Origin of the sequence: Pseudomonas sp. G5001 (assembly GCF_013385475.1) — a bacterium.
Classification (GTDB): domain Bacteria; phylum Pseudomonadota; class Gammaproteobacteria; order Pseudomonadales; family Pseudomonadaceae; genus Aquipseudomonas.
This window is the reverse complement of the sequence record NZ_JACAPZ010000062.1, coordinates 16,133-60,853: the sequence shown is the minus strand read 5'-3', so window position 1 is coordinate 60,853 and position 44,721 is coordinate 16,133. Positions and strand designations below refer to the sequence as shown.

Here is a 44,721-nt window from a genome sequence, read left to right as displayed (position 1 = left end):
GGAGTGAGGGAACGCCGAGCCCCAGCGAGGCGCCGACAGGCGGGGCAGAGCCCTTTGCTTACTTTGGGGCTTTTCCAAAGTGAGCCGCTGTAAGAGCGGAACCATAGGTGGCCGTTACCTAAATAACGGATATACACACCACACCACCACTCAAATCCTACGTCTACGCCCCAACTGCGGAATCCCCAAAGCAGGCACCACCTCCACCCGCTCCACCCGCTTCCCAACCACCCCCGCCAACCCCACCACCGTCGGCTGACTGAACAACGACCGGGCATCCACCTCCAACCCCGCCTTACGCAGCCGCGCCACCACCCCCACGGCCAACAACGAATGCCCCCCCAACTCAAAGAAATGATCCTGACGCCCCACCCGATCCAGCTTCAGCACCTGCGCCCAAACCCCAGCAATCACCGTCTCCACCTCCCCCTGAGGCGGTTCATAGGCGCGACTCAACACCGCCTCCACCCCAGGCTCCGGCAACCCCTTGCGATCCAGCTTCCCCGCCGGATTAAGCGGCCACACCTCCACCCGCACAAACGCCGAAGGCACCATGTACTCAGGCAACCCCTCCACCATGTAACTGCGCAACGCCTCAAGCCCCGGCACCGCATCACGAACGGTGAAATACGCCACCAACCGCTCATCCCGAATCAACGCCGCCACCTCGCGCAATGCAGGATGCGCCGCCAACCGCGCCTCAACCTCCCCCAGCTCCAGCCGAACCCCGCGCAGCTTCACCTGAAAGTCATTGCGCCCCAGAAACTCCAGGTTCCCGTCCGGCAAGTACCGCACCAGATCCCCCGTGCGATACAACCGATCCCCCGCCACAAACGGGCTATCGATAAACCGCTCCGCCGTCATCTGCTCCAACCCCAGATACCCGCGAGCCACGCCCACCCCGCCGATATGCAACTGCCCACTGCACCCCAGCGGCACCGGCCGATCATGCTCATCCAATACGTAAAGCCGGGTATTACTGATGGCCCGCCCAATCGGCAACTGCAACCCCGGCACCGGCGCACCCGGCTCCAGCGTCCAGGCACTGCTGTCCACCGTCGCCTCGGTCGGTCCGTAGACGTTATGCAAGCGCACCTTGGGCAATCGCGCCTGAACCCAACGGGCCAAGGCCTCTGTCAGCTCCCCACCACCACATAAAACGTCGGTAAGGCTGGTACAAAGCGCAGACTCCTCCAGCTCCAGAAACTGCTGCAACATCGCCGGCACAAACTTGATCACGCTGACCTGTTGCTCACGAATCACCTGCGCCAGGTACGCCGGTTCACGGTGCCCATCGGGACGCGCCAGGACCAGGCGCATGCCATTGGTCAGCGGCCAGAACAGCTCCCACACCGAACCGTCAAAACTGAACGGCGCCCGCTGCAACAACGCGCCACCCTCGGCATTCGGGCACAGTTGCGAGCCCCAGTGCATCAGGTTGCCCAGGCCCCGATGCTCGATCATCACGCCCTTGGGCGTGCCGGTGGAGCCGGAGGTGTACATCACGTACGCCAGGTTGCGCACGCTCAGCCCCGGCACTCGCGGGTTGCCTTCAGGCGCCTGCTGCCAGGCGCCGTGGTCGAGGTCGATCACCGGTATCGACACCTCCCCCGGCAAATCCCGGGTCGCGCCGTGTACCAGCAAGGCGACCGGCGCGCTGTCTTGCAGCATGTAGGCGAGACGCTCGCGAGGGTAGCCCGGGTCCAACGGTACATAGGCGCCCCCCGCCTTGAGGATGGCCAGCAAGCCCACCACCAGGTCCAACCCGCGCTCGACACACAAGGCGACCCGCGAATCCGGCTGCACGCCGCGCTCGCGCAGGTGATAGGCCAGGCGGTTGGCGCGCTCGTTGAGCTGGCGGTAAGTCAGTTGCTGCTCACCGGCCTGCACCGCCATCGCGTGAGGTGTGTGCCGGGCATGGGCTTCGAACAAGGCGTGGACGGTCTGGTCCACGGGGTAGTCGGTTTCGCTGGCGTTGAAGTCCACCAGTTGCTGTTGCAGTTCGGTCGCGGGCAGCACCTGCACATCGAACAGCGGCGCCTCGGGCGTCTCCACCAATCCCGCCAGCACCGTGCCAAGGTAGTCCAGCAGGCGCTGGGCACCGACCTTGCGGGGCGCCTTGGCCTTGAGCCGGAAACCGCTGGCCAGGTCGTCCACCGTCAGCATCAGTGGGTAGCTGAGGATGTCTTCGCTGCTCAGCAATTCGATGCCGGGCTGCAGCACCTCGAGTGCCTCGACCGAGACATGCCGGTAATTCAGCAGGCTGTTGAACAGCGGTGTGACGCCGCTGCAACGCTGGGCCAACGCCAGGGACGCTTGCTCGTGGGCGAGCAAGGCGCTGAGTTGCTGCTGCGTCTGCCTGATCGCCTCGCGCACCGTCACCCCGGCCAGGCGTACCCGCAGTGGCAAGGTGTTGATGAACATGCCCAGGGCACGGTCCGCGCCCTCACCGGCCTGCAGGCGTCCCAGCAGAACCGTACCGAACACCACATCGTCACGGCCCGAGACGCGACCCAGTACCTGGGCCCACGCCAGATGAAACAGGCTCGCCGCGCTGACACCCAAGGTGCGGGCCTGCTCGCGCAACAACTGGCCGAGTGCGTCGGGAAGCAGCACGTCGGCTTCCTCGGTGTCACGGCGATCCGCCTGACGTTCCTGTAAACCGAAGGCCAGGGTCGGCTCGTCGACATCCGCCAGCCGCTCGCGAAAGAACGCTTCGTGCCCGGCCTGGCGTTCCGCCGACCGGGCCTGGGCGACCACGTTGCGATAGGGCACCGGCGCCGGCAATTGCTGTTGCTGGCCAAGCAGATGAGCCTGGATTTCCGCCATCAGTACTTGCGTGGAAGTGGCGTCGTTCACCAGATGATGGAAACGCAGCATGCCCACCCAACGGCGGTTCTGCCGGTCTTCGGCGTAATCCAGGGCCATCAGCGGCGCCTTGCGCAAGTCCAGTGGCCGCTGGCGTTCGCGCAGTTGTTCGAGAATTGAGTCCCCCTGGAGGGCCACCGGTTGCACGTCCAGAATCACCTTGCGCCACACCACTTGCATCGGTTGTTCGAGGGCATCCCACGCCAGGCTGGTGCGCAGGATGTCATGGCGGTCAATCACCTGTTGCAGCGCCTGGGCGAACGCTTCCAGCTGTTCACGGCGGGCAAAGCTGAACATCGCGTGTTGCTGGTACGGATCGCGCTCGTCGGTGATGTGGTGATACAGCAGGCCTTCCTGCAACGGCGCCAGCGGGTAGATCTCCTGCACATTGGCGGCGCCGCCGGGGATCGCGGCGACGATGCGTTCTATCGTCGGCGGGTCCAGTTCGGCCAGCGCCAGCAGGTCCGGAGTAATCAATTGGCAACCTGCCGGAACACGGTTGGCCGGCACCTCAAGCTCGGTGCCCTGGCCGACCGCTGCCGCCAGTGCGGCCAGGGTCGGCTGGCCGAACAGCACCTGCACGTCGGCCTGCAACCCGGCCTGGCGCATGTGCTGCACCAACTGGACCGCCAACAGCGAATGGCCGCCCAACTCGAAGAAATGGTCATGCCGCCCCACCCGCTCGACGTGCAGCACATCGGCCCAGATCTGCGCCAGGGCGATTTCCGTAGGCCCTTCGGGGGCTTCGTAAATTCGACTGATAAATGCATCGGCACCGGGTGCCGGCAAGGCCTTGCGGTCGAGTTTGCCGTTGGCCGTCAGGGGCAGCGCGTCCAGCTTTACGTAGGCCTGCGGCACCATGTAATCCGGCAAGCGTGATTTAAGATGGGCGCGAAGCGCTTCAATCGCTACCGGCGCGTGCTCGGTGAACCAGGCCAATAGCTGCCCCTCGCGTACCAGCACCACCGCTTCGGTGACCCCTTCATAACCTGCCAGGGCGGACTCGATTTCCCCCGACTCGATACGCACGCCGCGAATTTTTACCTGGTCGTCGTTGCGGCCCAAATATTCAATATTCCCATCCGGCAGCCAACGCGCCAGGTCGCCGGTGCGGTACATGCGGCCTGGGTTGAATGGGTCATCAAGGAAGCGCTCTGCGGTCATGTCCGGGCGGTTCAAATAGCCCCGCGCCACGCCTTTCCCGCCGACGTACAACTCGCCTGCAGTACCGATGGGCACCGGCCGCTGTTGCTCATCCAGCAGGTAGACCGCGGCATTCGCGATGGGTTTGCCGATGTGCAGCGCCTGCCCGGCCTCAACGAGGCCCGAGGTGGCAACCACGGTGGCTTCAGTGGGACCGTAGTTGTTGATCACCGCGAAACTGCGCGCCTGGTTGAACTGGCGCAGGCGGTCGCCACCGATCAGCAGCGTGCGCAAAGTCGGGTGTTCGATATTCTGGCTGAACGCATACTCGGCCACCGGCGTGGGCAGGAAGCATACGTCCAGCGGTTGCGCGCGCCACCAGGCCAGCAGCGCGTCGATGTCTTCGGCGCCGTCGTGGGCCGGCGGCAAGTGCAAGGTCGCGCCCACGCACAGCGCTGGCCAGACCTCCCAGGCCATGGCGTCAAACCCGAAACCGGCAACGCTGGCGGTATGGCTGCCCGCGTGCAAATCGAAGGCCTGGCAATGCCAGTCCACCAGGTTGGCCACGGTGTGGTGCTCCACCATCACGCCCTTGGGCAGGCCGGTGGAGCCCGAGGTGTAGATCACATAAGCGAGGTTGGCGGGTGTCATCGCCACTTGCGGGTTGCGCGCCAACTGCGCCGTGGCGTGGTCCAGATTGATGACCGGCACGCTCAATACCGGTAGACGCTCGAGCAAATCCGTCTGCGTCAGCACCGCCACCGGCGCGCTGTCATCGAGCAGGTAGTGCAGGCGCTCGGCAGGATGGGCCGGGTCCACCGGGACATAACAGGCGCCGGACTTGAGAATCCCCAGCAAGCCCACCAGCGTCTCCAGGCCGCGCCGGGCGACGATCGCCACACGGTCGTCGGGCTTTACCCCGAGCACCAATAGCTGCCGCGCCAGGGCATTGGCCCGTTGATTCAATTGGTCATACGTCAATCGCTGCCCCTGATACACCGCCGCCACCGCATGCGGGGTCACCGCGGCCTGGGCCTCGACGCGCCCATGCAGGGTTTGCGCTGCGGGATAGGCCTGGGCGGTGGCGTTCCAGCGTTGCAACTGCGCGGTTTCCTCGGGCGTTATCAGCGAGAAGTCAGCCAGGGGCAGCGCGGTGTTTTCCAGCCCCTGCTCCAGCACATACACCAGGCGATCGGCCAGGGCCTGCACCTCGTGTGCCTGGAAATACGCCTCGTTGTAGACGCAGTGCAGGCACGCCGTGTCGTGGTAGCGATTGCTGCGCAAGTGAATCGCCAGCGGCAACGGCTCATGGTGGTTGGACACCTTGATCGCCCGGGCCGATGCCTGGCCGTAGCGAAATTCATGGTCGTCCTGCTCATAGGACACCGACAGGTCGAACAGTTGGCCGCGGTCGGCGCGCAGCAAACCCAGCTCGCGATTCATCTCGCTCAGCGGGAAACGTTGATGTCGGAAATCCTGCTGGAGCTGGTCGCGCACGCCACGCACCAGGGCGCTGAAAGGCAGGTCGTCGCTGAACTGCAAGCGCACGGCACTGACCTGGGTGAACAGCCCCAGGGTCGAACGAAAGCGTGCATTGGAACGGTTGAGTATCGGCAGCCCCACCACCCACTCCAGGCGCTGGCCGGTGCGGCTGAAGTACAGGTACATCGCCGCCAATAACACATGGAACGCCGACGCCTGGTAATGGTTCGCCGCCCGCGCCATGCGATTGAGCAGCGCCGCCGGAAACGGTGCTACCAGGGTGTTGCTCGGCGCATCGCCCTTGGCCTGGTAACGGCGCGTCAGCAGCGGCTCTGGCAGCGCCTGGTATTTGTCCAGCCAGTAGCTGCGGTCCCGGGCGTAACGGGCCGACTCGCGATAGCGTTCATCGTTGTCGATGAAGTCGATATAGGACGGCGCCGACAGGTCCGGTTGTCGGCCCTGCTCCAGGGCGCTGTAGATCCCGGCAAGGGATTGCAGCATCTGGCCAAAGCCCCAGCCATCGAGAATCAGGTGGTGAGCCTGGGTGCCGAGGCGGTAATGCTGGTCATCGAGCTTGACCAGGAAGAAGCGGAACAACGGCTCGTCGACCAGCGCATAGGTTCGCGCCATCTGCGCCTGCAACAAGGCCTCGGCGGCCGCGCGGGGATCCGGCTGGCGCGAGACGTCATGCTGCGGCACCGATACCGCCATGGCCTCGGCAAACGCCTGCCGTGGCAAGCCATCGGCCGCCACTTGCAACACCGTACGCAATGCGTCGTGCTTGGCCACCAGGTGCTCGATGGCTCGCTGGATCAATGCGGGATTCACGGTGCCCGTGAGTTCGATATAACCCCCGATGTTGTACAGCGGCGAGTCACCGAGGCGCAGTTGGTCGAGCCAGATATCCCGCTGGGCGGCGGTCAGGGGGAAATACGTCATAAGATCCTTCTCATGTGAGGTGTCGATAAGGCGCACAACGCCCCATTGAGGCGAAATCAACGGGATTTAAGCATCGCCCCGGAGGGCCGTATGTCACCCGAAACCCGGACAGCCCGGGTACCGCGCCGGGGTTGGCTGATGGTTCAGTGCTGAAACGATTAAATGGATGTAGGAGATTGGCTACATCTGGCCGATGCCATATAGCCGGGCATGTCGAGAAAATTGAGTAAATATGTTTTATATCAACTAGTTAACAAACTCTAAAATCCTTTTACCCTGCAGCTTCAGCCTATATCCCTGTCGGAAATGACGAAATAATGGCGCGCTTTTTATGGCAGGTTGTGTCCCTCGTTTCCGCTACATACGTAGGACAAATCCACGTGGCTAAATGAAGCCTCGAGCACCGACCCAGGTTCAAGGAGAACGGGAGGCCTGCACACGTAAGGGCAACCGTTGACGGTTTTCGACATCAAGGATGAGATGGCTATGAGTCTGACCAGCAGTATTCGGAATATGGAAAATCCGCATTTTTATTTCGAGTTGGGAGAGTTGATTTCAAGCACCGGCACTGAACACTTCGCAGCGAACATGCTGCAACTGGTCAACAAGCTGGTACCGGTTCACTTGGTGGACCTCAGTGAATGGACCCTCGACGAGCACCAGGCCTGCGTGCTCGATATCAAGTTACTTGGCAGCGACGGGTTGAAGCAGGACCTGCCGCCACCGCGCACCCTGCATCACCGCGACGATCATCCGCTGCTGAAAAAAATGCTCGGCATGAACGACCCGCTGTTGATCCAGATGAATGCCAAGGCCGACAGCACCCACACCCGCGGCACCTCCCATCAGTGCAACCTGGTATCGCGCCAGGCCAATCGGCGCTGCGTGATTTCGTTCTACCGGCCCCACACCCAACGCGCCTTTTCCCTGGCGCAGTTGTCGTTTCTCAAGAGCCTTTCGGAAACCTTGCTGCCGTTGATCGAGCGCCACGCGCAGATCAATCGACAGGCCCCGCCGGTAGCGCCCGAGCCCTCTAAAACTCCGTTGGAGCAGTCGCAATTGCAGCGCGAATTCTATAAACGCCTGTCACTCAGTGACATCACCTTATCGGCGCGGGAACAGGAGGTTTGCCTGGGGTTGTTGACCGGCGGAACCGTACCGCAGATGGCCGAGAAACTCAGCGTGAAAAACAGCTCCATCGAAACCTACCTCAAGCGCGCGGCGGCCAAACTGGGCGTGAGTGGCCGGCATGGCCTGGCCAAATGGATGGTTGGCGCGTGATGAAAAAACTGATGCTCGGCGTGGCGTGTGTGCTTGGCGGGTGTTCGTTGATCCCGGACTATCAGCGGCCCGAGGCACCGACCCCGGCGCACTTCCCGGTGTATAACGCGGACCGGGTGGGGCCATCGGCCTCCGGGCCTGACTGGCAACAGTTGTTCCGTGACCCGGTGATGCGGCAGTTGATTGGCCAGGCCCTGGTGAATAACCGTGACCTGCGGGTGGCGGCGCTGAATGTCGAAGCGTTCCAGGCGCAGTACCGCATCCAGCGTGCCGACCTGTTCCCGGCGGTGTCTGCCACGGGTGCCGAAAACCGCCAGAAAGTCCCGCGCCGCGCCACTACCACCGGCAAGTCTGCGATCACCTCTACCTATTCGGCGACATTGGGCGTCAGCGCCTACGAGCTGGATTTTTTCGGCCGCGTACGCAGCCTCAGTGAGCAGGCGATGCTGCAATACCTGGCCACTGAAGAAGCTCGGCGCAGCGCGCAACTGAGCCTGGTGGCCAACGTCGCCAACGCTTACCTGACCTGGCGCGCCGACCAGGAACTGCTGGCCCTGGCCCGGCAGACGCTGGCCTCGGACGAGCACAGCCTGCGCCTGACGTCGCGCAGTAAAACGGCGGGCAAGGCGACGTCGATCGATGTGATCCAGGCCCGGACCAGCGTCGAAAGCACCCGGGCAAGCATTGCGCGCTACCAGCGGCAGGTAGCCCAGGACCTCAACAGCCTGGCGTTGCTGGTGGGTGGGCCGGTGCCGGATTCTTTGCCGGTACAGCCGCTGTCCGACGACCTGGTAGCCCGGGTGCCGGCCGGGTTGCCGTCGGACCTGCTGCAACGGCGGCCGGATATTGTGCAGGCCGAGTATCAGCTTCAGGCGGCCAACGCGAATATTGGCGCGGCGCGGGCGGCGTTTTTTCCTTCGGTTACGCTGACGGCCAACGCGGGCACCTCGAGTAAGGATCTGTCGGGATTGTTCCAGGGGGGCTCGGGGAGTTGGGGGTTCCAGCCGCAGATCAATCTGCCGATCTTCAATGCGGGCAGCCTGCGGGCCAGCCTGGATTACGCGAAGATTCAGAAGAACATTTATGTCGCGCAGTATGAGAAGTCGATTCAGACCGCGTTCCAGGAAGTCTCGGACGGGCTGGCGGCGCGGCAAACGTATAACGAGCAACTGGCGGCGCAGCGGGATTTTGTTCGGGCCAACCAGACGTATTACGACCTGGCTCAGCACCGGTATCGCAGTGGGGTGGACAGTAATCTGGTGTTTCTGGATGCGCAGCGGTCGTTGTTCAGTTCGCAGCAGGCGTTGATTGTTGATCGGTTGGCGCAGTTGGTGGCGGAAGTGAATTTGTATACGGCGTTGGGTGGGGGGTGGGAGGGTGATTCTGCTGGGGGTGGGGATGGGGGTGGGGGCATATCCGTTTCTTCGGTCACGGCGGCTGATGGTTCCGCTCTTACAGCGGCTCACTTTGGAACCCCCCCAAAGTAAGCAAAAGCAAGAGCACGGCGGCCTNNGCAAAGCCGCTTTGCTGTAGGAGCTGGCTTGCCGGCGATGCAGACACCTCGGTGCATCAGGTACACCCAGTTGATGCCATCGCCGGCAAGCCAGCTCCTACAGTGGACCGTGAGCCGCTGTAAGAGCAAAACCCTAAGGCCTTACCCGTGCCACCCGCCACACCTTGTTCCCCACATCATCCGCCACCAGCAACGCGCCCTGCCCGTCCAACGCTACACCCACCGGACGCCCCTGAGCCTCTCCATCACCATTTAAAAACCCAGTCAGGAAATCAACAGGCACACCCGACGGCTTTCCGTCCCGGAACGGAATAAACACCACCTTGTACCCCGCCTGCGGATTACGGTTCCAGGATCCATGCTCCCCCACAAATACCCCATCGGCAAACACCGCTGGCATCCCCCGCGCATCGGAAAACGTCAGGCCCAACGGCGCAACGTGAGTCCCCAGCGCGTAGTCCGGTGCAATCGCCTGGGCGACCTTGTCCGGACGCGGCGGCTGCACCCGGCTGTCAACGTGAGCCCCGTAATAACTCCACGGCCAACCGTAGAACGCGCCGTCCCGCACCGACGTCAGGTAATCCGGCACCAGATCGCTGCCGATCTCGTCGCGCTCGTTGACCACCGTCCACAACTGCGTAGAGCCGGGTTTCCACGCCAGCCCATTGGGATTGCGCAACCCACTGGCGAACAGACGCTTCTGCCCACTGGCAAGATCCAACTCCCAGATCGCAGCACGCCCTTCCTCGGCCTCAAGCCCATTCTCACCCACATTGCTGTTGGACCCGACGGTCACATAAAGCTTGGTACCCTCAGGATTGGCCAGGACGTTTTTGGTCCAGTGATGATTGATCCCGGCCGGCAGATCAGTGACCTTCACCGGCACGGCATCGATGTGAGTCTGGCCCCGAACATAAGGCACCTTGACCACCGCATCGGCATTGCCGATATACAACTCATCCCCCACCAACGCCATGCCAAACGGCGACGTCAGCCCACCGAGAAACTCACTCTTCACCTCGGCACGCCCATCACCGTCGGCGTCCCGCAGCAGCGTGATCCGGTCGGCGCTCGGCGTATCGGCACCGACCCGCCCCATCACAAACCCCATCGCGGTACGACGCGCCCAGGCGAGCAAACCCGTGCCGCCGTCCGTGGCACCTTCAGGCATGGGCGGATGGTTACTCTCGGCTACCAGCACGTCGCCATTGGGCAAGGTGTACACCCAGCGCGGATGGTCAAGGTCCGCGGCCAACGCCGTTACCGTGAACCCATCGGGCGCCGTTGGCAGGGCATTACCGGGCCAGCCGACAGCCTTGGAAACCTTGAGTGTCGGGATCAGTGATGCAGTGGGTTCGGGCAGTTGCGGGCTTGGCCCCACACCGGCCTGAAACGGCAGTTTGGAGGAATCACCACAGGCGCTGAGGGCAGCCGTGGCGGTGATCAGCAGCGCAAGGCGGCTTGGTGCATTCATTGGGAAACCTCGGGACAGCCCTTTATTGGGCAGGCAAAAACCCGACGGAGTATCGCGTCATTCCCCGACACCAAACACCGCCTACCGCGCAATTGAGTTTTAACTCAGTCGCACGAGTGGCTCGGCAGCACTCTCAGGCTTTCCACGGCCCCAACGCCAGGCTGTAGGGAGAAAACCCCTCGAACTGCCAACGCAGCGCCAGCGCCGCATCCCTTCGGACCACGTGTTCCACGGTCACCTTCCACAACCGCTCAGCCCCCTCGAACGTGGCCAGTTCATCTCCTTCAAGAATCACCTCGGCCCGCCCGGCCACCTGCAACACATCACCCGTAGCAAAATCCACAAACAGCAAGCCCGCAACCGGGTTGACCTGCACATTGCCCAAGGTGTTGAAAAACGAGTTGCCGGTAAAATCGGGAATCGTCAGCACCTCTCCCTCCAACCGCACAAACCCACTGTTGCCGCCTCGGTGTGAAACGTCCACCGAACGCTTGGCCGCATCTCCTTCCAGGTCCACATAGCTGGCGACGAAAAACGTATCAGCGCTGCGAATCAGCGCCCGGTCAGCGTCATCGAGCGAGTTCGCGCGCCGCACAATACCTCCCGCAGCGCGCTGCCCCCGGGCGCCCGGGTCCACCGCACGCAACTGGATGTACTTCGGGCAATTTCCAAACGTGTGCACCACCGCCACGGTAAAACCGTCGACGCCGGCAGCCCCGATAACCCCGTTCATGCGATTACGCCGCCGCGTATTCAGGTCAATGCCCAACAGCCCGACCGACGCGCCTTGTTGCAGCCCGCTCCCGGCGGGGTCACTCTCCGCAGGCAGGCTGTCGATACGCAAGCTGTAGGGGTCCGGCGAATACGCAAACCCCGGCGTGCCCTCCAGCAGCGTGGCCCAGGGCAGCCCCTGCTCATCCACGGCCCCCACGACCAGATAGGGCAACAACTCATAAAAAGCCCGATGCTGCTCCGGCAAGTGATCCCGTATCACCTTCGCGCCGATCACCTCCATGCGCTCGGCCACGCCGGCACTTTGCTGCAACTGCCGCTCGCCGGCATGCCATGGCGAAACGGGGGACGCGTCCTGGTGATTCATGATCAAGCCCTCGGTGAATGAAACGCCGGATGTTCACGCAATGCCGCCACGCTGAAATCGACAAAACTGCGCACCCGCATCGAAGCGTTGCGCCCTTCGCGGTAGACCACATGCACCGGCAGCGGCGGCGGTTCATGGGCCTGCAATACTCGACACAGTTGCCCGGTCGCCAGGTGCTCGTGCACCGGGTAGCTCAAGCACCGGATCAACCCTGCGCCCTGCACCGCCGCATTGATCGCGCCCTGCACCGTGGTGCAACCGAGACGCGCCCGGGCCTTGATGCTGGCGCCCTGGAAATCCCACTGCACCCAATTCGAATACGCCTGGCTGGCGACCAGCCGATGCTCCTTGAGCGCCTCCGGTTGCATCGGTTCGCCATGGCTTTGCAGATAGCCGGGGCTGGCGCAGACGATGTTGCGCACATGGCCCACGGGCCGGGCAATCAGGGATGAACCGGGCAGTTCCCCCACCAGGACTGCCACGTCCAGGCCGTCTTCATTCAGGTTCGGATAATGATCGTGGTAATGGGCAAACAGGCGGACTCCGGGATAGCGCTCCAGGTAGCCGGCCAACAGCGGCGCCATCACATAACGGCTGAACAGCAACGGAAAAAACACCCGCAGGTTTCCCTCGGCCTGCGCGTGCGCACCCTGGGCAGACGCTTCGGCGGCGCTCACGCCGTCAAGGATCCGCGAACAGTCGGCCATGAACGTCGCCCCGGCTTCGGTGAGGCGAATGCCCCGGGTGCTGCGCTGTACCAATGGCACGCGCAAGCGCACCTCCAGCCGGTCAATCGCGCGGATCACAGTGGGTCCCGAGATTCCCAGGCAGCGGGCTGCCGCGGCCAGGCTCGGCTGCCGGGACAGCGCCTGGAAGATCTGCATGTCGCGATAGCGGTCCATCAGGCCGGCCGCTGCATCGATGGGTTGAGCGCAGCATCCTGCCCCAGCCGGCTGACCAGAAAATCCACGAACGTGTTGACCTTCGCCGGTACCCGGGCGTTGTTCTGGAATACCACATGGATCGGCAAGGCCGGCGGTTCGAAGTCTTGCAGGATGATCTCCAGTGCGCCTGCACGCACATCGCTGGCCACCTGATAAGACAACACCCGTGTGACGCCCCAGCCCAGGCGCGCGAGGTTGATCGCCGCGTTGTTGGCGGTGACTACCAGGCGCGGCTCAACGGCCACGCTCAACGGCTGGCCGCCTTCCCTGAACTGCCATTCGCTGACCAACTGGCTGGAAGACGACGTGACAATCTTCGCCTCACGCAGTTGCCCGGGGTGCAGTGGCCGGTGCCGCTCAAGGTAAGCCGGCGCCGCGCACACTACGCGACGCACCTCGCCGACCTTGATCGCCTGCTGGCCGGGTTCCTGCAAATGCCCGATGCGCACGGCCACATCGACGCCTTCATCGGTCATGTTGACCACACGGTCCACCAGCAAGGCGTTGATGCTGACCTGGGCAAACAGGTCCAGGTACTCCCCCAGGATTGGCGCGACGAACAACTCGCCGAACAACACCGGCGCGGTGACCGTCAGGTGCCCCCACGGGATCGAGAAGCTGCCTGCTGCCGCTTCTTCGGCCTCAGTCAACTCCGCGAGGATGCGCCGGCAATCGTCCAGGTAACGCTGGCCGGCCTCGCTCAGGTGCAGGCTGCGGGTGGTGCGCGAAAGCAACTGGGTGCCAATACGCGCCTCCATCGCGGCAATCGCGCGGGTCACGCTGGGGGGCGAGATGTTCAGGCGCCGGGCCGCCGCGGCAAAGCCCTGTTCTTCGGCGACGGCGAGGAAAATCTGCATTTCCTGGAAACGGTCCATGAGTCCCCTTAATCGAATGGAGTACACCAGCCCAGTGGCTTCGCAGCTGTGGTGGCGAGGGAGCTTGCTCCCGCCGGGCTGCGTAGCGGCCCCAAAATCCTGGGAGCGCTGCGCACTGGAGCGCCAGCCCGGTCCAGCGGGAGCAAGCTCCCTCGCCACAAAATCTTCAAACCTTCGCCAGGCCCACAGCGGTGCGTTGCATACCCACAAACCCCGGCAGCGCCTCGATGCTGTCCAGCCAGGCGCGAACCTGCGGATAGTCGTCCAGTGCGACATTCCCCTCCGGCGCATGGGCGATGTAGGTGTAGTGCGCGATATCGGCAATTGTCGGCAGGTCACCGGTGAGAAAACGGCTCTGCTCCAACTGGTGCTCTACCACTTTGAGGAATGCGTGGGAGCGGCTGATGGTCGCCTCTGCATCCAGCGCGGCACCGAACACAGTGATCAATCGCGCCGCAGCCGGCCCGGTGTGCAGTGGTCCTGCCGCAGCCGAGAGCCAACGCTGCACACGGGCCTGGGCCAAAGGCTCGGTCGGCAGCCACTGGGCGGTGCCATATTGGCCGGCGAGGTACACCAGGATCGCGTTGGAGTCCGCCAGCACCACGCCGTTATCATCGATCACCGGCACCTGGCCGAAGCTGTTGAGGGTGGCCAGGAACTCAGGGGTTTTGTGCGCGCCTTGCTTCAGATCGACGTGCACCCGCTCAGCGGGCACGCCCAGCAGCGACAGCATCAACTCAACCCGGTGGGAATGGCCAGACAAGGGGTAACGGTACAGTTTGATCATGACGGGCTCCGCGATGTGCCAGGGACTCGACCCGGTGATCGGGTCGATGACGCTTATGTTCCACCGCTACGGCACACAGCAGAATAGCCAGTTTTTACAATCCAGCATTTCACCGGATGAAACAATCAATCGCCAAACAACTCGTCGATCAGGTTGAACAGGGTGGTTTTCACCGGGCTGTCGAGCTCGGTCCACGCCAGGCCGGTCCTGGCCCGGAACGCCCCCAACGCCAGGTGCCTGGACACGCAATTGGCCGGCAGCGCCCGGGCTGCCTGCAGCGGCAACACACCCACACCCAGCCCGGCCGAGACCAGCGCCAGCATGGTGGTGAACTCGCCGAGTTCGGAGGCGATCTCCAGCGGCACGCCCATCGCCTGCACGAATTCATCGTAGAAACCCGGTGCATAACGCCGGGCCAGGATGAACACCGGCACCTTGAGCAAGTCCGTCGGCTGAATGGTTTCCTGGGTCGCCAACGGATGCTCGCCGGGCAAGGCGACCACGAAGCTTTCCTGCAGCACCTCAAGGGTCTGCACGCCGGGATAGGCCGCCGGCAAACGCATCAGGCCGAAATCCAGCTGGCCGTTTTTCAACGCAGCCGCCTGATCCGGGCCGGGCATGTCCTTGAGCTCCAGTTCAATTCGCGGGTAGCGCTGGTGCACCGCACGAATCAACCCGGGCAGCAATTGCGGCAATACCGACGAGACAAACCCCAGGCGCACCCGGCCGATCTCCCCGCGGTTCGAAGCCCGGGCGGCATCGGCGGCGCGGGCAGCCTGGTGCAGGGTGGCGAGGGCTTCCGGCAGAAACACCCGCCCGGTTTCCGTCAGTGTGACCGAGTGCCGGTTGCGGTCGAGCAGGCGCACGCCCAGGCCGCTTTCGAGCAGTTTGATCTGCATGCTCAGCGCCGGTTGCACGATCGACAACTGCGCGGCCGCCCGGCCGAAATGCAGTTCCTGGGCGAGCACGACAAAGGCGCGCAGGTGCTTGAGTTCCATCAGGTTGGCTCCGGTTATCACGATTATTGATCACCCCATCACAAATGAAAATTGGACGCCGGGCCCGGGCTGCGCTGAAGTAAGGCCCGTGATGCACGATATGACAGGGTTTGACGTATAACAATGAGAGCGGCGCCCCGCACTCGGATTGATAGTGTTGATCACCTGTCTCAGTCTTCGGAGATCGCCCCATGCAGCGTGTTTTAGACAGTTTCCGCCTCGACGGCCGCCTGGCCTTGATCACCGGCTCCAGCGCCGGCATCGGCCTGGCCATCGCCCGTGGCCTGGCCCAGGCTGGCGCACGGGTAGTGCTCAACGGGCGCAACCGCAGCACCTTGCGTGACAGTGCCGCGTTGCTGGCGGCGGAAGGCCTGGAGGTGCACACCCAGGCGTTCGATGTCACCGACGGCGCGGCGGTGTTGGCCGCCGTGGCGGAGATCGAAGAGCGCCTGGGCCCGCTGGACATCCTCGTCAACAACGCGGGCATGCAACGCCGCGGGCCGCTGGAGGACTACAGCGAAACCCACTGGCGCGAGTTGATGAGCACCAACCTGGACAGCGCCTTCCTGGTCGGCCAGGCCGTGGCCCGAGCGATGATCCCGCGCAAGCGGGGGCGCATCATCAATATCTGCTCGGTGCAAAGCGAACTGGGGCGCCCGGGCATCGCCCCGTATGCCGCCAGCAAAGGCGCGTTGAAAATGCTCACAAAAGGCATGGCCATCGACTGGGGCCCCCACGGGCTGACGGTGAATGGCATCGGCCCCGGCTATTTCAAGACCGAACTGAACGCCAACCTGGTGGCCAACCCCGAATTCAGCGACTGGCTGGTGCAGCGCACACCGAGCCGGCGCTGGGGTGACGTCGCCGAACTGGCGGGCGCTGCGGTATTCCTTGCCAGCGACGCGGCAAGTTTCGTCAACGGTCATATCCTGTACGTGGACGGTGGCATCACCGCCTCGCTGTAACCTGGAGAATTTCATGCACGCGATTGTCTGCCATGCCTCGAAAGACCTGCGGGTAGAACCGCAAACCGAACCCCAGGCACTGACGCCCGACCAACTGCGGGTGCGCATTGCCCGGGGCGGAATTTGCGGCTCGGACCTGCATTACTACCAGCGCGGCGGCTTCGGCACCGTGCGGTTGCGCGAGCCGATGGTGCTCGGCCACGAAGTATCGGCGGTGATCGAGGCGGTAGGCCGTGAAGACGGGCCGTTCAAGATTGGCCAACGCTTGTCGGTCTCGCCGTCGCGGCCTTGCGGGGGTTGCCATTATTGCCATCAAGGGCTGCCGAACCATTGCCTGAACATGCGTTTCTACGGCAGCGCGATGCCCTTCCCTCACGTGCAGGGTGCGTTTCAACAAAGCCTGGTGATCGAAACGCACCAGGCGCATCTGCTGGCCGATCATGTGAGCCTTGCCGAGGGTGCAATGGCTGAACCGTTGTCTGTGGGTTTGCATGCCATCCAGCGTGCCGGGGTGGTGTTCGGCAAACGGGTATTGGTCACCGGGTGCGGGCCCATCGGCAACCTGTTGATCGGTAGCCTGCGGGCAGCGGGCGCGGGGGAAATTGTTGCGGTGGACCTGTCCGCCGGGCCCTTGGCCTGCGCCGAAAAAATGGGCGCCAGCCGTACTCATAACCTGGCGGAAGACGCCGACGCGTTGAAGCGGTATACCGCCGAAAAAGGCTACTTCGACGTGATGTTCGAAGTCTCCGGCAGCGCCCAGGCCCTGCGCAACGGCCTGGAGTGCATGGCCCCGCGCAGCGTGCTGGTGACGGTCGGTCTGGGTGGCGAGGTCTCGCTGCCGTTGAATATGCTGGTGAGCAGGGAGATCGACTTGCGGGGCACCTTCCGCTTCCATTCGGAGTTTGCCCAGGCGGTGGATTTGCTCAATCGCCAGGTGATTGATGTGCGTCCGGTGATCTCCCACACCGTGCCGTTCAGCGAGGCGGTGCAGGCGTTTGAACTGGCGGCGGACAAGAGCCAGGCGATGAAGGTGTTGCTGGATTTTGGTGTGGGTGATTGAACCGGACCTCGACAGCTCCCACAGGGTTGCGGTGCATTTTGGGGATCCGATAGCGCCTGCGCTACACCCGCTCTTCGAGCCTGAACCGCAGGAAACGATGGCTGGCTGAAAACAGTCGACGGTAGGTCAGCAACACTGCACCTACGGTGCCCAACGCCGACGACGCAGCGATCAAAAACATAATCACAATCTGATAACGCACCGCGTCCACCGGACTTTCCCCGGCCAGCACCTGGCCAGTCATCATCCCCGGCAAGCTCACAATCCCCACCACCGTCATCTGGTTCAACGTCGGAATCATCCCGGCCCGCACAGCCTGGCGAATCGCATCCTGCGCCGCCTCCCAGCGTGAACCACCGAGGGCCAGAATCATCTCGATGGTATTGCGACCGGAGGTCAGCTCCTGAGTCATACGCTCAATCCCCAGAGACACCCCGGTAAGCGTATTACCCAGAATCATCCCAAGGATCGGAATCGCATACTGCGGCTCGTACCACGGGTGAATCCGGATAATCGCGAACAGGCCAACAGCCGTCACCAACCAAGAACTGCCCCACACCGACACAATGCTGTCGGCCCGCTGCCCCGCATAGGTCCGCTTCCCACGCCCGGCAGCCGAGAGCCCGGCGATCAGAGTCATCAGGCACATCAGCGGCAGCACCACATACCAGTAGGCAAATTCAAAGACCCAGCCCAGCAGGTAACCGATCGCCAACAACTGCACCACCGTGCGCACAGCCGCCCAGAACAGCTGACGCTCCAGCCCCAGCCGCAACAACAGCGACAGCGCACCGTTGATCAGGATCAGCGAGGAGGCGATGGCCATGTCCAGTGCCGTGAGGTCGTGATAATTCATGGCTGCACGGCCCCCGTCAGCACGCCGGCGTCCATATGCAAATGGGTGGTGCTCATGCGTTGCGCCTGCTCAAGGTCGTGGGACACCCAGATATAGGCGTGAGCGCTATCCGCTTCGGCCCAGGCACTGATCAACGCCTCGACCTCCCCGGACGATGCCGGGTCGAGAGCGGCGGTAGGTTCGTCCAGCAACAACACATCGGGATTGAGTTGCAGGGTACGGATCAGTGACACCACCTGGGACTCACCACCGGATAAATCCCCGGCATTTTTTGCCAGAAAACCCGATTCCTTGCCCGCGTGGGCCAGCAGCGCCTTGACCGCCTGCGGGTCGAAACTCAGGTGATGCAAGGCTTTGAGGCTGTAGGGGAAACGCAAGTTGTCTTCCACCGTGCCTTCGATCAGCGCCGGGCGTTGGGAGAGGTAGCTGATGCGACTGCGATACTGCGGGACTTGCGCGTTGGCGATGGGCTGCCCGTTCCAGAGGATATCCCCTGAGGTCGGCGCGTCGAGCAAGGCGAGTGCCCGAAGGAATACACTTTTGCCGGAGCCCGATGAACCGGTGATGGATAGGCGGTCGGCGCGGTGCAGCTGGAAGTTCGTGGGCTGCAGCAGTTGCAGCTGGCGGCGCTCGTCCATCCGCGTGAGCGCCCGGGTTTCGACTAATACGCTCATGGCGTTGATGATCCTTGTTCCTGATTCAGACGCAATGGTAAGACAGGGCACGTCCCCCGTGGCGAGGGAGCTTGCTCCCGCTGGGCGGCGAAGCGGCCCCAATAAAGCCACTGCGATACACCTGAAAAAACACCGTTAATTTCTTGGGGCTGCTGCGCAGCCCAGCGGGAGCAAGCTCCCTCACCACAGCAGCTCCCTCACCACAACAAGCCCCTTCGCCTCAGCGTTCTTCAGCGCTTGGGCTCCAGCGACACCAGGCGCGGCTTGATGGATTTCTCGCGCACCTCAAGCAACGCCAGGGTCACCGGCAACTTGAAACGTCGCCGCCCTGCACTGCCAGGGTTGAGAAACAGCCGCTCGCCGTGCCACTCGATCAATGGTTTGTGAGAGTGGCCAGTGATCACCAGCCGGATGCCCGGATCAAGCTCCTTCGGCACATCGGCAATGTCATGCACCAGCAACGCCCGCAAGCCGTTCAGGTCAAAATCCAGCCGGTCAGCCAAATGCTCTGCCCACGCGGCGTCGAGGTCGTTATTGCCGCGCACCACATGCAATGGCGCAATCGAGGCCAGCAACTCAAGGATCTCCGGGCTACCGATGTCCCCGGCGTGAACAATCTGCTCGCACCCTTCCAGGGCCGCCAGGGCCTCGGCGCGGAGCAAGCCGTGGGTATCGGAAATCACACCAACTTTCATGAACGTCTCCTGTGCAAAACCCCGGCGCGATCCACCGGGCGGCTTGCAATCAATCATTGCACTGCCTATATTTCCCGCCTGGCGCCATCTACGCCACCATCCGCGGAAAGGGCTGCGCCCAAGACCTTGACTGAATATCACATTTCTACGACTCCCAACCTTAAAGCGGACAAGGTTTGTACAAGGAGATCGTATGTCGCAATCATTCTCGTCCACTAACGGCCGTATCAACCTTGAGCAGCAGCGCAAGCGCGCCAAGGAACTTTTGCAGCGCCTGAAAAGCGCCGATGCCGCCGCAACCCCGACCTTATCCGATGCCCAATGGTCGATCGCCAAGGAACTCGGTTTTCCCAGCTGGCCCAAGCTCAAGGCCCACGTCGATGCGGTGGATTTTGCCGCCCGCCATCCAGGTTTCGACGCCAGCGATGAAGCCCGCACCACCCACTGGCGCTGCGGCAATGATATCGCCCACAGCCTGGGCGTGGCGGGGTTCAAGGGCCGCTTCCGGATGCTGATTGACCCATTGTGCATGGGCCCGGTGCAGGACCTGCCTGCCGAGCAATACCAGGCCGTTCGCAGCCGCTATATCAGCCAGGTGTTTGCCATGGATGAGGCCGAAGTGGCGCGCCGGCATGCGGACGAATATCACCATCTTGAACAACTGGGCAGCGCCGGCCACAGCGTGTTGTGGTGTGAGGCGGATGCGTACGATCAGTTGTTCCTGATTCGCGCGCTGGCTGGGCTTGAGCATCTGCCTGAAAAACTGGAGTTGATCGAAGTCGATCGTATCCCCGGCGTGCAGCGTTTTATCGGCATCGGCCAACTGGCGCCTGAAGTATTGGCGTGGCTGTGGCCGCAGCGTCGGCGGGTCGATGAGGACATGCTGAAGCTGGCGCGGCAGGCCTGGCTGGCGTATTGCGCCAGCTCGCCGATCAAGCTGGCGGAACTGGCCCGGAGTAGCTCCACCTCCCTGCCCTTCCTGGCCCCGGCATTGCGCCGACAGTTGCAGGAGTTACCAGGTGTGCAGGACGGTTTGTCCCTGACCTAGCGCCTGTCCCTGCAATACGTGGATGAAGCCGGGCCGGTGCCGTTTGGCCGGGTGTTCGCCGAGCTGATGGGCAAGCGTGAACCGCTGCCGTACCTGGGAGACATGATGTTTCATGCGCTGATGCGGCCGTTGATCGATGGCGAGAATCCCCTGTTGATCGAGTCCGGGGCCCAATTGCAATGGCCGCAGCGGGTGTTGGCGCTGACTGCGCTGGGTCGCCAGGTTCTGAACGGCGCAGCCTACTGGCCGGATCATGCAACGGAAGAACGCTGGGTAGGTGGCGTCTGCCTGCGACCGCGCCACCCGCACTGGACAATTGACGAACATGGCATGCCCGTGTGGCGTGATTGATTCTTCGCGACAGCTTTGATCTGTGTCATGTTGAGCCAAACAGGTAACGGTTCAGCGCGATGACCTTACAACAGCTCAACTACTTTCTCGCCGCCATCGAGCACGGTACGTTCTCCAAGGCGGCGGAAAGCCTGCATATTTCCCAACCCTCATTGTCCGAGCAGATCCTGCGGCTGGAGGAGCACCTGGGTACCCACGTGTTCATCCGCACCAATCGCCGACTGATGCTCACCGAAGCCGGACGCCGCCTGCAGCCATTTGCACAAGGCATGGTGACGTCAGCACGCCAGGGCTATGAAGCGGTGCAGGCTGTGCGTGAACTGTCCGGTGGCGTGGCCAGTTTTGGCACCTTCGGCACCGCCCACCACTATTTCCTCACGGACCTGATCGAGCAGTTCCGCACCCAGCACCCGGATATGCGGATCAAGATCGTCGGCTACAATTCCTCGGAAATCGCCGAGCTGGTGAGCCAGGGCGAAATTGAAGCGGGGCTGGTGATGCTGCCGATCAAGCAGCAGAACCTGACCGTCAGCGAGCCGGTCTGGTCGGCCCAGGTCGGCTATATCAGTGCCGACCCGGAGCGACTCAAGGGCCCGAAAACCATCAGCGACCTGGCGGTGGCACCGTTGATTCTCACCGAGGCGCGCTGGCGCACCGCCGACCCGATTCGCCGGTTGTTGGGGCAATTGGCGTCCAAGGGCGGCGAGGTGCTGGACCCGATCATCGAAGTGGAGCACCAGATCACCGGCTTCGAGCTGGCTGCGCGCGGACTCGGCGATGTGATTGCCACGCGCCCGATCCTGCATCAGCTGGGCTTCAATGATCGCTTGGGCTGGGTGCCGATCAGCCCGGCGATCTTCGAGGTATTCGGCTTTATCCATCGCCACGACACGCCTATTTCGCCGCCCACCCGGGTGCTGATCAACCTGATGCGCAGCCACTTGAGCCGCATCCAGAACCTGTATGCGCACCTGGAGACGCTCTAGCCATAGGGATCACCTATAGGAAACACATGACTTAGCCCATTCATCCACCTCTTGCCGAGCGGGATACTCCAGCCAGCGACGCCACAACAGGCGCTTGAATGGGGAGCCAGCATGTCCAATCACTACTGCATCATTGGTGCCGGGGCCGCAGGGCTGGCGGCGCTGAAGACCATGACCGACGCCGGTTTCGAGGTGGACTGCTTCGAAAAGTCCGCGAACATCGGCGGTCACTGGAACAGCGACTACGATGCCTTGCACCTGATCACCCCCAAGAGCAGTTCCTTCTTTGACGGGTTCCCGATGCCCGCTGACTATCCGGTGTACCCGAGCCGCGATCAGGTCAAGGCGTACATGAACGCCTACACCGACACCTTCGGCCTGCGCGAAAAGATCACCTTCAACACCGAAGTGCGCAGCCTGAAGCCCCTGGACGAGAACGGCGAAGCGGGCTGGCAGGTGACCCTGGCAGACGGCACCCACAAACACTACAGCGGCGTGCTGGTGGCCAACGGTCACCTGTGGGATTGCAAGATCCCGCAAGTAAGCAAGGGGTTCACCGGCGTGTCGATTCACTCCGGCGAATACCGCAACGTGCAGCAGGTGCAAGGCAAGGTGCTGGTGGTGGGGTTTGGCAACTCCGGATGCGACCTCGCAGTGGATGCCGCCCAGGCTCGCCTGGACACCACCATTGCGATCCGACGCGGCCAGCTGTTCCAGCCCAAGACCCTGTTCGGCCTGCCCCGGGGCGAGCTGCCGCTGCTGGGGCAATTGCCGCCAGAACAGCAGAACATGCTCATGAACCTGCTGATCATGGCCAGCGTCGGCACCCACAAGAATTACCCCGGGCTACCGGCACCGGATACCTACGACCTGGATGCGCAACCGCCGGTGGTCAACACCTTGCTGCTGTACTGGATCCAGCACGGCCGAATCAAGGTCGCACCGGGTATCGAGAGCATCCAGGACAAGACTGTCACGTTCACCGATGGCAGCCAAGTCGATTACGACACCATCGTCTGGGCTACCGGTTTCAACACGCGCCTGCCGTTCCTCGATGAACGCCTGCTGCAATGGCGCGACGGTGTTCCGCTGCGGACCGCCGCGATGACCTTGCCGACCAACCTGGAAGGCCTGTTCTACATCGGCCTGGGCGCCCCACGTGGCCCGCAATGGCCGGTGTATTGCGAGCAGACCCGGCTAGTGATGCGCTTTCTCACCCTGCGCGAGCGTGGCATGCAAAGCCTGGCGGCGAAGTTTGCCCAGTTGCAGCCGGCCGACTCACGCATCGATATCGTCAAGCGCGAATGGCTGAGCAACTACCAGGACACCCAGCGCCAACTGGATGTGCTGGAACTGGCTCTGCAACCCGGCACCCCTCTTCCTCAATACGCCTGATCGGATAGCCCTTATGAACACTGCACCGCACTCCAGCGTTATCGTTACCGGGACTTCCTCGGGCATGGGCCAGGCCGTCGCACAGCGCTTTCAGGCTGAAGGCTGGCACGTCGTCGCTGTGGACGTAACACCCAGCACACAGCCGGCGAGCCCCTTGTTTTCGCCAGTGGTCGGCGACATCACCCAGGAGGCCACACTGGCCCGTACCCTCGATGCCGCCCTGGACGGCAAGGCACCGCTGCGAGCCGTAGTGAATGCGGCGGGGATCTTTCCCACGTCATCCCTGGATAGCTTCAGCGAAGCGCTGTACCGCAAGATATTCGACATCAACGTGCTGGGCTCACTGAACATCGCACGTATCGGCACCCGTCACCTGAAAGCCGCCGGCGGAGGCGCTATCGTGTTCTTCGCCTCGGTGGATGCGTTCACCGTGTCGAAAAACCAGTTGCTCTACAGCGCCTCCAAGGCTGCTGTGGTGTCGATGACCCGCTCCCTGGCCATCGAACTGGCCGGCGACAATATTGTGGTCAACGCACTGGCCCCGGGCTGGGTGGACACCGAAGGCACCCGTGCCGGCGGGCGCATCGAGGCCGCCATCGAATCGATCCCCTTGAAACGCGCCGCGCGGGTCGAAGAAATCGCCGACTGGGTCTGGCAACTGAGCGCCAAACCCTCCTACATAACAGGCGAATCATTGTGCATCGCCGGGGGCGTGTATATGCGATGACCCCAGCCTCCGCAGGCCCCGCGCATCAGACGTGGGCCTGCCACTCCCTATTGACTGCTGCCTCACTACAATTATTCCAGAGGGCAATATCATGGGCGAAGTTCACGCTTCCTCGATTCATCAAGGGTTTCCCGCCGACCGTGCATCGGCTGAACCCTCACGCAAACGGCTGACCAAAGCGGTCGTCGGCGTGACACTGGGCAATATGGTCGAATGGTTCGACTTTGCGCTCTACTCCTCTCTCGCCGGCATCATCGGCAAGACGTTCTTCCACAACGACAACCCGACCACCCAGTTGATGGCGATCTACGCCACCTTCGCGGCGGGCTTCCTGATTCGGCCACTGGGCAGCCTGGTGTTCGGTCCCATTGGCGACAAGTTTGGCCGGCGCACGGCGCTGTCGCTGAGCATCACGCTGATGGCCGTCGCAACCTTCGCCATTGCCTTGATCCCGAGTTACGCGAGCATCGGCCTGTTTGCGCCCGTCCTGTTGATTCTCATGCGTCTGCTCCAGGGCCTGTCGGCGGGTGGCGAGTACGGCGGCTCCTGCACGTTCATCGCCGAGCATTCGCCGGACGAGCGACGCAGCTTTTTCACCAGTTGGCTGGAATTCGGCAATATCTCCGGGTTCCTGCTGGGCGGTGCAGTGGTCAGCCTGTTTACCCTGGGCCTGGGCGAACAAGCCATGCAGGACTGGGGCTGGCGCGTGCCCTTTGCGATTGGCGGCCTGCTCGGCCTGATCGCCCTCTACTTGCGCCTTGGCCTGGAAGAAACACCAGTGTTCAAGGAAATCCAGGCCAACGAAAAACTGCGAAAGGCGACGGGCGCCGAACCCAGCCTGTTCAGCTTACTGGTCAACGAATGGCCGAAAATCCTGCAATGCATGGGCCTGGTCACCGTGTTCAACGTGACCTACTACATCATCCTCGGGTACATCCCGGGTTATCTGGAAAACGTACTCGGGTACAGCAATACGTTCGCCAGGAACCTGGGGATGGCCGCGACGCTGTTCATGCTGGTGTTGATCCCGGTTTCAGGCTTGCTGGCCGACCGACTGGGCCGGAACCGGATGATCATTACCGGCTGCGTGCTGCTGATCGTCATGGCGTTCCCCTGCTTCATGCTGCTGCATACCCAGAGTGTCGGGTTGCTGCTGGCCGCCCTGCTGATCCTGACCCTCGCCCAGTTGTTTTTTGAAGGAGCGATGCCGGCCACCATGACTTCGCTGTTCAAGGCCCGCGTGCGCTACAGCGCCCTCGCCTTGAGCTACAACGTCGCGGTCTCGCTATTCGGAGGCACGGCCCCGCTGATCAATACCTGGCTGATATCGATCACCGGCAACCAGATGATTCCCGCCTGGTACCTGATCGGCGGTGCCGTGGTCGGCCTGATTTCGATCCTGTTCGTCAAGGACTCCACCGGTAAACCCCTCCCAACATGAGAACCACCATGACCAGTAAAACCACAGCGCGGCAAACTATTTCCTCGGGCGGTCAGTACGAAAACGTGTTCGGTTATTCCCGCGCCGTTCGCGTTGGCAACCACCTGCACATCTCCGGCACCTGCGCCTCACCCGATTACGAACACAGCAATGCTTACGAACAGGCCCAGGCCATTCTCGTCACCGTCAACAAGGTGTTGGCCGAGGCGGGCATGGGCCCTGAAGACGTAGTGCGCACCGTGGTCTACCTGCGGGATATCAACGATGCCGCCTCCGTCGCCAAGGCACACAGCGAGGTGTTCGACGCCACTCGCCCGGCCAGCAGCCTGATTCAGGTGGATTCGATGCTGCGCCCCTGGCAGAAAGTCGAAATCGAAACGTACGCCATCGTTGCCGATTGACCCAGGCGATGAGTAAAAAACCGCGGCTTGGGCCGCGGTTTTTTTTGGTCCCGGTTATATCCATAGCAATAAACGATATTGGTATATACCAGATTGCTCCCTTATAAATCGCCCCCATCAAAAGACTGCAGGCTGGAGAAGCAAGCGATGGTGTCGGTAAAGGTAATGCTGGAGTACTTTCATCCCTGGCCGAATTCGGCGGGTTTGTACCTGGCGCGGGAACGCGGCTGGTTCGCCGAGCTGGGCCTGGATGTGGAGTTGGTGGTGCACGACCCCTACCGTGGCGACACCCTTGAGCACCTGCTGACCGGCGCGGCGGACTTCGGCATTTTCCCCAGCAACCGCCTGCTGGTCCGGCGCGGCCAGGGGCAAGCCCTGCAAGGCATCGCGGCGATCAATCATGCGGGCCTTGAGTCGATTCAAACCCTGACCGACTCCGGCATCCGCCGCCCACGAGACCTGGTGGGCAAGCGCCTGGCGCTCAACCCCACGCCACGGGGTTTGGCGATGGTGCGTCACCTTGTGAGCAACGACGGTGGCGACCCTGATGGCGTGATCCTGGTGGACAGCGGCGTACGTGAGTTGCGGCCCGAACAGTTGGCCGAAGGCATCGCCGATGCCAGTTTCGGCGGCTACTGGGCCTGGGAAGCGTTGATGCACAGCCCCATCGAAGCGGAACGCCGGGTGGTGTTGCCGGTGGATCAGATTGGCGCACCGGCGTATCACAGCTACCTGTTGGGCGCCCACGAACAAACCCTCGCCGAGCAGCCCGGGTTGGTGCGTGATTTCCTCGCGGCCACCGCCCGTGGCTATCTCGCCGTGGCCGAAGAGCCAGCCATCGCGCTGGCGGCCTATGAGCACACCACACCGTATTTCCCGGCGGAATTGCTCAGCGCATCCCTGCACAAAATCGCTCCGACCTGGCTGCATGACGGTCGTTGGGGCGAGCAACGCCAGGCGCTGCTGAAACCTTATGCCGAGTGGCTGCACGAGCACGCGGTGCTCGACAATCCGCAGGTGTGGCAAGGGGCAACCAGCAACGCCTATCTGCCCGGGGCGACGGCATGAATCCACAACGCACCGCCCATGGCCTGGGGCTTGATCCGGTAGCTGCCGACTGGCCAGCGCTGCACGAAGCAGATATCCAACAGTTGCTGCACGAGTACCCGCAACTGGGTCAACTGCGCAGTTTGCATTGGCACAGCCCGCGACCGTTCTCCGCTGCCGGGCTGATCAATACCGGCAGCGCCACCCTGTTCGTCAAACGGCATCACCGACACGTGCGCCAAGCCGCATGGCTGGAAGAAGAACACCGCCTGATCGCCCACCTGCATCGCCACGGCGCACCGGTTGCCGCAGTGGTGCCGAACCGCCACGGTGCAACGGCCACGACGCAAGGTGAATGGACCTACGAGATTCACCATGTCGCCGAGGGCCTTGACCTGTACCGCGATGCGCTGTCGTGGTCGCCCTTCCAAAGCACTCAACATGCGCAGGCGGCGGGTGTGGCGCTGGCTCGATTGCACCTGGCAGCCGAGCACTACAGCGCACCCCGCCGTCAAACAGAAGTGCTGCTGGCCAATGCCCGGGTGATCGATCAACCCGCGCCACTGGCCGCGATCGCCAACACCCCCGCGCTGACCGAGTACCTTGCCGACAAGGATTGGCACACACGGCTGACCGAGCTGCTGTTGCCCTGGCACGCGCCCCTGCAACCCTTGCTGCACCAACAACCGGCGCTCTGGACCCATAACGACTGGCACGCCTCGAACCTGCTGTGGCATGCAGACGGCAACGTCGCCAGCGTGCTGGACTTCGGCCTCGCCGACCGCACCTTCGCCCTCTACGACCTGGCGACCGCCATCGAACGCAACGCCGTGCCCTGGCTGGACCTGGACAGCGGTGGCCTGGCAGCAGCGGACCTCGACAGCGTCGACGCATTGCTCACCGGCTATCACCGGGGCCGGCCATTGAGCGCCCAGGACCTGCTCACCCTGAGCGCCCTGCTGCCGTTGGTGCATGTGGATTTTGCCCTGTCCGAAATCGCGTACTACCAAGGCGTAGTGGGTTCCACCCACAGTGCCGACGTGGCCTATCACGCCTACCTGCTGGGCCATCTGCAGTGGTTTGCCGGTACCCAGGGGCAACGATTGCTCAACCACCTGCGGCGAAAATCCGTATGAGTATCCTGGTCGATACCGATTGGCTGCATGCCCACCTCGGGGAGCCCGGGCTGGTGATACTGGACGCCACCGTCGTCCTGCCGTCCCCGCGTTTTGACGGTGATTACCGGGTCGCCAGCGGTCATGCCGGTTGGCTGCACGCACATATCCCCGGCGCACGGCATGCCGACTTGCTGACCGATCTGGCCGACGTTCAAGCGAGCTACAGCTTCGCCCTGCCAACACCACAAGCCCTGATTCAGGCACTGGCGAATCTGGGTGCAGGCGTCGGCAGCAACGTGGTGATCTACGATCGCGCCGACGGTTTCTGGGCCGCACGCCTGTGGTGGATGCTGCGCGGGCTGGGCATTCACGCCGGCGTGCTGGACGGTGGTTTCAACGCCTGGCAACGGGCGGGGTTACCGCAGCACAGCGGGCAGCCTGCAAACACACCCGTCGTCGAACCCTGGCCGATCAGCACCTACGCACCACTGTGGATCGACCGCGCAGGCGTTGAGGCGGTGGCCGCAGGACAAGCACCCGGCGTACTCGTCTGCGCGTTGGGCAGCGCCTTGTTCGACGGCACCGCAGCCACCCGCTACGCCCGGCGCGGGCACATTCCCGGCAGCCACAACCTGCCGGCACGCACGCTGTTTGATGCACAGGGTCGCTACCTGCCCAAGGACGCCCTGGCCGTGGCTATCGGACCCACGCTGCTGCACAGCGACGGTCCATTGATTCTGTACTGCGGCGGCGGAATTTCCGCGGCGGCCAACGCCCTGGCCCTGACCCTGCTGGGTCGCCAGGACCTCGCACTCTACGACGGCTCGCTGCAGGAATGGGCCGCCGACGCACGCTTACCAATGACTACCGGAGCAGCTCCGGCCTGACGCCTTTTGCGGCGACCCCGGCTTTTTAATTTCGTACTGGCAACCCGTCCGTTGCGCAGCGCTGGGCCCCTTTGCGCCCAATAAAGCGCGAGGCGCCAGCGGGCAGGCCCTTGGAGCGCTCCTTTTATGGCAACACCGTACCGTCACACCCTGCTCGCCCTGAGCATCACCCTCGCCGCCACGGCCGCCCACGCCCAGGACGCGACCCTGGACACCATTACCGTAGTCGGTGAACAGGCCACCGACTACCAGGCGAAAAAGGCCGCTGTCGCCGGCTTCGATAACGCCCCGCTGCTGGACACCCCGGCCTCGGTGGCGGTGATCACCGAGGCTCGCCTGAAAGACCAGCAAGCCCGCCTGCTCAGTGAAGTATTGAAGAACGACGCCTCGGTCGGCGACAGCTATGCGCCGGTGGGTTACTACGAGAATTTCGTGGTGCGCGGTTTCTCGTTGAACCCGGCCAGCAGCTACAAGATCAACGGTCGCACCATCACTGGCGAACAGAACGTCGCACTGGAAAACAAGCAGCAAGTGGAAGTGCTCAAGGGCCTGTCCGGGCTGCAAAGCGGCGTGTCCGAACCCGGCGGCTTGATCAACTACGTAAGCAAGCGCCCGGAGAACGTGCGCTCGGTGACTGTCTCCACCAACGAACACGGCGAGCGCTACCTGGCCACCGACGTCGGCGGCTGGCTCGGTGCCGAGCAGCAGGTGGGGGTGCGGGTCAACCTGGCCCACGAAGACATCCGTTCCTACGTCGACCACGCCGACGGCCAGCGGGACTTTGCCTCCCTGGCCCTCGACTGGAACATCAGCCCCAACGCCCTGCTGCAACTGAACGCCGAATACCAGAACCGCGAGCAACGCTCGGTGCCCGGATACCAATTGCTCGGCGGCACCACCGTGCCCCACAACGTGTCGCCACGTGATCTGCTGGGCTACCAGAGCTGGTCGAACCCGGTGGGCATCAAGTCGCTGAACCTCGACGGCCTGTTCGAATACCGCTTCAACGAGGCCTGGAAAGCCAGCTTCAGCGCCTCCCGCAGCCGCGTGGTGATCGACGACTACAGCACCTTCGCCTGGGGTTGCTACGGCGCCGCCAGTTGCGCCAACACCGCAGTGCCCAACCACTTCAGCGCCGAGGGTGACTACGACATCTCGGACTACCGCAGCCCCGACGACACCCGCAGCAACGAAGAAGCCCAGGCCGCCCTCAACGGCCAGTTCGACACCGGTTTTCTCAAGCATGACCTGACCTTCGGCACCACTGCCTTGCGCCGCCTGGTGGACCGGCGTGAATCAGTCAACGAATACATCGGCGAGGGCAATATCTACGAAAAGCCGCCGGTGCTTGACCCCTACGAGGGGCCGCTGGGCCATACCTACCGGCGCCTGGACAGCCGCCAATACGGGCTGTTCGCCAGCGACCGCATCAGCTTCAACGAGCAGTGGCAAACCATTCTCGGCGGGCGCCAGGTGCGCCTCGACGAAGAAACCTACGACCAGGCCGGCGACACCACCCGCCATACCCAGCGCAGCGTATTCCTGCCCCAGGTGGCGCTGATCTACAAGCCGCGCCCGGACACCACCCTGTACGCCAGCTACAGCAAGGGCCTGTCCCTGGGCGGCACCGCGGCATGGTTCAGCAGCAACGCCGATGAGGTATTGCCGCCGACCACCTCGCGCCAGCTGGAAGTGGGGATCAAGCGTGACTTCCAGCGCCTGAGCCTGACCGCCGCGCTGTTCCAGATCACCCAGGACCTGCAATACAACCGGCCCAGCGATGACGGCAGCATCACCTTCGTACAGCAGGGCCAGCAGAAGAACGTCGGCCTGGAGCTTTCGGCCAATGGTCGGGTGACCGACAACCTGCAAGTGTCCGCCAGCGTGGCGGCGATTCGCGCCCGGGTGAGCGGCAGCGGCACCGACGACTACGACGGCCACCAGGCGATCAACGTGCCCAAGCTGCGCGCCAGCCTGCACGGCGACTACAGCATTCCCGGGATCAAGGGCCTGGCCCTGCTCGGCGGCGTGCAATACAGCGGCAGCAAGTACGCGAACCGCGAGGCCAGCGTGAAGGTCGACGACTACGCGGTGTTCGATGTCGGCGGACGCTACAGCACCAAAGTCGGTGATTACGATACTGTGCTGCGCCTGACCGTCGACAACCTGTTCGACAAACGCTACTGGCGCGATGTGGGTGAATCGGCGGGCGATGGCTACCTGTTCCTCGGCGCGCCACGCACCGCGCGGTTATCCGCCACCGTCAATTTTTGAGGCTGACTGTTCATGCGTAATCTGATTTTTGCCAGTGTGTGCCTGCTCTCCACCGCCCTCGTCGGCTGCCAGCAGCAACCGCCCGCCAACGACCAGTTGGATGCGGTGCTGTGGACCCAGACCTCCATCGAGCACGAGCTGATCTACCGCCAGGTGTTCGCCAACGCCACTCGCCAACTGGACGTGGCCCTCAAGACCCCGGACTGGGACGCCCTGCCCTTGCCACCGCGCAATCTGGCCGGGCTGCCGCCAGCGGTGATCGTCGACATCGACGAGACCGTGCTCGACAACATCCCGCTGAATGCCCGGGACGTCGTCAACAACCAGGTCTACTCCTACGACCGCTGGAACACCTGGGTCGACCAGGCCAAGGCCCAGGCGCTGCCGGGCGCCGTGGCGTTCCTGCAGGCCGCCAAACACAAAGGCATCACGGTGTACTACATCACCAACCGCGAGCAAAGCCAGGTCCAGGCCACCGTCAACAACCTGCGCCTGCGGGGCTTTCCGGTGGACAGCGAGCAGCAGGTACTGGCTGCCGGCACGCCCATTGGCGGCTGCGAACACGCCGGCTACGGCAAGAACTGCCGACGCCAATGGGTCGCCCAACACGCCCGCGTGCTGATCCTTGCGGGTGATTCCCTGGGGGATTTCGTGCAGGCCGAACACAACACCCTGGACGCCCAGCGCAAGGCCGCCGAACCCTACCTGGGCTGGCTCGGCCAGCGCTGGTTCGTGCTGCCCAACCCGACTTACGGCAACTGGTACAGCGCGCCGTATGGCGACCAGGAAAAACTGCCCTTTGAACGCAAGCGCCAGCTCAAGCAACAGGCGCTGCACCTGCAAAACTGACCCTGAGGGGAACGTATGACGCCGCTGGAAATAGTCGCTGTGATCTTCAATATTGCCGGGGTGTGGCTCACCGCCCGACGGGTGCGCTGGTGCTGGCCGGTCAGCGTGGTCGCGGTGTTGCTGTACGGCTGGATCTTCTTCGACGTGAAGCTGTATTCCGACATGCTCCTGCAACTGGTCTTCGCTGTGTTGCAGGGCTACGGCTGGTGGCGCTGGAGCACCGGGCGCATCGACGCGGGCAAGGTGCGGGTGGAACGGCTGCCGGTCCAGGAAGCATGGCGGCACCTGCTCGCCGGGGTGATCGGCGCGCTGCTGCTGGGCGCCGCCATGCACCACTTCACCGATGCCGCACTGCCGTGGCTCGACTCGCTGCTCACCGCTTTCAGCCTGGTGGCCAGCCTGTGGGCGGCGCGCAAGTATGTGGTGAGCTGGTGGCTGTGGATCGTGCTGGATACGGTCTACGTGGGGCTGTTTGTGTACAAGGACCTGCAACTGACCGCTGCGCTGTATGCCGGGTTTGTGGTGCTGGCGGCGTATGGGTTGGTGTCGTGGCAGCGTGACCTGCGCCAACAGGAACAGCAACTTTCAGTTGCTTGAACACGATGTTTGTTTCCCAACTGTTGCCAGGCCAACAGTTGGGAAAACATATAACTAAAACAACGCATTACAGTACATAAAATCATTAAACATAAAGCCCTTATCGCGTTTAAATATAAAAAATCCCATGGGTATATTTATGAATTTACGTACTGTCGTGACCTTGGGCCTGGCCCTGTTAGTGGCCAGCCCGGCGGTGTTCGCCGGGGCAACGCTGGATCGCATCACGCAATCCAAACAGTTGGTTGGCGTGCTGATGGAGAACTATCCGCCCTTCTCTTTTCTCAATGAACAAAACCAGCTGGATGGCTTCGACGTCGACGTGGCCAAGGCCGTGGCCGACAAACTTGGCGTCACCCTGAAGTTGGAAACACCCTCTTGGGAAGTAATCGCAGCAGGCCGCTGGCAAGGGCGTTATGACGTGTGCATCTGCTCCATGACCCCAAGTGCCGCCCGTGGGCAAGTGTTCAATTTTCCTGTCGAGTATTACGCCTCACCGGCGGTCATCGTGGTCAACGCCGATGAATCTTCCATCCACTCGGCCAGTGACCTTTCCGGGAAAAAAGTCGGCGTGGGCAGCGCCTCGACCTACGAGGCCTACCTGAACAAAGACTTGGTGATCGAAGGCGCCAACACGCCAATCGAATACCCGTTCAGCCAGATTCAAGCCGTGCCTTACGACAATGAAATCGTGGCCTTCCAGGACTTGGCGCTCGGCACCGGCAAACGCCTGGACGCAATGCTCACCAACCTGGTGACCGCCAATGAGCGAATCAAGCATGACCCACGCTTCAAGGTCGTCGGCAAACAGCTTTACAGCGAGCCCAACGTGGTCGCCACCGAAAAAGGCGACCCCCAATGGGACGCGAGGCTGACCCAAGTGCTGGCCGACCTTAAAAGCGACGGCACGCTGACGAAGATCTCCCAGAAATGGATTGGCGCAGACATCACCCAATGAGCGTTTTCCCCACCCCGACCTCTGTGGTGAAACCGCCGCCCGTCAAACGCCAGTGGTTGCCCTTCCAGGTGCGCCTGTGGCTGACCTGGGGCGTGATGCTGTGCCTGTTCGCCGGGCTGTTCATGAGCTTCGACCTGAAGTTTGCGATCGTCGCGGCCAAGTGGCAAAACCTGGTGGGCCTGCACCTGTCGCCCAACGGCTTTCTGCAGGGTGCGGCGCTGACGCTGTTCCTGTGTTTCTGCTCGATCTGGCTGTCCCTGGCCCTGGGGTTTGCGACGGCCCTGGCGCGCTTGTCGAACAGCGCGGTGGCGTTCGGGATTGCCAGTTTTTACGCCTCGTTCTTTCGCGGCACGCCGCTGCTGATCCAGATTTTGCTGATCTACCTCGGCCTGCCCCAGTTGGGCGTAGTGCCGGGCGCCATCAGCGCCGGGATCATTGCACTGTCGTTGAACTACGGGGCATACCTGAGCGAGATCTTTCGCGCCGGCATCATCGGAGTGTCCCAGGGCCAGCGGAATGCAGCGGCGGCGCTGGGTATGGGCCCGGCGGTGACGTTCTGGCAGATCGTGCTGCCCCAGGCGATGCGCACCATCATTCCACCGACCACCAGCCAGTTCATTTCGATGCTCAAGGACTCATCGCTGGTCTCGGTCATGGGCGTCTGGGAAGTGATGTTCCTCGCGCAGTCCTACGGGCGCTCCTCATACCGCTATATCGAAATGCTCACCACCGCTGCCGTCATCTACTGGCTGCTCTCCATTGGCCTGGAACTGATCCAGGCACGCCTGGAGCGGCACTACGGCAAGGCCTACCTTCACGGGCGATAACCGCTTTTTACCTGCAGGAAGCACCATGTCTGATCCAACCCCGTTGTTATTCGGCCTGTACGAACAAGCCAGTGTCGGCTGCGGCGGCGCGCCCAGCCTGTGGACCCACCCGGCGGATGAACGCCTGGGCATCAACACCCTCAAGTACTGGTCGAACCTGGCCCGCACGGCAGATGAAGCCAACCTCGACCTGATGTTCTTCGGCGATGTGCTGGGCTTCTACGATGTGTTTGGCGGGTCCGAAGCGGCGGCGTTGAAATGGGCGGTGGAAGCGCCGGCCAACGACCCGCTGACGATCATTCCCGCACTGGTGGCCCTGACCGAAAAGCTCGCCTTTGGCGTCACGGTCAGCACCACCTATGAACACCCATTCACCCACGCCCGGCGCTTCAGCACCCTGGACCATTTGTCCGATGGGCGTATCGGCTGGAACATCGTCACCTCTTACCTGTCCAGCGCCGCACGCAACTTCGGCCTGGAGCAGATGATCAAGCACGACGACCGCTACGAACGCGCCGAAGAGTTTCTCGACGTGGTGTACAAGCTCTGGGAAGGCAGCTGGGCCGATGACGCGGTGCTCGCCGACAAACTCGCACGCACCTATGCCGATGGCACGCGTGTTCGACCGATCCAGCATGCCGGCGACCATTACCGGGTGGCCGGCCCGCACCTCACGTCCCCCTCACCGCAACGCACTCCGCTGCTGATCCAGGCGGGTTGGTCGGGCCGTGGCCGGCAGTTCGCGGCCAAACATGCAGAGCTGGTGTTTATCGCCAAATCCAACCCGCTGGAGATACGCCAGGGGCTGGAAGATATCTGGCGCCAGGCCGAGGCCCGCGGGCGCAGTCAGCAAGACGTCAAATCCCTGACCGTGTTGCGCATCGTCACGGCCCCCACCGCCATCGAAGCACAAAAGAAATACGAGACCCTGCAAAGCAACTATCACCTGCAGGCGCAGTTGGTGAGCTACGCTGGCGACACCGGTATCGATATCAGCCGCTACGCCGACAGCGAAGCACTGTCCACTCACACCGAAGGCATGACCTCCTACGTGATGAAACCCGATGGCAGCGGTAAACCGCTGACCGCCGGCGAGGTCAAGCAACGCTTCGCCAACGTGACGCGGGGCAGCGACCTGATCCTGGTGGGCACGCCGGAGCAGGTGGCGGAAAAAATCGAGGAACACGCCAGAATCTCCGGCACCAGCGGCTACATGCTCAACCCGTTGATCAGCCCCGGCTCGCTGAATGACTTTGTCGAACTGGTGATCCCGGCCCTGCAAAAACGTGGGTTGTATCGCACCACACCGCAGACCGGCACCCTGCGTTCGCGGCTCAGCGCCGACGGCAGTGACCGCTTGCCAACCTCGGCCCATGGGGCTTCGTTCCGCTTTGAGTAAGGTGCTGGTGGGCACTGCGTGACCTGCGCCAACAGGAACGGTAGAGTCACGCCCACGCCAGGCCTGCACACGGAACCCCAGGATGCCTTTCGACCCGATTTCACCGCACTACCAGCGCATTCGCGAACAGATCGCCCACGATATCGCGGCGGGTGTGCCGCAGGCGGATGAGAAATTCCCGTCCGAACGGGAGATGATCGAGCGCTTCGGCTGCACCCGGGTCACCTTGCGCCAGGCCTTGCAGCAGCTGGAAGCCGAAGGCCTGGTGTACCGGGAAAACCGTCGCGGCTGGTTTGTCAGCCCCCGGCGCATCCGCTATGACCCAACACGCATCAGCGGCTTCATGGATTACGTAAGTGCCCAAGGCCGTACGCCGCGCACCGAATGCCTGCACGCAGAGCTGCGCCCCGCGGGCGACTGGCTGGCCAGGCGGATGGGCCTCGCGTCGGCGGATGAGCCGATGTTTTTCCTGCAACGGCGGCGCTGGATCGACCGACGGCCGGTGTTGCTGGAGTTCAACGCGCTGCTGGCCAGCTGGTGCCCTGGGCTGCTGGAGGCTGACCTGAATACCTCGCTGACCCAACTGCTGCGGGAGCGGTTTTCCCGGGTGCTGTCGCGGTGTGAGCTGGAGATGCACATTGGCACGGTGAATGAAGAACAGGCCGAGTTGCTGCAATTGTCCACCGGTTCCACCAGCGTGTATCTGGAACGCTTGAACTTCGGCGAGGATGACCAGCCGGTGGAGTTCGACCAGGAATTCTGGCGTCCGGATGCATTGTCCGTCGTGATGGAGACGCGCTACCCCGGGACGTGAATTTCACACCTGTGAAAGCTTGTGACTTGTTGCCAACGAACCCGTTTTCACTCGCTTGCAGCCCCTACTATCGAGTCCTCGTGCGCCCCTCACATGGACTGAACCGATGATCACCCGCCCCGAAAAATCCGCGTCGCCCCGCGTCGATCAACCCAACGCTCCCGAGCGGGTTTTCGACGCCGTCCTGAACAAAGCCAAAATCCTTGCCAGCACCGGGCCGGGCGACAAAACCGTCAAGCCCGAGGACTACAAGGAAGTCACCGCCCTCCCGGCCAAACTCGACATCGACAAGCTCAAGGTCATTTCCGAAGACAAGGACGCCGGGGTGATCTACTTCGAACAGGACGGCGCCAAATACAAGATCAGCGCCGAGGGTGCGGCCAACGCCCAGGACGGCTTCGACGTATTGAAGAACCTGCGCTTCGGCCATGCCGTAGCCCCGGTCAACCAGGGCGGGCCCGACGAAGGTACCCCGCTGTACACCTTCCTCCAGACCCTGGCCGAAACCCAGGGCACCCCGGCCGGCAAGGCCATCGTCGAAAGCCTGAAGAACCCCGACCAGCAACTGCTGCGCGAAGACGGCGACGGCGTGCGCCTGGCCAACATCAAATCCGTGGGCAAGGCTGAAGACGGCATCCTCAAGGTCAGCCTTGAAAACGGCAAGACTCTGGTCATTTCCGAATTGCTCACGCCCCAGGCGTTCAGCACCTACACCCAGGCCGGGGTGACCAAGGAAGCCCTCAATGACGGCAAATCCAAAGGTTATGAAGAAGTCACCAGCCTGCCGGGCGACCTCGATTTCAGCCAGTTGAAAGTGGTGTCCGAAGACAGCAGCGCCGGAGTGATCCTGTTCGAACACCAGGGCCACAAGTACGCGATCAGCAAGTCCGAAGCCGACCTGCCGCAGCCCGGCGCCGACCTCAGCAACCCCAACCCCAACGCGGGCGGCACCTTCTACAACTTCCTCCACGCCGTGCACGCCAGCGAAGGCTCGCAGGCCTTCGACTACATCAAGAACGCCCAGTCCCTGCCCGGCCAGGAACTGCTGCGCAAGGACGAGGCCAGCCTGAAGCTGGGCGACATCAGCAAGGTCGACGCGCCCATGGACGGCATCCTGGTGGTCAACCAGGCCGACGGTAAACTGCTGGTGGTGTCCAAGGACATCACCCCCGAAGCCTTCGCCGCCTACACCAGCAAGGGCCAAACCCTGGCCGGCATCGAAAAGGCCAAGGGCGACGGCTACACCCTCGCCGCCCCGGACGCTTACCTGGCCTCCACCGAAGACATCATGAGCGTCGGCGGCGCCGGTGATTATGGCCCGGGCCTGATCGCCTTCACCCAGCACAAGCCGGGGGGCAGCGAAGAGAAAATCGTGGTGTCGGAAGACAGCAATCCACAGATGTTCGAGCAGATTTCCAGCTACCGCAGCGACATCGCCGCGCAAACCACCGACGTCGACAAGCTGCGCACCGACAACGGCCTGCCGCCCCTCAAGGACGTCTCCGTCGACAACCTGACCACCACCGAGAAAGATGACAGCGGCAACCCGCTGTCGGTGCAGGACCTGTCGATGAAGACCCTGGTGGACAGCTACCGCGCCGGGGTCAAGGACGGCAGCATCGGCAAGGACGACCCGCGCGCCAAGTTCCTGCGGGCGGTGGAAGCCAGGAGCATGGCCGACAACGGCATGTCGATCATTCCCGAGCACGGCTTCGGCAACCAGGGCATCGCCACCACGCCCATCGACGTGACCTCGCGGGATGTACGCGACAACATCTTCGACACCAAGGCCATCGACCAGACCATCAACGACCTGCTCGGCGACTCGACCATCCAGCACGACATCAAGGCCAACCACGACGCAGCCCTGGGCAAGGTCTACGGCGGCCAGGCGAAGGTCGATGAGACCAGGCAGCGCCTGATCGACAGCACCTCCTCGGAGAACTTCACCCAGTACATCAAGTCCCTGCAGGACAGCGGCAAGACCGAACTGGCCACCCAGGAAATCCAGACCGCCTACACCGCCCTGGCCGATATCGACCCGGCCAAGGCCGACAACTTCCTGCAAAACCTGCAGATCGACGGCTACACCGATGCCGTTGAAAAGCTGATGGACGATCCCACCAAGATCTCAGACGACAACACCGCCCTGGCCACCACCGACAACACCATGGCAATCCTGTCGATGCTCAAGGGCAGTGCCGACGGCCTGCCGCGCCAGGCGCTGGGTGTGTATTCGAAGTTCGTCGACCAACTGCTCAAGGACAAAAACGCCGCCGCCGATTTCGGCAAGGCGATGATTTCCCTTGGCGACACCTGGCAGAAAAACGGCGTGATCAGCTTCAGCGACATCGACAAGGCCGTGAGCAAGGAGATCATGCCGGGCCTCAGCGAAGAGAACCGCAGCGCGTTCGTGAAGAACCTCAACTTCCTCAAGGACAACGGCGTACTCGGCTCGGTGGGCGGCGCAATCGGCATGGGCCGTATCGTCTACCAACTCGCCGGGCAAGGCGGCAAGCTGGCGGATACGCCGATGAAACGCCTGGGCATCGCCAACGACTTCCTTGGCTTCCTTGGCACCGGCTCGCACTTCGCCACGCTGGGTTTGAAGGTCTACGACAAGTTGCGCGGCACCAACGCGTACAAGCTGATGGGCTTCGACCGTTCCCTGCCCGACCTGTGGGCCAAGCCCGGCGAGGGGTACCACGCGCTGCCCAAGGACGCCGAGGCGGTGCAGAAGAAGTATTTCGAGATCGTCGACCAGGCCATGGACGACGGCAAGGACGTGGGCAAGGCCCTCAACAGCGGCGGCTGGAGCGACGAAGGTGCGGCGAAGATCCAGGAAGGCATTGAAAAAGGCATTGCCAGCCGCGGCGGCGTGGCCGGGGCCGGTTTTGGCGCGAAGTTCGCCAGCAGCGCGATCAAGGTGATCGGCATGGCCACCGACGTGGCAGGCGGCGTGATCAGTGTGGTGCAGGCGGCGTTTACCTTGCGTGATGGTGTGCGCGAGAAAGACCCGGTGAAAATCGCCTCGGGCTCACTGTCGATGGCCGGTGGTGTCAGCAGCCTGGTGGGCGCGGCCGGCGGCGTGCTGGGCACGCTGGGGGTGACCGGGCGGATCATTCCGTTCCTGGGACCGGTGGGTTTCTTGATCTCCGGCGCGTTGTCGTTTGTCGGGGCGATCTTGAGCACGGTGCAGTCCCACAAGCTGCACAAGATCTCGATGCAGAACTGGGACCAGATCCAGGACTTCAAGCAGGACGGGCTGCTCAAGCCCAACGGGGATGAAGCGTACGTGTGGTTGCAGACCTACCTGTCCGACTGGGGCCAGCGGGATGCGCCGCAGGACCAGAGCATTTTTGATTTCCGCAAGGAAGAGTGGGATGCGCGGTCGAGTATCCGCGGGGGCGACCATCGGCGGGACCACCCGGACTTTATCGGGGACGGGAATAACCGTAACTCAGAGGACTACAAGTACTCGCTGAAACCGTCGGAATGGACCAATGAGAACCACGACATTATCTGGCGGGTGGGGGATGGGTATGGGGGTGAGTACCATGATGTGGACAAGCCATAACTGAACTTCCTGACACCCGGCAGAACCCATGTGGGAGCGGTGTTCGGCTCAAGATCGTCAGATCAACCGCGCCGCCACCAACCAGTCCGCCACCGCCTGGAACGAAGCATCCGGCACCGGATCCCCCGGCACCGTCTTGCGCGCAATCGCTTCCGCCAAGCCCTTGTCCGGCGCTTGCGGTATCCCTAAATCAAACGCCTCCTGCAACATCCCCAACGCTTCCTCCGGCGAAGCGCGGCACACCACCACCGGCACCGGCGTTTCACCACGCACATAACGCACGCCTATCACCCAGCCATCGGTGGTGCCGATCATCATCGACGCCCGGCCCAACCCCAGCTTGGTGGCCAGCGCCTGCATCTCCTGGCGCTGGCGTCGCCGTTCGCTCTTGATCAACGGGTCGCCGTCAATGTCCTTGCGCTCGCGCTTGGTCTCGCTGCGGGTCATTTTCATGTCGCGGCCGAACAGCCAGCGTTGCATCAACACATCCACCCCCCCCACCAGGATGAAGGCCGCGAGTACGGTAAACACCAGCGGCTTGAGCACCAGGAAAAACGTCGACTCGATACACCCCGCGCCACACCGCGACGACTCCATCAACGCCTGCAACGCATGCCGCCCCACCACGTAGAACGCCACAGCCAGCACATGCACCTTGATCAGGCCCTTGATGAACTCCACAAAGTTGCGCAGGGCAAACAGCTTCTTGAAGCCTTCCGCCGGGTTGATACGCTTGAACTCCGGCTTGATCGGCTCCACGGAAAACACAAAGCCACGCATGGTGATGATATTGGTCAGGATCACCACCCCGGTGGTCACCGCCATCACCGGCAGGGTAATGCCGATCACCAGTTGCTCGGCATGGTCCAGCACCCGTGGCCAAACCGTGGCGAAGGGTTCGATGTAGATCTGCGCAGTCAGGTCGATCAGCGCCGTGACCTGGGCCTGGGCCCGGGGCGCGAGGATGGAAATGCACAGGGTGCAGAACAGGATGACCATGCCCGAGACCAAGTCCTGGCTCTTGGCGACCTGGCCTTTCTTTCGCGCGTCCTTGAGTTTTTTATCCGTGGCCGGCTGGGACTTCTCTTCGCTGGTATCGCCCATGCGCTACTCCATGCCCGCGAGGGTTTTCAGCAGCTCCACCGTGCCGCGAAATTCCGCCAACTGGTCCAGCATCAACGGAATCAGGAAGCCGATATAGATCACCATCAGGATCGAGAAAAACAGGTTTTTCACCGGTAACGACAGGTCGAAAATATGCAGGTTCGGCGCCATCCGCGACAGGTACGCCAGCATCAAATCAGTGACCAGCAGCGAGATGATCAGCGGCGACACCATCAGCACTCCGACGCGCATGATCTGGTCGAGAATCGACAGCACCGCCAGCAACGCCGAGCTGGCAAACACCGGGGTAAACGCGGTCACCGGCCACAGCTGGTAGCTGTGGTAATAACCGTCGACCATCAGGATAAAACCGCCGGACATGAAGAACAGCGTGATCAACATCACCGTCAGCAAGGTGGACATCACACTCGACTCCCCGGTGGACAACGGGTCCACCAGTTGCGCCATGGTCGAACCGCGCTGCAGGTCGATCAACTCCCCCGCCACTTCCGCCGCCCAGAACGGAATGCCGAACAACAGGCCGATCAAGATGCCGATCAGGAATTCCTTGATCAGCAACCCGGCGATAAACAGGCTGCCGTGGTTGGGCATCGAGGTCATGGCGTCGAACACCGGCATGAACATCGGGATCGAAATCGCCACGGCCACGCAGCCGCGAATCATCCCGGTGAGCCCGAGGCGGTTGAACGCCGGGGTGATCACCACCACGCCCATGGCCCGGCAGGCCGCCAGCGAGGCCGAGCTGATCACCGGGTAGGCGACTTCGAGAAACTGTGCGGTAAGGCTGGCATCCATGGGCGGTCAGCGCGTCCACAAGGGGAAGTTGTCCAGCACCTGGCTGCCGAGTTCCGCCACTTGCCCGGCGAGCACCGGGCCGAGGAACACGATAGTCAACAACACCGCCACCAGCTTCACCACCTGGGGCAGGGTCTGGTCCTGGATCTGGGTCAGCGCCTGGAACAGGCCCACGCTCAAACCCACGATGATCGCCACCCCCAGCGCAGGCGCGGAGAGCATCAGCACGGTCATCAGTGCCTGTTTCATCAATGACAGGAAAACGTCCTGGCCCATGGGTCGTGCCTCAGCCGTAACTCAGAATCAAACCGTGCATCAGGCGCGACCAGCCGCTCAATGACACGAACAGGAAGATTTTCAGTGGGATCGAAATTAGGTTCGGCGAGACCATCGACATGCCCATCGCCATCAGCACGTTGGACACCAGCAAATCCACCACCAGGAACGGGATGTACAGCAGGAACCCGATCTCGAAGGCCCGGGTCAGCTCCGAACTGACAAACGCCGGGATCAGCACCACCAGGTCGTCATCCCGCAGGTCGGCACGGGCTTCCGGCGACCAGATGGTCTCGGTGGCCTGCACAAAAAAGCCGCGCTCGGACTCGTTGGCAAACCGTGCCAGGTGCGCCTGTAGCGGCGGGCGCAAGGCGTCGCCGAGGTCCTTGAGTTGCTCGACGTGCTCGATATTCAGGTCGCGGCCCTCTACCTGGCGGTACATGTCGCCAATCAACGGCGTGGTGACGTACACCGAGAGAATCAGCGCGATGCCGTACAGCACCAGGTTCGGCGGCGTCTGCTGCACGCCCAGGGCGTTGCGGATCAGGAACAGCACCACCGAGATTTTCATGAAGCCGGTGAGGGTCACCACCGCCAACGGGATCAACCCGATGGTGGCAACCACCAGGATGATCTCGATCAGGTTCGGCTGATAACCGGTCATGGGGTGGCGAAACTCAGCAGGCGCACGCCCAGGCCGTCACCGATTTTCACCAGCTGGCCCTGGCCGACGCGGCGGCCGTTGACCATCAGGTCGACGCCATCCACGGTCGGCGTATTCAGTTGCAGCAGGCTGCCCGCCCCCAGTTCCCGCAGTTGCGCCAGGGTCAGTTCCAGACTGCCGACCTGGCACACCAGCTTGAGGGGCAAATCGTCCAGGGCCGCGGCGGCATCGACGTCAGTCATTGTGTTCTCCATGTCCAAAAGGGGCGTGTTCAGAGGTTCCTGCACCTGCAGCGACGAGCCGTCGCGCTGGCAGCGGGCTTGCAGGCGGCCCTCAAGGTCCAGCAGCCAGCCGCTGCCGGGTTCGAGCATCAGCACATCGCCGGGCTGCAGGCTGCGCAGCTCGCCGAGGCTCAACCATTGCCGCCCGGCCACTACTGACAGCGTGTGGCGCAACGCCGGCAACGGGTCGGCGTCGATCTGGCCGTGCTGCTCCAGCAACTGGCCCACCAGCACTGCAGCGCTTTCACTCAAGTCCAGGCGGGCGGCCATTGGTGGGTTGTTGCCGAAGGTCAATGTCAGTGCCAGATGCACTGCATAAGGCCGCAGGTCGTCACTGGTTTCGAGCAGTTGCACGGGGTGGCCGAGCAACGGTTCGAGGCGCTCGATCAGGTCCAGCACGGCCAGTTCCAGCAGCAGCGAACGCGGTAATGCCGGCAGCACTTGCGCGTCGAACTGCAACGCCAGCGGCACCAGTACTTGTTCCAGGGCGGCAGCCGAGAGTCGCAAGCGCACCGGTGACTGGCCGAGCAACAGCAACACATCCCGGGGTGTTTTCAGCGGCTGGGGATCGGCGGCCCAGGCGACGCTCAGATCCTGACCGGCGCAGCGGCCCTGCCACGCATGCCGCCGGCGGTGCAATTGGTTATGCAGCGTGAGCAGCGCCGGGTCGTAGTGCTCAAGCCAGGGCGCCAACGGGTCGGCAAGGGCCACGATCATGTGCCGAGTCCTTGCTCTTCACGCAGCTCGCCGGCCACCCGTTCGCTGCTTTCACGCCCGTCCAGCAGGCTTTGCCAGGCATCGGACTGGCGCTGGCGGCTCAGGCGCTCCTGGCGAAACAGCTCACGCTCGCGCTCCTGGGTTTGCAGGGTACTGGACACGTGGCTGACGTCGCCTTCAAGCACCTGCTCATCGTCGGCCAAGCCCCGCAGGCGATCCTGGGCGGCCTGCCAACTGGCCACCGACAGGCCTTCGGTCAGCGAGGCGTAAATCTCGCCGGCTTCATGGGCAACGGCCTCACGGTGCAGGCGCAGTTGTTCCTTGGCGTCGGTCAAAGCGCCGCGGGTTTGCGCGCAGCGTTGCTGTTGCGCCGCCAACTGGCTCGCCGCCCGCTGTTCGCGCAGCACCCGCAGGGTTTGCAGGGTGCGCAGTTGTTCAGTCTTCATCGGTTCTTTTCTCCATCGTCATACCAACAGCGCACTCACTGAGTGCATGAAGATCGAATGTGGGAGCT

Annotated in this window: 36 protein-coding genes and 1 pseudogene; 21 read left to right on the top strand and 16 right to left on the bottom strand. The window is 62.8% G+C overall.

Translation table 11 applies throughout. From position 1 onward, the window contains the following. Positions 1-150: 150 nt before the first annotated feature. Positions 151-6,432: a non-ribosomal peptide synthetase gene (locus tag HX805_RS31890; protein WP_177117648.1), complete on the bottom strand. Its 6,282-nt coding sequence runs from the start codon at positions 6,430-6,432 to the stop codon at positions 151-153. A 486-nt stretch (positions 6,433-6,918) separates the two neighbouring features. Between HX805_RS31890 and HX805_RS31885 the strand changes: the two genes are divergently transcribed. Both HX805_RS31885 and HX805_RS31880 read left to right on the top strand, forming a co-directional pair. Further along, positions 6,919-7,713 carry a helix-turn-helix transcriptional regulator gene (locus tag HX805_RS31885; RefSeq protein WP_008430236.1) on the top strand — a complete coding sequence of 265 codons (795 nt, stop codon included), beginning with the start codon at positions 6,919-6,921 and terminating at the stop codon, positions 7,711-7,713. Next, complete coding sequence (locus HX805_RS31880; RefSeq protein ID WP_256348454.1) at positions 7,713-9,200, top strand: efflux transporter outer membrane subunit; 1,488 nt, start codon at positions 7,713-7,715, stop codon at positions 9,198-9,200. Before HX805_RS31885 ends, HX805_RS31880 begins: the two co-directional genes overlap by 1 nt. Before the next feature lie 159 nt (positions 9,201-9,359). On the opposite strand, the gene HX805_RS31875 is transcribed toward HX805_RS31880, so the two are convergent. From HX805_RS31875 to HX805_RS31850, 6 genes are all read right to left on the bottom strand, one after another. After that, positions 9,360-10,700 carry a sorbosone dehydrogenase family protein gene (locus tag HX805_RS31875; RefSeq protein WP_177117647.1) on the bottom strand — a complete coding sequence of 447 codons (1,341 nt, stop codon included), beginning with the start codon at positions 10,698-10,700 and terminating at the stop codon, positions 9,360-9,362. A 133-nt stretch (positions 10,701-10,833) separates the two neighbouring features. Next, positions 10,834-11,799 (bottom strand): pyridoxamine 5'-phosphate oxidase family protein, encoded by a 966-nt coding sequence (locus HX805_RS31870; protein ID WP_177117646.1) that lies wholly within the window; start codon positions 11,797-11,799, stop codon positions 10,834-10,836. Positions 11,800-11,801: 2 nt separating this feature from the next. Next, complete coding sequence (locus HX805_RS31865) at positions 11,802-12,701, bottom strand: LysR family transcriptional regulator (protein ID WP_177117645.1); 900 nt, start codon at positions 12,699-12,701, stop codon at positions 11,802-11,804. Continuing rightward, positions 12,701-13,618 (bottom strand): LysR family transcriptional regulator, encoded by a 918-nt coding sequence (locus HX805_RS31860; RefSeq protein ID WP_003208270.1) that lies wholly within the window; start codon positions 13,616-13,618, stop codon positions 12,701-12,703. Before HX805_RS31860 ends, HX805_RS31865 begins: the two co-directional genes overlap by 1 nt. Before the next feature lie 166 nt (positions 13,619-13,784). Beyond that, the gene (locus HX805_RS31855) at positions 13,785-14,405 is read right to left on the bottom strand and encodes a glutathione S-transferase family protein (RefSeq protein WP_102605957.1); all 621 of its coding nucleotides are present in this window, start codon (positions 14,403-14,405) and stop codon (positions 13,785-13,787) included. Between the two features lie 125 nt (positions 14,406-14,530). After that, a complete protein-coding gene (locus tag HX805_RS31850; RefSeq protein WP_177117644.1) occupies positions 14,531-15,403 on the bottom strand; it encodes a LysR family transcriptional regulator in 873 nt (290 codons plus the stop codon). A 191-nt stretch (positions 15,404-15,594) separates the two neighbouring features. Between HX805_RS31850 and HX805_RS31845 the strand changes: the two genes are divergently transcribed. Together HX805_RS31845 and HX805_RS31840 are read left to right on the top strand one after the other, a co-directional pair. Further along, positions 15,595-16,368: a glucose 1-dehydrogenase gene (locus HX805_RS31845; RefSeq protein ID WP_087692542.1), complete on the top strand. Its 774-nt coding sequence runs from the start codon at positions 15,595-15,597 to the stop codon at positions 16,366-16,368. A 13-nt stretch (positions 16,369-16,381) separates the two neighbouring features. Then, entirely contained in the window at positions 16,382-17,428 is a 1,047-nt protein-coding gene (locus HX805_RS31840; RefSeq protein WP_177117643.1) for an L-idonate 5-dehydrogenase, read from the top strand. Between the two features lie 61 nt (positions 17,429-17,489). Here HX805_RS31840 and fetB read toward each other — a convergent pair whose 3' ends face one another. The 3 genes from fetB to HX805_RS31825 form a co-directional block, all read right to left on the bottom strand. Next, positions 17,490-18,284: an iron export ABC transporter permease subunit FetB gene (gene fetB / locus HX805_RS31835; RefSeq protein ID WP_177070331.1), complete on the bottom strand. Its 795-nt coding sequence runs from the start codon at positions 18,282-18,284 to the stop codon at positions 17,490-17,492. Then, the gene (locus HX805_RS31830; RefSeq protein WP_003208280.1) at positions 18,281-18,958 is read right to left on the bottom strand and encodes an ATP-binding cassette domain-containing protein; all 678 of its coding nucleotides are present in this window, start codon (positions 18,956-18,958) and stop codon (positions 18,281-18,283) included. The genes fetB and HX805_RS31830 overlap by 4 nt, the downstream gene beginning before the upstream one ends. A 230-nt stretch (positions 18,959-19,188) precedes the next feature. After that, on the bottom strand, positions 19,189-19,653 hold the full coding sequence (locus HX805_RS31825; protein ID WP_177117642.1) for a metallophosphoesterase family protein: 465 nt from the start codon (positions 19,651-19,653) through the stop codon (positions 19,189-19,191). Positions 19,654-19,846: 193 nt separating this feature from the next. Between HX805_RS31825 and HX805_RS31820 the strand changes: the two are divergent. The 17 genes and pseudogenes from HX805_RS31820 (at position 19,847) to HX805_RS31740 (ending at position 40,349) form a co-directional block, all read left to right on the top strand. Beyond that, a pseudogene (locus tag HX805_RS31820) lies at positions 19,847-21,052 on the top strand (DUF1835 domain-containing protein). A 59-nt stretch (positions 21,053-21,111) separates the two neighbouring features. Then, complete coding sequence (locus HX805_RS31815) at positions 21,112-22,038, top strand: LysR family transcriptional regulator (RefSeq protein ID WP_003208286.1); 927 nt, start codon at positions 21,112-21,114, stop codon at positions 22,036-22,038. Between the two features lie 111 nt (positions 22,039-22,149). Next, complete coding sequence (locus HX805_RS31810) at positions 22,150-23,433, top strand: NAD(P)/FAD-dependent oxidoreductase (protein ID WP_177117641.1); 1,284 nt, start codon at positions 22,150-22,152, stop codon at positions 23,431-23,433. Between the two features lie 13 nt (positions 23,434-23,446). After that, the gene (locus HX805_RS31805) at positions 23,447-24,160 is read left to right on the top strand and encodes an SDR family NAD(P)-dependent oxidoreductase (protein ID WP_003208289.1); all 714 of its coding nucleotides are present in this window, start codon (positions 23,447-23,449) and stop codon (positions 24,158-24,160) included. A gap of 91 nt (positions 24,161-24,251) precedes the next feature. Further along, positions 24,252-25,601, top strand: coding sequence for an MFS transporter (locus HX805_RS31800; RefSeq protein WP_008433139.1), 1,350 nt, complete (start codon positions 24,252-24,254; stop codon positions 25,599-25,601). A gap of 8 nt (positions 25,602-25,609) precedes the next feature. Further along, complete coding sequence (locus tag HX805_RS31795; protein ID WP_177117640.1) at positions 25,610-26,002, top strand: Rid family hydrolase; 393 nt, start codon at positions 25,610-25,612, stop codon at positions 26,000-26,002. Between the two features lie 147 nt (positions 26,003-26,149). Then, a complete protein-coding gene (locus tag HX805_RS31790) occupies positions 26,150-27,070 on the top strand; it encodes an ABC transporter substrate-binding protein (RefSeq protein WP_177009725.1) in 921 nt (306 codons plus the stop codon). After that, positions 27,067-28,185: a phosphotransferase gene (locus HX805_RS31785; protein WP_177117639.1), complete on the top strand. Its 1,119-nt coding sequence runs from the start codon at positions 27,067-27,069 to the stop codon at positions 28,183-28,185. Before HX805_RS31790 ends, HX805_RS31785 begins: the two co-directional genes overlap by 4 nt. Then, positions 28,182-29,054 (top strand): sulfurtransferase, encoded by an 873-nt coding sequence (locus HX805_RS31780; RefSeq protein WP_102369483.1) that lies wholly within the window; start codon positions 28,182-28,184, stop codon positions 29,052-29,054. Before HX805_RS31785 ends, HX805_RS31780 begins: the two co-directional genes overlap by 4 nt. A gap of 126 nt (positions 29,055-29,180) precedes the next feature. Next, positions 29,181-31,328 (top strand): TonB-dependent siderophore receptor, encoded by a 2,148-nt coding sequence (locus HX805_RS31775; RefSeq protein ID WP_177036595.1) that lies wholly within the window; start codon positions 29,181-29,183, stop codon positions 31,326-31,328. Positions 31,329-31,340: 12 nt separating this feature from the next. Continuing rightward, positions 31,341-32,177, top strand: coding sequence for a 5'-nucleotidase, lipoprotein e(P4) family (locus HX805_RS31770; RefSeq protein WP_177028588.1), 837 nt, complete (start codon positions 31,341-31,343; stop codon positions 32,175-32,177). Between the two features lie 15 nt (positions 32,178-32,192). Further along, entirely contained in the window at positions 32,193-32,774 is a 582-nt protein-coding gene (gene pnuC / locus HX805_RS31765) for a nicotinamide riboside transporter PnuC (RefSeq protein WP_008433153.1), read from the top strand. Between the two features lie 139 nt (positions 32,775-32,913). Next, complete coding sequence (locus HX805_RS31760) at positions 32,914-33,732, top strand: ABC transporter substrate-binding protein (protein ID WP_008433155.1); 819 nt, start codon at positions 32,914-32,916, stop codon at positions 33,730-33,732. Further along, positions 33,729-34,559 (top strand): amino acid ABC transporter permease, encoded by an 831-nt coding sequence (locus HX805_RS31755; RefSeq protein ID WP_177054080.1) that lies wholly within the window; start codon positions 33,729-33,731, stop codon positions 34,557-34,559. Before HX805_RS31760 ends, HX805_RS31755 begins: the two co-directional genes overlap by 4 nt. 25 nt (positions 34,560-34,584) lie before the next feature. Beyond that, positions 34,585-35,958 (top strand): LLM class flavin-dependent oxidoreductase, encoded by a 1,374-nt coding sequence (locus tag HX805_RS31750; protein ID WP_008433157.1) that lies wholly within the window; start codon positions 34,585-34,587, stop codon positions 35,956-35,958. Positions 35,959-36,040: 82 nt separating this feature from the next. Beyond that, complete coding sequence (locus HX805_RS31745) at positions 36,041-36,772, top strand: UTRA domain-containing protein (RefSeq protein ID WP_177023005.1); 732 nt, start codon at positions 36,041-36,043, stop codon at positions 36,770-36,772. A gap of 106 nt (positions 36,773-36,878) precedes the next feature. Continuing rightward, positions 36,879-40,349 (top strand): hypothetical protein, encoded by a 3,471-nt coding sequence (locus tag HX805_RS31740; protein WP_177117638.1) that lies wholly within the window; start codon positions 36,879-36,881, stop codon positions 40,347-40,349. Positions 40,350-40,406: 57 nt separating this feature from the next. Here HX805_RS31740 and HX805_RS31735 read toward each other — a convergent pair whose 3' ends face one another. From HX805_RS31735 to HX805_RS31710, 6 genes are read right to left on the bottom strand one after another with little or no spacing between them, the layout of a single operon-like run. Further along, positions 40,407-41,453, bottom strand: coding sequence for an EscU/YscU/HrcU family type III secretion system export apparatus switch protein (locus tag HX805_RS31735; protein ID WP_003208311.1), 1,047 nt, complete (start codon positions 41,451-41,453; stop codon positions 40,407-40,409). A gap of 3 nt (positions 41,454-41,456) precedes the next feature. Then, a complete protein-coding gene (sctT, locus tag HX805_RS31730) occupies positions 41,457-42,269 on the bottom strand; it encodes a type III secretion system export apparatus subunit SctT (RefSeq protein ID WP_003208312.1) in 813 nt (270 codons plus the stop codon). Between the two features lie 6 nt (positions 42,270-42,275). Continuing rightward, positions 42,276-42,545, bottom strand: coding sequence for a type III secretion system export apparatus subunit SctS (sctS, locus tag HX805_RS31725; RefSeq protein WP_003208314.1), 270 nt, complete (start codon positions 42,543-42,545; stop codon positions 42,276-42,278). Positions 42,546-42,555: 10 nt separating this feature from the next. Next, positions 42,556-43,209 (bottom strand): type III secretion system export apparatus subunit SctR, encoded by a 654-nt coding sequence (gene sctR, locus HX805_RS31720; RefSeq protein WP_003208316.1) that lies wholly within the window; start codon positions 43,207-43,209, stop codon positions 42,556-42,558. Then, complete coding sequence (sctQ, locus tag HX805_RS31715; protein ID WP_177117637.1) at positions 43,206-44,207, bottom strand: type III secretion system cytoplasmic ring protein SctQ; 1,002 nt, start codon at positions 44,205-44,207, stop codon at positions 43,206-43,208. The genes sctR and sctQ overlap by 4 nt, the downstream gene beginning before the upstream one ends. Beyond that, positions 44,204-44,653, bottom strand: a complete 450-nt coding sequence (locus HX805_RS31710) for a hypothetical protein (RefSeq protein WP_102606212.1) — start codon at positions 44,651-44,653, stop codon at positions 44,204-44,206. The genes sctQ and HX805_RS31710 overlap by 4 nt, the downstream gene beginning before the upstream one ends. Positions 44,654-44,721: the final 68 nt, after the last annotated feature.

What these genes read in the sequence shown, in the direction of transcription:
- HX805_RS31890 (WP_177117648.1), bottom strand. Translation starts at nt 6,432, where the DNA reads ATGACGTATTTCCCCCTGACCGCCGCCCAGCGGGATATCTGGCTCGAC.
- HX805_RS31885 (WP_008430236.1), top strand. Translation starts at nt 6,919, where the DNA reads ATGAGTCTGACCAGCAGTATTCGGAATATGGAAAATCCGCATTTTTAT.
- HX805_RS31880 (WP_256348454.1), top strand. Translation starts at nt 7,713, where the DNA reads ATGAAAAAACTGATGCTCGGCGTGGCGTGTGTGCTTGGCGGGTGTTCG.
- HX805_RS31875 (WP_177117647.1), bottom strand. Translation starts at nt 10,700, where the DNA reads ATGAATGCACCAAGCCGCCTTGCGCTGCTGATCACCGCCACGGCTGCC.
- HX805_RS31870 (WP_177117646.1), bottom strand. Translation starts at nt 11,799, where the DNA reads ATGAATCACCAGGACGCGTCCCCCGTTTCGCCATGGCATGCCGGCGAG.
- HX805_RS31865 (WP_177117645.1), bottom strand. Translation starts at nt 12,701, where the DNA reads ATGGACCGCTATCGCGACATGCAGATCTTCCAGGCGCTGTCCCGGCAG.
- HX805_RS31860 (WP_003208270.1), bottom strand. Translation starts at nt 13,618, where the DNA reads ATGGACCGTTTCCAGGAAATGCAGATTTTCCTCGCCGTCGCCGAAGAA.
- HX805_RS31855 (WP_102605957.1), bottom strand. Translation starts at nt 14,405, where the DNA reads ATGATCAAACTGTACCGTTACCCCTTGTCTGGCCATTCCCACCGGGTT.
- HX805_RS31850 (WP_177117644.1), bottom strand. Translation starts at nt 15,403, where the DNA reads ATGGAACTCAAGCACCTGCGCGCCTTTGTCGTGCTCGCCCAGGAACTG.
- HX805_RS31845 (WP_087692542.1), top strand. Translation starts at nt 15,595, where the DNA reads ATGCAGCGTGTTTTAGACAGTTTCCGCCTCGACGGCCGCCTGGCCTTG.
- HX805_RS31840 (WP_177117643.1), top strand. Translation starts at nt 16,382, where the DNA reads ATGCACGCGATTGTCTGCCATGCCTCGAAAGACCTGCGGGTAGAACCG.
- fetB (WP_177070331.1), bottom strand. Translation starts at nt 18,284, where the DNA reads ATGAATTATCACGACCTCACGGCACTGGACATGGCCATCGCCTCCTCG.
- HX805_RS31830 (WP_003208280.1), bottom strand. Translation starts at nt 18,958, where the DNA reads ATGAGCGTATTAGTCGAAACCCGGGCGCTCACGCGGATGGACGAGCGC.
- HX805_RS31825 (WP_177117642.1), bottom strand. Translation starts at nt 19,653, where the DNA reads ATGAAAGTTGGTGTGATTTCCGATACCCACGGCTTGCTCCGCGCCGAG.
- HX805_RS31815 (WP_003208286.1), top strand. Translation starts at nt 21,112, where the DNA reads ATGACCTTACAACAGCTCAACTACTTTCTCGCCGCCATCGAGCACGGT.
- HX805_RS31810 (WP_177117641.1), top strand. Translation starts at nt 22,150, where the DNA reads ATGTCCAATCACTACTGCATCATTGGTGCCGGGGCCGCAGGGCTGGCG.
- HX805_RS31805 (WP_003208289.1), top strand. Translation starts at nt 23,447, where the DNA reads ATGAACACTGCACCGCACTCCAGCGTTATCGTTACCGGGACTTCCTCG.
- HX805_RS31800 (WP_008433139.1), top strand. Translation starts at nt 24,252, where the DNA reads ATGGGCGAAGTTCACGCTTCCTCGATTCATCAAGGGTTTCCCGCCGAC.
- HX805_RS31795 (WP_177117640.1), top strand. Translation starts at nt 25,610, where the DNA reads ATGACCAGTAAAACCACAGCGCGGCAAACTATTTCCTCGGGCGGTCAG.
- HX805_RS31790 (WP_177009725.1), top strand. Translation starts at nt 26,150, where the DNA reads ATGGTGTCGGTAAAGGTAATGCTGGAGTACTTTCATCCCTGGCCGAAT.
- HX805_RS31785 (WP_177117639.1), top strand. Translation starts at nt 27,067, where the DNA reads ATGAATCCACAACGCACCGCCCATGGCCTGGGGCTTGATCCGGTAGCT.
- HX805_RS31780 (WP_102369483.1), top strand. Translation starts at nt 28,182, where the DNA reads ATGAGTATCCTGGTCGATACCGATTGGCTGCATGCCCACCTCGGGGAG.
- HX805_RS31775 (WP_177036595.1), top strand. Translation starts at nt 29,181, where the DNA reads ATGGCAACACCGTACCGTCACACCCTGCTCGCCCTGAGCATCACCCTC.
- HX805_RS31770 (WP_177028588.1), top strand. Translation starts at nt 31,341, where the DNA reads ATGCGTAATCTGATTTTTGCCAGTGTGTGCCTGCTCTCCACCGCCCTC.
- pnuC (WP_008433153.1), top strand. Translation starts at nt 32,193, where the DNA reads ATGACGCCGCTGGAAATAGTCGCTGTGATCTTCAATATTGCCGGGGTG.
- HX805_RS31760 (WP_008433155.1), top strand. Translation starts at nt 32,914, where the DNA reads ATGAATTTACGTACTGTCGTGACCTTGGGCCTGGCCCTGTTAGTGGCC.
- HX805_RS31755 (WP_177054080.1), top strand. Translation starts at nt 33,729, where the DNA reads ATGAGCGTTTTCCCCACCCCGACCTCTGTGGTGAAACCGCCGCCCGTC.
- HX805_RS31750 (WP_008433157.1), top strand. Translation starts at nt 34,585, where the DNA reads ATGTCTGATCCAACCCCGTTGTTATTCGGCCTGTACGAACAAGCCAGT.
- HX805_RS31745 (WP_177023005.1), top strand. Translation starts at nt 36,041, where the DNA reads ATGCCTTTCGACCCGATTTCACCGCACTACCAGCGCATTCGCGAACAG.
- HX805_RS31740 (WP_177117638.1), top strand. Translation starts at nt 36,879, where the DNA reads ATGATCACCCGCCCCGAAAAATCCGCGTCGCCCCGCGTCGATCAACCC.
- HX805_RS31735 (WP_003208311.1), bottom strand. Translation starts at nt 41,453, where the DNA reads ATGGGCGATACCAGCGAAGAGAAGTCCCAGCCGGCCACGGATAAAAAA.
- sctT (WP_003208312.1), bottom strand. Translation starts at nt 42,269, where the DNA reads ATGGATGCCAGCCTTACCGCACAGTTTCTCGAAGTCGCCTACCCGGTG.
- sctS (WP_003208314.1), bottom strand. Translation starts at nt 42,545, where the DNA reads ATGGGCCAGGACGTTTTCCTGTCATTGATGAAACAGGCACTGATGACC.
- sctR (WP_003208316.1), bottom strand. Translation starts at nt 43,209, where the DNA reads ATGACCGGTTATCAGCCGAACCTGATCGAGATCATCCTGGTGGTTGCC.
- sctQ (WP_177117637.1), bottom strand. Translation starts at nt 44,207, where the DNA reads ATGATCGTGGCCCTTGCCGACCCGTTGGCGCCCTGGCTTGAGCACTAC.
- HX805_RS31710 (WP_102606212.1), bottom strand. Translation starts at nt 44,653, where the DNA reads ATGAAGACTGAACAACTGCGCACCCTGCAAACCCTGCGGGTGCTGCGC.